Annotated in this window: 64 protein-coding genes and 2 pseudogenes (1 of these 66 cut by a window edge); 49 read left to right on the forward strand and 17 right to left on the reverse strand. The window is 70.1% G+C overall.

Annotated elements, in window-relative coordinates; all coding sequences use genetic code 11:
• Positions 1 to 99: 99 nt before the first annotated feature.
• From ACIA77_RS17285 to ACIA77_RS17345, 13 genes are all read left to right on the forward strand, one after another.
• Positions 100 to 1257, forward strand: coding sequence for a glycosyltransferase family 4 protein (locus tag ACIA77_RS17285; protein WP_395886866.1), 1158 nt, complete (start codon positions 100 to 102; stop codon positions 1255 to 1257).
• Positions 1258 to 1419: 162 nt separating this feature from the next.
• The gene (locus ACIA77_RS17290) at positions 1420 to 1569 is read left to right on the forward strand and encodes a hypothetical protein (protein WP_395886867.1); all 150 of its coding nucleotides are present in this window, start codon (positions 1420 to 1422) and stop codon (positions 1567 to 1569) included.
• A 484-nt stretch (positions 1570 to 2053) separates the two neighbouring features.
• Positions 2054 to 2503 carry a hypothetical protein gene (locus tag ACIA77_RS17295; RefSeq protein WP_395886868.1) on the forward strand — a complete coding sequence of 150 codons (450 nt, stop codon included), beginning with the start codon at positions 2054 to 2056 and terminating at the stop codon, positions 2501 to 2503.
• A 516-nt stretch (positions 2504 to 3019) separates the two neighbouring features.
• Positions 3020 to 3817 carry a F0F1 ATP synthase subunit A gene (atpB, locus tag ACIA77_RS17300; protein ID WP_395886869.1) on the forward strand — a complete coding sequence of 266 codons (798 nt, stop codon included), beginning with the start codon at positions 3020 to 3022 and terminating at the stop codon, positions 3815 to 3817.
• Positions 3818 to 3875: 58 nt separating this feature from the next.
• On the forward strand, positions 3876 to 4130 hold the full coding sequence (locus ACIA77_RS17305; protein ID WP_395886870.1) for an ATP F0F1 synthase subunit C: 255 nt from the start codon (positions 3876 to 3878) through the stop codon (positions 4128 to 4130).
• Positions 4131 to 4165: 35 nt separating this feature from the next.
• Positions 4166 to 4723, forward strand: a complete 558-nt coding sequence (locus tag ACIA77_RS17310; protein ID WP_395886871.1) for a F0F1 ATP synthase subunit B — start codon at positions 4166 to 4168, stop codon at positions 4721 to 4723.
• 6 nt (positions 4724 to 4729) lie between these two features.
• Complete coding sequence (locus ACIA77_RS17315) at positions 4730 to 5554, forward strand: F0F1 ATP synthase subunit delta (protein WP_395886872.1); 825 nt, start codon at positions 4730 to 4732, stop codon at positions 5552 to 5554.
• Between the two features lie 64 nt (positions 5555 to 5618).
• Positions 5619 to 7256: a F0F1 ATP synthase subunit alpha gene (gene atpA, locus ACIA77_RS17320; protein WP_395886873.1), complete on the forward strand. Its 1638-nt coding sequence runs from the start codon at positions 5619 to 5621 to the stop codon at positions 7254 to 7256.
• Positions 7257 to 7267: 11 nt separating this feature from the next.
• Positions 7268 to 8203 (forward strand): F0F1 ATP synthase subunit gamma, encoded by a 936-nt coding sequence (locus ACIA77_RS17325; protein WP_395886874.1) that lies wholly within the window; start codon positions 7268 to 7270, stop codon positions 8201 to 8203.
• Positions 8203 to 9630, forward strand: coding sequence for a F0F1 ATP synthase subunit beta (gene atpD, locus ACIA77_RS17330; protein ID WP_395886875.1), 1428 nt, complete (start codon positions 8203 to 8205; stop codon positions 9628 to 9630). The genes ACIA77_RS17325 and atpD overlap by 1 nt, the downstream gene beginning before the upstream one ends.
• A gap of 115 nt (positions 9631 to 9745) precedes the next feature.
• Positions 9746 to 10111 carry a F0F1 ATP synthase subunit epsilon gene (locus tag ACIA77_RS17335; protein ID WP_204093761.1) on the forward strand — a complete coding sequence of 122 codons (366 nt, stop codon included), beginning with the start codon at positions 9746 to 9748 and terminating at the stop codon, positions 10109 to 10111.
• Positions 10112 to 10136: 25 nt separating this feature from the next.
• Positions 10137 to 10571: a DUF2550 domain-containing protein gene (locus ACIA77_RS17340; protein ID WP_204093762.1), complete on the forward strand. Its 435-nt coding sequence runs from the start codon at positions 10137 to 10139 to the stop codon at positions 10569 to 10571.
• A gap of 20 nt (positions 10572 to 10591) precedes the next feature.
• Positions 10592 to 10771 (forward strand): hypothetical protein, encoded by a 180-nt coding sequence (locus ACIA77_RS17345; protein ID WP_395886876.1) that lies wholly within the window; start codon positions 10592 to 10594, stop codon positions 10769 to 10771.
• Between the two features lie 7 nt (positions 10772 to 10778).
• On the opposite strand, the gene ACIA77_RS17350 is transcribed toward ACIA77_RS17345, so the two are convergent.
• Positions 10779 to 11345, reverse strand: coding sequence for a cob(I)yrinic acid a,c-diamide adenosyltransferase (locus ACIA77_RS17350; protein WP_395886877.1), 567 nt, complete (start codon positions 11343 to 11345; stop codon positions 10779 to 10781).
• A 61-nt stretch (positions 11346 to 11406) separates the two neighbouring features.
• On the opposite strand from ACIA77_RS17350, the gene murA reads away from it, so the two are divergent.
• Positions 11407 to 12681, forward strand: coding sequence for a UDP-N-acetylglucosamine 1-carboxyvinyltransferase (gene murA, locus ACIA77_RS17355; RefSeq protein ID WP_395886878.1), 1275 nt, complete (start codon positions 11407 to 11409; stop codon positions 12679 to 12681).
• A 13-nt stretch (positions 12682 to 12694) separates the two neighbouring features.
• Here murA and ACIA77_RS17360 read toward each other — a convergent pair whose 3' ends face one another.
• Positions 12695 to 13660 (reverse strand): IS481 family transposase, encoded by a 966-nt coding sequence (locus ACIA77_RS17360; protein ID WP_395886879.1) that lies wholly within the window; start codon positions 13658 to 13660, stop codon positions 12695 to 12697.
• 184 nt (positions 13661 to 13844) lie between these two features.
• A complete protein-coding gene (locus tag ACIA77_RS17365) occupies positions 13845 to 15053 on the reverse strand; it encodes an alpha/beta hydrolase family protein (RefSeq protein ID WP_395886880.1) in 1209 nt (402 codons plus the stop codon).
• Between the two features lie 91 nt (positions 15054 to 15144).
• Between ACIA77_RS17365 and ACIA77_RS17370 the strand changes: the two genes are divergently transcribed.
• Positions 15145 to 15756, forward strand: coding sequence for a TetR/AcrR family transcriptional regulator (locus ACIA77_RS17370; RefSeq protein ID WP_395886881.1), 612 nt, complete (start codon positions 15145 to 15147; stop codon positions 15754 to 15756).
• Positions 15757 to 15758: 2 nt separating this feature from the next.
• Here the strand turns inward: ACIA77_RS17370 and ACIA77_RS17375 are convergent, their stop codons facing one another.
• Both ACIA77_RS17375 and ACIA77_RS17380 read right to left on the reverse strand, forming a co-directional pair.
• On the reverse strand, positions 15759 to 16385 hold the full coding sequence (locus tag ACIA77_RS17375; RefSeq protein WP_395886882.1) for a LysE family translocator: 627 nt from the start codon (positions 16383 to 16385) through the stop codon (positions 15759 to 15761).
• Positions 16386 to 16405: 20 nt separating this feature from the next.
• Positions 16406 to 17032: a LysE family translocator gene (locus ACIA77_RS17380; RefSeq protein WP_395886883.1), complete on the reverse strand. Its 627-nt coding sequence runs from the start codon at positions 17030 to 17032 to the stop codon at positions 16406 to 16408.
• 565 nt (positions 17033 to 17597) lie between these two features.
• Here ACIA77_RS17380 and ehuB point away from each other — a divergent pair.
• Genes ehuB through ehuA form a run of 4 tightly spaced genes read left to right on the forward strand, consistent with a single transcriptional unit; the run spans position 17598 to position 20699 of the window.
• On the forward strand, positions 17598 to 18506 hold the full coding sequence (gene ehuB / locus ACIA77_RS17385) for an ectoine/hydroxyectoine ABC transporter substrate-binding protein EhuB (protein WP_395886884.1): 909 nt from the start codon (positions 17598 to 17600) through the stop codon (positions 18504 to 18506).
• Positions 18507 to 18536: 30 nt separating this feature from the next.
• On the forward strand, positions 18537 to 19253 hold the full coding sequence (ehuC, locus tag ACIA77_RS17390; RefSeq protein WP_395886885.1) for an ectoine/hydroxyectoine ABC transporter permease subunit EhuC: 717 nt from the start codon (positions 18537 to 18539) through the stop codon (positions 19251 to 19253).
• The gene (gene ehuD, locus ACIA77_RS17395; RefSeq protein ID WP_395886886.1) at positions 19250 to 19906 is read left to right on the forward strand and encodes an ectoine/hydroxyectoine ABC transporter permease subunit EhuD; all 657 of its coding nucleotides are present in this window, start codon (positions 19250 to 19252) and stop codon (positions 19904 to 19906) included. Before ehuC ends, ehuD begins: the two co-directional genes overlap by 4 nt.
• Before the next feature lie 28 nt (positions 19907 to 19934).
• Entirely contained in the window at positions 19935 to 20699 is a 765-nt protein-coding gene (ehuA, locus tag ACIA77_RS17400) for an ectoine/hydroxyectoine ABC transporter ATP-binding protein EhuA (protein WP_395886887.1), read from the forward strand.
• Here the strand turns inward: ehuA and ACIA77_RS17405 are convergent.
• Positions 20696 to 21239, reverse strand: a pseudogene (locus tag ACIA77_RS17405) (cysteine hydrolase family protein). The gene ehuA and the pseudogene ACIA77_RS17405 sit on opposite strands and share 4 nt — an antisense overlap.
• Positions 21240 to 21310: 71 nt before the next feature.
• On the opposite strand from ACIA77_RS17405, the pseudogene ACIA77_RS17410 reads away from it, so the two are divergent.
• Both ACIA77_RS17410 and ACIA77_RS17415 read left to right on the forward strand, forming a co-directional pair.
• A pseudogene (locus ACIA77_RS17410) lies at positions 21311 to 22307 on the forward strand (GlxA family transcriptional regulator).
• Positions 22280 to 23053 (forward strand): enoyl-CoA hydratase-related protein, encoded by a 774-nt coding sequence (locus ACIA77_RS17415; RefSeq protein WP_395886888.1) that lies wholly within the window; start codon positions 22280 to 22282, stop codon positions 23051 to 23053. Before ACIA77_RS17410 ends, ACIA77_RS17415 begins: the two are co-directional and overlap by 28 nt.
• Before the next feature lie 6 nt (positions 23054 to 23059).
• On the opposite strand, the gene ACIA77_RS17420 is transcribed toward ACIA77_RS17415, so the two are convergent.
• The gene (locus ACIA77_RS17420; RefSeq protein WP_395886889.1) at positions 23060 to 23599 is read right to left on the reverse strand and encodes an NUDIX domain-containing protein; all 540 of its coding nucleotides are present in this window, start codon (positions 23597 to 23599) and stop codon (positions 23060 to 23062) included.
• Positions 23600 to 23636: 37 nt separating this feature from the next.
• On the opposite strand from ACIA77_RS17420, the gene nucS reads away from it, so the two are divergent.
• From nucS to dhaM, 9 genes are all read left to right on the forward strand, one after another.
• On the forward strand, positions 23637 to 24296 hold the full coding sequence (gene nucS / locus ACIA77_RS17425; protein ID WP_395886890.1) for an endonuclease NucS: 660 nt from the start codon (positions 23637 to 23639) through the stop codon (positions 24294 to 24296).
• Between the two features lie 186 nt (positions 24297 to 24482).
• A complete protein-coding gene (locus ACIA77_RS17430; RefSeq protein WP_395886891.1) occupies positions 24483 to 24809 on the forward strand; it encodes a hypothetical protein in 327 nt (108 codons plus the stop codon).
• Between the two features lie 257 nt (positions 24810 to 25066).
• Positions 25067 to 25837, forward strand: a complete 771-nt coding sequence (locus tag ACIA77_RS17435; RefSeq protein WP_395886892.1) for a hypothetical protein — start codon at positions 25067 to 25069, stop codon at positions 25835 to 25837.
• Between the two features lie 168 nt (positions 25838 to 26005).
• Positions 26006 to 27706: a sodium:solute symporter family protein gene (locus ACIA77_RS17440; protein WP_395886893.1), complete on the forward strand. Its 1701-nt coding sequence runs from the start codon at positions 26006 to 26008 to the stop codon at positions 27704 to 27706.
• Positions 27707 to 27719: 13 nt separating this feature from the next.
• Positions 27720 to 28025, forward strand: coding sequence for a hypothetical protein (locus ACIA77_RS17445; RefSeq protein WP_395886894.1), 306 nt, complete (start codon positions 27720 to 27722; stop codon positions 28023 to 28025).
• Positions 28026 to 28072: 47 nt separating this feature from the next.
• A complete protein-coding gene (locus ACIA77_RS17450) occupies positions 28073 to 29062 on the forward strand; it encodes a hypothetical protein (RefSeq protein WP_395886895.1) in 990 nt (329 codons plus the stop codon).
• Between the two features lie 70 nt (positions 29063 to 29132).
• The gene (dhaK, locus tag ACIA77_RS17455; protein ID WP_395886896.1) at positions 29133 to 30134 is read left to right on the forward strand and encodes a dihydroxyacetone kinase subunit DhaK; all 1002 of its coding nucleotides are present in this window, start codon (positions 29133 to 29135) and stop codon (positions 30132 to 30134) included.
• Positions 30134 to 30766: a dihydroxyacetone kinase subunit DhaL gene (dhaL, locus tag ACIA77_RS17460; RefSeq protein WP_395886897.1), complete on the forward strand. Its 633-nt coding sequence runs from the start codon at positions 30134 to 30136 to the stop codon at positions 30764 to 30766. Before dhaK ends, dhaL begins: the two co-directional genes overlap by 1 nt.
• Positions 30763 to 31446, forward strand: coding sequence for a dihydroxyacetone kinase phosphoryl donor subunit DhaM (gene dhaM, locus ACIA77_RS17465; RefSeq protein ID WP_395886898.1), 684 nt, complete (start codon positions 30763 to 30765; stop codon positions 31444 to 31446). The genes dhaL and dhaM overlap by 4 nt, the downstream gene beginning before the upstream one ends.
• A gap of 63 nt (positions 31447 to 31509) precedes the next feature.
• Here the strand turns inward: dhaM and ACIA77_RS17470 are convergent, their stop codons facing one another.
• Positions 31510 to 31989, reverse strand: a complete 480-nt coding sequence (locus tag ACIA77_RS17470) for an Lrp/AsnC family transcriptional regulator (protein WP_395886899.1) — start codon at positions 31987 to 31989, stop codon at positions 31510 to 31512.
• Between the two features lie 60 nt (positions 31990 to 32049).
• On the opposite strand from ACIA77_RS17470, the gene ACIA77_RS17475 reads away from it, so the two are divergent.
• On the forward strand, positions 32050 to 33159 hold the full coding sequence (locus ACIA77_RS17475; RefSeq protein ID WP_395886900.1) for a trans-sulfuration enzyme family protein: 1110 nt from the start codon (positions 32050 to 32052) through the stop codon (positions 33157 to 33159).
• A gap of 3 nt (positions 33160 to 33162) precedes the next feature.
• On the opposite strand, the gene ACIA77_RS17480 is transcribed toward ACIA77_RS17475, so the two are convergent.
• Complete coding sequence (locus ACIA77_RS17480) at positions 33163 to 33366, reverse strand: zinc ribbon domain-containing protein (protein WP_395886901.1); 204 nt, start codon at positions 33364 to 33366, stop codon at positions 33163 to 33165.
• Between the two features lie 44 nt (positions 33367 to 33410).
• On the opposite strand from ACIA77_RS17480, the gene ACIA77_RS17485 reads away from it, so the two are divergent.
• The gene (locus ACIA77_RS17485) at positions 33411 to 34535 is read left to right on the forward strand and encodes an alkaline phosphatase family protein (protein WP_395886902.1); all 1125 of its coding nucleotides are present in this window, start codon (positions 33411 to 33413) and stop codon (positions 34533 to 34535) included.
• A 6-nt stretch (positions 34536 to 34541) separates the two neighbouring features.
• Complete coding sequence (locus ACIA77_RS17490) at positions 34542 to 34838, forward strand: hypothetical protein (RefSeq protein ID WP_395886903.1); 297 nt, start codon at positions 34542 to 34544, stop codon at positions 34836 to 34838.
• A gap of 211 nt (positions 34839 to 35049) precedes the next feature.
• Here the strand turns inward: ACIA77_RS17490 and ACIA77_RS17495 are convergent, their stop codons facing one another.
• Positions 35050 to 35547 carry a GNAT family N-acetyltransferase gene (locus ACIA77_RS17495; protein ID WP_395886904.1) on the reverse strand — a complete coding sequence of 166 codons (498 nt, stop codon included), beginning with the start codon at positions 35545 to 35547 and terminating at the stop codon, positions 35050 to 35052.
• A gap of 51 nt (positions 35548 to 35598) precedes the next feature.
• Between ACIA77_RS17495 and ACIA77_RS17500 the strand changes: the two genes are divergently transcribed.
• Positions 35599 to 36336 (forward strand): alpha/beta fold hydrolase, encoded by a 738-nt coding sequence (locus ACIA77_RS17500; RefSeq protein WP_395886905.1) that lies wholly within the window; start codon positions 35599 to 35601, stop codon positions 36334 to 36336.
• Here ACIA77_RS17500 and ACIA77_RS17505 read toward each other — a convergent pair.
• Positions 36333 to 37166 carry a phosphotransferase gene (locus tag ACIA77_RS17505; protein ID WP_395886906.1) on the reverse strand — a complete coding sequence of 278 codons (834 nt, stop codon included), beginning with the start codon at positions 37164 to 37166 and terminating at the stop codon, positions 36333 to 36335. The two genes, ACIA77_RS17500 and ACIA77_RS17505, sit on opposite strands and share 4 nt — an antisense overlap.
• Positions 37167 to 37303: 137 nt before the next feature.
• Here ACIA77_RS17505 and ctaD point away from each other — a divergent pair, with 137 nt between their 5' ends.
• The 4 genes from ctaD (at position 37304) to ACIA77_RS17525 (ending at position 41758) form a co-directional block, all read left to right on the forward strand.
• A complete protein-coding gene (gene ctaD, locus ACIA77_RS17510; protein WP_395886907.1) occupies positions 37304 to 39076 on the forward strand; it encodes a cytochrome c oxidase subunit I in 1773 nt (590 codons plus the stop codon).
• 201 nt (positions 39077 to 39277) lie between these two features.
• Entirely contained in the window at positions 39278 to 40507 is a 1230-nt protein-coding gene (gene serB / locus ACIA77_RS17515) for a phosphoserine phosphatase SerB (RefSeq protein WP_395886908.1), read from the forward strand.
• A complete protein-coding gene (locus ACIA77_RS17520; protein ID WP_395886909.1) occupies positions 40504 to 41268 on the forward strand; it encodes a peptidyl-tRNA hydrolase in 765 nt (254 codons plus the stop codon). The genes serB and ACIA77_RS17520 overlap by 4 nt, the downstream gene beginning before the upstream one ends.
• Positions 41269 to 41353: 85 nt before the next feature.
• A complete protein-coding gene (locus tag ACIA77_RS17525; RefSeq protein WP_395886910.1) occupies positions 41354 to 41758 on the forward strand; it encodes an OsmC family protein in 405 nt (134 codons plus the stop codon).
• A gap of 47 nt (positions 41759 to 41805) precedes the next feature.
• Here the strand turns inward: ACIA77_RS17525 and ACIA77_RS17530 are convergent, their stop codons facing one another.
• The 3 genes from ACIA77_RS17530 to ACIA77_RS17540 form a co-directional block, all read right to left on the reverse strand.
• The gene (locus ACIA77_RS17530; RefSeq protein WP_204093794.1) at positions 41806 to 42138 is read right to left on the reverse strand and encodes a hypothetical protein; all 333 of its coding nucleotides are present in this window, start codon (positions 42136 to 42138) and stop codon (positions 41806 to 41808) included.
• An 85-nt stretch (positions 42139 to 42223) separates the two neighbouring features.
• Complete coding sequence (locus ACIA77_RS17535) at positions 42224 to 44275, reverse strand: ATP-dependent DNA helicase (protein WP_395886911.1); 2052 nt, start codon at positions 44273 to 44275, stop codon at positions 42224 to 42226.
• A gap of 91 nt (positions 44276 to 44366) precedes the next feature.
• Positions 44367 to 44957 (reverse strand): biotin transporter BioY, encoded by a 591-nt coding sequence (locus ACIA77_RS17540; RefSeq protein ID WP_395886912.1) that lies wholly within the window; start codon positions 44955 to 44957, stop codon positions 44367 to 44369.
• Positions 44958 to 45134: 177 nt separating this feature from the next.
• Between ACIA77_RS17540 and ACIA77_RS17545 the strand changes: the two genes are divergently transcribed.
• A complete protein-coding gene (locus tag ACIA77_RS17545; protein ID WP_395886913.1) occupies positions 45135 to 45806 on the forward strand; it encodes a hypothetical protein in 672 nt (223 codons plus the stop codon).
• An 8-nt stretch (positions 45807 to 45814) separates the two neighbouring features.
• Here the strand turns inward: ACIA77_RS17545 and ACIA77_RS17550 are convergent, their stop codons facing one another.
• On the reverse strand, positions 45815 to 46390 hold the full coding sequence (locus tag ACIA77_RS17550; RefSeq protein ID WP_395886914.1) for an isochorismatase family protein: 576 nt from the start codon (positions 46388 to 46390) through the stop codon (positions 45815 to 45817).
• 10 nt (positions 46391 to 46400) lie between these two features.
• On the reverse strand, positions 46401 to 47708 hold the full coding sequence (locus ACIA77_RS17555) for a nicotinate phosphoribosyltransferase (RefSeq protein ID WP_395886915.1): 1308 nt from the start codon (positions 47706 to 47708) through the stop codon (positions 46401 to 46403).
• 74 nt (positions 47709 to 47782) lie between these two features.
• Between ACIA77_RS17555 and clpS the strand changes: the two genes are divergently transcribed.
• Genes clpS through ACIA77_RS17570 form a run of 3 tightly spaced genes read left to right on the forward strand, consistent with a single transcriptional unit; the run spans position 47783 to position 49652 of the window.
• Positions 47783 to 48082, forward strand: coding sequence for an ATP-dependent Clp protease adapter ClpS (clpS, locus tag ACIA77_RS17560; RefSeq protein ID WP_204093800.1), 300 nt, complete (start codon positions 47783 to 47785; stop codon positions 48080 to 48082).
• Positions 48079 to 48636 (forward strand): DUF2017 domain-containing protein, encoded by a 558-nt coding sequence (locus ACIA77_RS17565; RefSeq protein WP_395886916.1) that lies wholly within the window; start codon positions 48079 to 48081, stop codon positions 48634 to 48636. Before clpS ends, ACIA77_RS17565 begins: the two co-directional genes overlap by 4 nt.
• A gap of 23 nt (positions 48637 to 48659) precedes the next feature.
• Positions 48660 to 49652, forward strand: a complete 993-nt coding sequence (locus ACIA77_RS17570; protein ID WP_395886917.1) for a P1 family peptidase — start codon at positions 48660 to 48662, stop codon at positions 49650 to 49652.
• Here the strand turns inward: ACIA77_RS17570 and ACIA77_RS17575 are convergent.
• Positions 49649 to 50029, reverse strand: coding sequence for a hypothetical protein (locus ACIA77_RS17575; protein WP_395886918.1), 381 nt, complete (start codon positions 50027 to 50029; stop codon positions 49649 to 49651). The genes ACIA77_RS17570 and ACIA77_RS17575 overlap by 4 nt on opposite strands.
• A gap of 81 nt (positions 50030 to 50110) precedes the next feature.
• Here ACIA77_RS17575 and ACIA77_RS17580 point away from each other — a divergent pair, with 81 nt between their 5' ends.
• From ACIA77_RS17580 to ACIA77_RS17610, 7 genes are all read left to right on the forward strand, one after another.
• On the forward strand, positions 50111 to 50518 hold the full coding sequence (locus ACIA77_RS17580; protein WP_395886919.1) for a Mov34/MPN/PAD-1 family protein: 408 nt from the start codon (positions 50111 to 50113) through the stop codon (positions 50516 to 50518).
• Between the two features lie 74 nt (positions 50519 to 50592).
• A complete protein-coding gene (locus ACIA77_RS17585) occupies positions 50593 to 50871 on the forward strand; it encodes a MoaD/ThiS family protein (RefSeq protein ID WP_395886920.1) in 279 nt (92 codons plus the stop codon).
• A gap of 4 nt (positions 50872 to 50875) precedes the next feature.
• The gene (locus ACIA77_RS17590; protein ID WP_395886921.1) at positions 50876 to 51826 is read left to right on the forward strand and encodes a PLP-dependent cysteine synthase family protein; all 951 of its coding nucleotides are present in this window, start codon (positions 50876 to 50878) and stop codon (positions 51824 to 51826) included.
• A complete protein-coding gene (locus ACIA77_RS17595) occupies positions 51823 to 52533 on the forward strand; it encodes an aspartate/glutamate racemase family protein (protein ID WP_395886922.1) in 711 nt (236 codons plus the stop codon). The genes ACIA77_RS17590 and ACIA77_RS17595 overlap by 4 nt, the downstream gene beginning before the upstream one ends.
• A 121-nt stretch (positions 52534 to 52654) precedes the next feature.
• Positions 52655 to 53806: an FAD-dependent oxidoreductase gene (locus tag ACIA77_RS17600; RefSeq protein WP_395886923.1), complete on the forward strand. Its 1152-nt coding sequence runs from the start codon at positions 52655 to 52657 to the stop codon at positions 53804 to 53806.
• 114 nt (positions 53807 to 53920) lie between these two features.
• Positions 53921 to 54259, forward strand: coding sequence for a HEAT repeat domain-containing protein (locus ACIA77_RS17605; protein WP_395886924.1), 339 nt, complete (start codon positions 53921 to 53923; stop codon positions 54257 to 54259).
• An 85-nt stretch (positions 54260 to 54344) separates the two neighbouring features.
• Positions 54345 to 54821, forward strand: the 5' portion of a protein-coding gene (locus ACIA77_RS17610; protein ID WP_395887041.1) for a rhomboid family intramembrane serine protease. It continues 171 nt past the right edge of the window; the window shows 477 of its 648 coding nt (coding positions 1-477); it begins with the start codon at positions 54345 to 54347; the stop codon falls past the right edge of the window.

The raw sequence follows: 54821 nt of genomic DNA on the forward strand, positions 1-54821 counted from the left end.
CTGTGGCCGCACGGACGGGAGGCTCCGTTGAACCGCGTGACATCCGGTCGCGGTAGCGTGACGCGGTGACTCGGACCCCCCGGCAGGCGTGACGCGGTCATGCCCCCTGTGCAAGGACTTCTCCCGATCCGGGAGTACCTCCTCGTCGCGCTGACCGCGACGGCGGTGACGTACCTGCTCACCGGCGTCGTCCGCCGCGTCGCGATCCGCATCGGCGCGATCGCCAACCCGCGTGCCCGCGACGTCCACGTGACGCCGATCCCGCGCATGGGCGGCGTCGGCATCTACCTCGGTGTGGCCGCGGCGATGGGCCTGGCGCACCAGCTGCCCGCGCTGAGCCACGGGTTCGACGCTTCGCTCGACTCCGTCGGCGTGCTGCTCGCGGCCGGCGTCATCTCGCTCATCGGCGCGCTGGACGACCGGTTCGAGCTCGACGCGTGGACGAAGCTCGCCGGGCAGGTGATGTGCGCGGGGATCCTCGTCATCTTCGGTGTGCAGTGGGTGTCGTTCTGGGTGCCGTGGGGCGGCACCGGTGACTCGTTCGGTTCGGTGCTGGTGCTGGACAAGAACCAGGGCGCGCTGCTGACCGTCGTGATGGTCGTGGTGATGGTCAACGCGATGAACTTCGTCGACGGCCTCGACGGCCTCGCGGGCGGCCTCGGTTTCATCGCCGCGACAGCCACGTGCGCCTTCTCGCTGGGCCTGCTCGACAACACCGGCGGCGACTTCGGCACCTACCCGCCGGCCCTCATCGCCGCGACGCTGGCGGGCGCTTGTCTGGGCTTCCTGCCCTACAACTTCCAGCCCGCCAAGATCTTCATGGGCGACTCGGGGTCCATGATGATCGGCCTCATGCTCGCCGGCGCCACGACGTCCGCGAGCGGCCGCGTCAGCTACACGCGTTTTTCCGCCTCCGACGCGCTCGCCCTGCTGTCCCCGCTCGTCGTGGTCGTCGCGGTGCTCTTCGTGCCCGTCCTGGACCTCGTCATGGCCGTCATCCGCCGCACCCGCCGCGGCGAAAGCCCCTTCGCGGCGGACAAGATGCACCTCCACCACCGCCTGCTCGAAATCGGCCACTCCCAGCGCCGCGCCGTGCTGCTCATCTACTTGTGGGCCGGCATCCTCGCGTTCGGCGCCGTGTCGGTCACGCTGTTCGACAGCCCGCTCGTCTTCTGGGGCATCGGGGCCGGTCTGCTGGTCGCGGTGCTGGTGTCGCTGGTGCCGCGGTTGAGGTCGCGCAACCGCGCCACGGGCTGAGTGTTCGCGAATTTATTTCAGTTCTTGGAATCGTGCCCCGTTCGAGGGAAAACCGGCGAAGTGTTGACCATGATCACTTCCGCCGGTCAATCTCTTTTGCGAGGGGGTATTCGAGGGGGCTGGGGAGTCCGAAGGTGCTTATCGTGCCTTTGGTGTGTCTTGGTGCGTCTCTTCGACCTCCTTTCGATTGTCGAATGGGGAGGAAAATCGAAAATGAAGAAGATGTCCAAGGCTGCGCTGGGGCTACTCGCAGCCGGAACGATGATGGCGAGCTTCCCGGCGCCAGCTCCGCTGCCACGGCAACAGTTGTGAGCCCTGCCACCAGCCTGAAGAACGGGTTCATCGGATGGGTGCCCTCCGACGGGCACGGGTGCGGTGCGACCTCGGCGGACTGGAGCCGGTACTACCACCACTGCACGAACGACGGCAGGTCGATCCAGGTTCTGGCCCGATTTGTCCTCGTGGGCAACACTATCGCTTGTGTCGGGCCGGGTCAGACGGTCAAGGTCGGCGTCACCACGACGTACAGCATGGATTGGAACGGTCAGACGTGCACCAATCCTGGCACGACCTGGCCCGCATGATTCGCGAGCACTAATTTTCTGAGGAAACCTCGAACGTTTGTGCCTCAATCGGCTTCCTCTGAAAATGGGTGAATCGAATACGGCTGCCTCGGGGGCTGCGCTGCTGCACGCCTCCGGGCAGCCGTGCTCGGCGAGAAGCCGCAGGCCGGGGCCTCAAGAGCCTGATCACCAGGGTCTCTACACTCGGTGCCGAACCGAGTAGGGAGTCAGTGGTGAGCGAAACCGAAACCTCGACCGAAGCCCAGGAGAACCCGCACGCCAAGGTGGTGCTGCAGGCCGCCCGGGCGATGACGCGGGCTTCGCTGCTGATCACGCCGCCGGCGGTGGCGCTGTGCATCGTGCTGTTCAGCATCCTCTACGGACTGCACGGGTTCCTCGGTTCACTGGTCGGGGGTGTGCTCGCGTTGCTCGCGTCGCTCTCGACGCTGGGGTTGATGCGCTTCAGCGCAGGCCAGGACCCGATGTTCGTCATGGTCATCGCGCTCGGTGGGTACGTCGTGAAGATCGTCGTTCTGTTCGCGGCGCTTTCGTTGCTCAAGGGCGTCACGGCGTTGCACGCGCTTTCGCTCGGCATCACGATGGTCGTGGCCATCCTGCTGGCTGCAGCGGCGGAGTTCGTGGCCTTCCGCAAGACGAAGATCCCTACGATCATCCCGTCCTGACCACCCGCGGGCGGTGTCACTCAGCGTAGGACGACCTAGAGCAGCCGAGTGTGACCTGAAACACACTCGACATCTTTCGTGTGGCTGGCGGAGTCGGCCGGGTGGCTCACCTGCGATCTTGCGGATCGGTCGTGAGCGGTTCCGGACTTGGGTCCCAACCGGTCCCGGGACCTAAGTCCTGCGCTGATCGGTTGGCATGGAGTACGGCTGTACGGCACTGATTGACCTGCTGGTATGGTCCGCGTCAAGGGTGGCGGACTCGGCCGCACACTCCCTCAGACGAACCTCGATCAGCAGTGTGGCGACCTGATGGTTCCGCCCCTCAGCCGCTGGTCCGAAGTGGATTGCAGGGCAGTGTTCACGCGAGACGACCTCCGCGCACGGCACGAAAAGTGTTCACCGCGCGGTGGAGCCAGCCGCCTCTAACGTGCTCGTACCTATCGGGTACGTTAAGTCCAGATCGTGACGATTCCCCCGGCGGAGTGAACGCCGGCCGGGAGAACCGGGAGGAGCGCAGTGATCGCGCTGGTACTGACCGAGGGTGCGACTTTCACGCCCCCTGGTACTGATGCCTTCGAGCTGCCGCCGTTTTTGGGGTCTGGCGACTGGGGCTTGAACAAGCCGAAGCTGCTGGTGATCATCTCGTTGATCATCGTCGCCACCTACTTCCTGGTGGCGTCGCGCAAGCTGAAGATCGTGCCGACTAAGGGCCAGTTCATCGCCGAGTCCCTCTACGACTTCAGCCGCAACAACATCACCCGGCAGCAGATCGGCTCGAAAGAGTTCAAGCCGTTCATCCCGCTGGTTCTCGCGTTGTTCACCTTTATCTTGCTGAACAACCTCTTCGGGATCATTCCCTTCTTCCAGTTCCCGACCATGGCGCGGATCGGCTTCCCGCTGGCGTTGTCGCTGCTCGTGGTCTACCCCGTGTACCACTACGTGGGCATCAGGAAGTACGGCTTGGGCGGATACCTGAAGAACCAGCTGGCGCCGGCGGGGATCCCGAAGTTCGTGCTTCCGCTCTACAGCCTGATCGAGTTCGCGCAGAAGTTCTTCATCACGCCGATCACGCTGGCCATCCGTGTTTTCGCCGCGATGTTCGCCGGTCACCTGATCATCATCGTGTTCACCCTGGGCGGCACCTTCCTGCTCACGGAGACCGCGGGCTGGGCCCTCAAACCGGTTTCGGTCCTGGGCTGGGTCCTGGCGATCCTGATGACTTTCCTCGAGGCCTTCATCCAGGTGCTGCAGGCCTACATCTTCGCCCTGCTGTCGGCCGGGTACATCGGCGCCGCGCTGGCGTCGGAGCACTGAGAAACACACAAGCCCCCGATCCGCGTGAGTGCGCGGACCGAAGTGAAGGGAAATGCAAGTGAGCGCCAACCTCGTTCTCGCCCAGGCCGCCGAGCAGGCTGTCAACATCAACCCCGGCCTCGCCGCCATCGGTTACGGCCTGGGTGCGATCGGCCCGGGCATCGGCATCGGCTTGATCTTCGCCGCCGTCATCAACGGCACCGCTCGCCAGCCGGAGGCCCAGGGCAAGCTGCAGGGCATCGGCTTCTCGACCTTCGTGCTCACCGAGGTTCTGGCGCTGATCGGTATCGTCATCTTCTTCATCGCCTCCTGAGCGAACCGCTCATCTCTCATCACTAAGGAGACGTCGTGCTGAAGACCGATTTGGTGTTGGCGGCCGAAGGCGGTTCCAACCCGATCATTCCGGACATCCCGGAGCTGATCCTCGGCATCGTCGCCTTCCTGATCCTGCTGTTCCTTCTGAAGAAGTACGTCGTGCCGCGCTTCGAGGCTGCGTACGAGGAGCGGGCGCAGAAGATCGAAGGCGGCATCGAGAAGGCCGAGAAGGCTCAGGCCGAGGCCGAAGAGGCGCTCGCGGAGTACCGCGCGCAGCTGGCCGACGCCCGGTCCGAGGCCGCGAAGATCCGCGACGACGCCCGGCTCGAAGCCGAGCAGATCAAGGCGGAGCTGCGGGCCGAGGCCGAGGCCGAGTCCCAGCGGATCGTCGCCCAGGGGCAGGCCCAGCTGCAGGCCCAGAAGGCGCAGATCATCGCCGAGCTGCGGGCCGACATGGGCCGCAACGCCGTCGAGCTGGCGAGCCGCATCGTCGGCGAGTCGCTCGAGGACGAGGCGCGCCGCCGCGGCACCGTCGACCGGTTCCTGGCCGAGCTGGAGACCGCGTCGGCCACCAACGGAGCGGGGAAGTAACCAGAGATGACGCTGCATGCTGCGAGCCGTGAAGCGCTCGACCTCGCCGAGACCCGTCTCGGCGAGGTTCTGGCCGACGCGGGTTCGGATCCCGCGACGGTCGGGGACGAGCTGCTCTCGGTCGTCGACCTCCTTGACCGCGAAATCGGCCTGCGCCGGGCGGTCAGCGACGCTTCGGCCAGCCCGGAGAGCCGCCAGGGCCTCGTCCGCCGCCTGTTCGACGGGAAGCTGAGCGAACCGGCCCTGAAGGTGCTCGACGCCGTGGCGGGCAGCCGCTGGTCAAGCCCTCGCGAGCTGGTGGACGGGATCGAGTCCCTCGGCCGCTCGGCGTTGCTCACCTCCGCCGAGAAGACCGGGAACATCGAGACCGTCGAGTCACAGCTGTTCCAGGTCGCGCGGATCGTCGCGGGCGCTCCGGAGCTGGAGGCCGCGCTGTCCGACCTGGCCGGTCCCGCCGACGCGAAGCGGACCCTGGTCCGCGGGCTGTTCGCGGACAAGGTCGACGTGGTCGTCGAGACCCTCGTCGAGCAGGTCGTGCGCCGCGCCAAGGGGCGCGGGGTCGGCAACGGGCTCGACAAGCTGGTCGCGCTGGCCGCGGAACGGCGTGAACGCTCGGTCGCCTACGTGACCAGCGCCAACGCCCTCACCGACGAGCAGCAGACCCAGCTGGGGTCGAAGCTCAACGGCATCTACGGGCGGCCCCTCGCGTTGCACGTCGAAGTTGACCCCCGGCTGGGCGGCGGGCTCGTCGTCCGCGTCGGCGACGAGGTCATCGACGGCAGCACGGCGGGCCAGCTGGCGGCGGTGCGCCGCAGGCTGAGCCGCGCCTGACGGGTGCGCCCGGGCACCACAGACTTTGCACACTGGACAGAACAGAAGCGAGAGCGGGAACGAAATGGCGGAGCTGACGATCTCCTCGGACGAGATCCGCAGTGCGATCGAGAACTACGTCTCGAGTTACGCCCCGGACGTGAACCGGGAAGAGGTCGGCGTGGTCGCCGACGCCGGTGACGGTATCGCCCACGTCGAGGGACTGCCCTCGGCCATGGCCAACGAGCTGCTCGAGTTCCCGGGCGGCGTCCTCGGTGTGGCGCTGAACCTGGACGCCCGCTCGATCGGTGCGGCCATCCTCGGTGACTTCGAGAGCATCGAAGAGGGGCAGCAGGTCAAGCGGACCGGGCAGGTCCTGTCGGTGCCGGTCGGCGACGGCTACCTCGGCCGGGTCGTCGACCCGCTGGGCGCGCCCATCGACGGGCTCGGCGAGATCGAGACCACGACCCGGCGCCCCCTGGAGCTCAAGGCCGCTTCGGTGGTCGAGCGCCAGCCGGTGTCCGAGCCGCTGCAGACCGGGATCACCGCCATCGACGCGATGACGCCGATCGGCCGCGGTCAGCGCCAGCTGATCATCGGTGACCGCAAGACGGGCAAGACCGCCGTCGCCGTGGACACGATCATCAACCAGAGGGCCAACTGGGAGACTGGTGACCCGAAGCAGCAGGTTCGCTGCATCTACGTCGCGGTCGGCCAGAAGGGCTCCACGATCGCGTCGGTCAAGAAGTCGCTCGAGGACGCGGGCGCGATGGAGTACACGACCATCGTCGCCGCCCCGGCTTCCGACTCGGCCGGCTTCAAGTGGATCGCCCCGTACACCGGCTCGGCCATCGGCCAGCACTGGATGTACGAGGGCAAGCACGTCCTGATCGTGTTCGACGACCTGACCAAGCAGGCCGACGCCTACCGCGCGATCTCGCTGCTGCTGCGCCGCCCGCCGGGCCGCGAGGCGTTCCCCGGCGACGTCTTCTACTTGCACTCCCGTCTCCTCGAGCGGTGCGCCAAGCTGTCGGACGAGCTGGGTGCCGGCTCGCTGACCGGCCTGCCGATCATCGAGACGAAGGCCAACGACGTGTCGGCCTACATCCCGACGAACGTCATCTCGATCACCGACGGCCAGTGCTTCTTCCAGTCCGACCTGTTCAACGCCGGTCAGCGCCCGGCCATCGACGTGGGTATCTCGGTGTCCCGCGTGGGTGGTGCCGCGCAGGTCAAGGCGATGAAGTCGGTCTCGGGCTCGCTGCGCATCGACCTGTCGCAGTACCGCGAGCTGGAGGCGTTCGCCGCCTTCGCCTCGGACCTCGACGACGCGTCGAAGGCGCAGCTCGAGCGTGGTGCGCGCCTGTACGAGGTGCTCAAGCAGCCGCAGTACTCGCCGATCCCGGTCGAGGAGCAGGTCTGCACGGTGTGGCTCGGCACCAACGGCCACTACGACTCGGTCCCGACCGAGGACGTGCGCCGCTTCAACCACGAGTTCCTGGACTCGGCGCGCCGCAAGCACACCGAGGTCCTGGGTGCGATCCGCGACAGCGGCAAGTTCGAGGACTCGACCCGCGACGCGCTCGTGAACGCGGTCAATGAGTTCAAGAAGGAGTTCACCACCTCCGAGGGCAAGCCCCTGGAGTCGAACGCCGACGCGATGGACGCCGACAAGGTCGGGCAGGAGACCGTCAAGGTCAACAAGCCCGCCCCGAAGAAGTGAGCTGATAGCTCATGGCCGCACAACTCCGGGAACTTCGGTCGCGCATCAAGGCGACCAAGTCGATCGGCAAGATCACGAAGGCGATGGAGCTCATCGCCACCGCGCGCATCACCAAGGCGCGGGCGAAGGTCGCCGCTTCCCGGCCGTACGCGGACGAGATCACCAAGGTGCTCTCGGCGCTGGCCGGTGCGGCGGCGAACCTCGACCACCCGCTGCTGGTCGAGCGCCCGAACCCGAAGCGCGCCGCCGTCCTCGTCGTCACCAGCGACAAGGGCCAGTGCGGTGGTTACAACACCAACGTGCTGAAGGCGACCGAGGAACTGCTCGCCCTGCTCCGCGAGGAGGGCAAGGAGCCCGAGGTCTACGTCACGGGCAACAAGGGGCTCAACTACTACCGGTTCCGCAACCGCGACGTCGTCGACAGCTGGACGGGCTTCTCCGACCAGCCGTCGTACTCCGCCGCCGTGGAGGCGGGCGAGACGCTGGTCAAGTCGTTCCTCGCCGGCACGCCGGAAGGTGAACCGGATCTCGTCGACGGGGTCGACGAGATCCACGTCGTGTACACCGAGTTCGTCTCGATGCTGACGCAGCGGCCGATCGCCAAGCGGGTCGCCCCGCTCGAGGTGGAGTACACGGGCGAAGAGGAGCAGCGGCCCGCAGGCGAGCTGCTCCCCAGCTACGAGTTCGAGCCGAGCGCCGACAAGCTGCTGGGCGCGCTGCTGCCGAAGTACATCAACACGCGCCTGTACTCGGCTCTGCTGGAGTCGGCGGCTTCCGAGCTGGCAGCCCGCCGCACCGCGATGAAGGCCGCGTCGGACAATGCGAACGATCTGGTGAACACGCTGACGCGGGAGGCGAACCAGGCCCGCCAGGCGCAGATCACCCAGGAGATCTCCGAAATCGTCGGTGGCGCGAACGCGCTCACCGCAGCAGGAAGTGATGACTGATGACCAGTACTGAAGCCCCGCGCGCCAAGGGGCGCATCGTCTCGGTGACCGGGCCGGTCGTCGACGTCGAGTTCCCGCGCGGTTCCGTGCCCGACCAGTTCAACGCGCTCAAGGTCGACATCGAGTTCGAGCAGCTGCGCAAGACGGTGACCCTCGAGGTCGCCAGCCACCTGGGCGACAACCTCGTCCGCACGATTTCGCTGCAGCCGCAGGACGGCCTCGTCCGCGGTGCGGAGGTCACCGACACCGGCGGCCCCATCACCGTTCCCGTGGGCGACAAGGTCAAGGGCCACGTCTACAACGCCCTCGGCGAGTGCCTCGACGAGCCCGGCTACGGCGACGACCTCGAGCGCTGGGGCATCCACCGCAACCCGCCGGCCTTCGACCAGCTCGAGGGCAAGACGGAGATGCTGGAGACCGGCCTCAAGGTCGTCGACCTGCTGACCCCGTACGTGCAGGGTGGCAAGATCGGCCTGTTCGGCGGTGCGGGCGTGGGCAAGACGGTGCTGATCAAGGAGATGATCACCCGCGTCGCCCGGAACTTCGGTGGTACCTCGGTGTTCGCCGGCGTCGGCGAGCGCACCCGTGAGGGCAACGACCTCTTCCTGGAGATGTCCGAGGACGGCGTCATCAACGACACCGCCCTCGTCTTCGGTCAGATGGACGAGCCGCCGGGCACCCGCATGCGCGTCGCGCTGTCCGCGCTGACCATGGCGGAGTACTTCCGCGACGTCCAGAACCAGGACGTGCTGCTGTTCATCGACAACATCTTCCGGTTCACCCAGGCCGGTTCCGAGGTGTCGACCCTGCTGGGCCGCATGCCTTCGGCCGTGGGTTACCAGCCGACGCTGGCCGACGAGATGGGTCAGCTGCAGGAGCGCATCACCTCGACCCGTGGCCGGTCGATCACCTCGATGCAGGCGATCTACGTGCCCGCGGACGACTACACCGACCCGGCGCCCGCGACGACGTTCGCCCACCTGGATGCCACCACGGAGCTCTCGCGGTCGGTGTTCCAGAAGGGCATCTTCCCGGCGGTGGACCCGCTGGCGTCGACGTCGACGATCCTCGACCCGGCCATCGTCGGTGAGGACCACTACCGCGTGGCCTCCGAGGTCATCCGGATCCTGCAGAAGTACAAGGAACTGCAGGACATCATCGCGATCCTCGGGATGGACGAGCTCTCGGAAGAGGACAAGCTCACCGTTCAGCGCGCGCGCCGCATCGAGCGGTTCCTGTCGCAGAACATGCTGGTCGCCGAGGCGTTCACGCAGATCCCGGGCTCGACCGTGCCCCTGTCGGAGACCATCGAGTCGTTCGACCGCATCAGCAAGGGCGACTTCGACCACTACCCGGAGCAGGCGTTCCTGGGTATCGGTGGCCTCGAAGACCTCGAGAAGAAGTACAAGGAAATCACCAAGAAGTGACTTCCGGGGGACGGCGGGGACTGAAGTCCATTGTGGACTGAGGGCCCCGCCGTTCTCGTAACCGGACCCAGACCTATTACACTCGGTGGTGACACCCCGAGCGAAGGAGTGCTACGTGGCTGAGATGTCCGTGGAGCTGGTGGCCGTGGAGCGCCGGCTCTGGTCGGGTTCCGCCACCTTCGTGGTGGCGCAGACCACCGAGGGCGAGATCGGCATCATGCCCGGCCACGAGCCGGTGCTCGGGCAGCTCGTCGAGGGTGGCGTGGTGAAGATCAACACGACTGACGGTGACGTGCTCACCGCGGCCGTGCACGGCGGTTTCCTGTCGGTGACCGCGACCGGGGTGAGTGTGCTCGCGGAGAGCGCCGAGCTTTCGGACGAGATCGACGTCGACGCGGCCCGCGCGGCCCTGACGACGGACGACGAGGTGGAGCGCGCAAGGGCCTCGGCCCAGCTGCGCGCAGCCGGTCAGTCGGTCTGATCGAGCGAGACGAGCAGGAGCCGCCGTGAAGATCGCCATCGTGGTGCTGGGGCTCCTGATCGTGCTCGCCGTGCTGGTGGCCTGGTACGGCCAGCGGTGGATCCGGATGCGCCGCGGCGGTGGCGTGAGCGTCGCGCTGCGGTGGCGTCCGGACAACCCGCGAGCGAGCTGGCACCTCGGGCTCGGCCGGTACGAGGGCGACGAGTTCGTCTGGTACCGCGTCTGGAGCCTCCGGACCGGCCCCGATCGCGTGTTCCAGCGCGAGAGCATGCAGATCGCCGATCGTCGCGACCCGTCCGGTACGGAGGCGTACGCGGTGCCGGAGGGATCGACCGTCCTGCGGTGTGAATCGTCCACGCAGGAGGCGATCGAAATCGCGATGGGCCCGGGCGCGCTGACCGGGTTCCTGTCCTGGCTCGAGTCGGCTCCGCCGGGACGAATGTTGCCGCACGCGTCCTGACGGGGAGTTATCCTCGGATCATGGAGAGCACGGGACGATTCAGCGCCGCGGAGCGGGCCGCGCGCAAGCGCCGGTGGGCGAAGCTGCCCGAGCACGTGCGGCTCGAAGACACCACCACGACGCAGGACGTGGACCCCGGAGCCGACTCGACGTGGGACGTCGATTACGAGCGGTACTGGACCGCGCGCGAGCTGCGCTGACCGCCGCTCAGCCGCCCGGCTTCCACAGCACGTCGCCGTCGGGGTTCGCCAGCCGGCCGAGGATGAACAGCAGGTCCGAGAGCCGGTTGAGGTACTTCACGGCGATCGGGTTCGTCGTGTCCGGCTCGGCCTCGACGAGCGCCCAGCCGGAGCGCTCCGCACGCCGCGTGACGGTGCGGGCCTGGTGCAGGTACGCGGCACCGGGCGTGCCGCCCGGCAGGATGAACGACGTGAGCTTCGGCAGCCGCTCGTTGAACTCGTCGCACCAGCCCTCCACGCGCTCGAGGTAGGCCTCCGTGATGCGCAGTGGCTCGTACGGGGGATTTTCCTGGATCGGCAGGCACAGATCCGCGCCGACGTCGAACAGGTCGTTCTGCACGCGCTTCAGGACGGTGCCGATTTCGTCGCCGAGACCGCCGACCGCGACGGCCAGCCCGATGACCGAGTTGGCCTCGTCCGTGTCGGCGTAGGCCCCCAGGCGGGGCGAGGTTTTGGGCACCCGTGAGCCGTCGCCGAGCGCCGTGGTGCCGCTGTCGCCGACCTTCGTGTAGACGCGGTTGATGCGAACGACCATGAGCCAGACTGTACCGGCCCCGCGTGTGCCGAAACTGGGCGAGAGGGCATGATTGGCGGCCATGAGCGAGCACTTCGACGTGCACGGAGGGGCGCGGCTGGTCGGCGAGGTCGACGTGGTCGGGGCCAAGAACAGCGTGCTGAAGCTGATGGCCGCGGCCCTGCTGGCCGAAGGCACCACCACCATCACGAACTGCCCGCAGATCCTCGACGTGCCCTTGATGGGCGACGTCCTGCGCAGCGTCGGCTGCGAGGTCGAGATCGACGGCGACACCGCGCGCATCACCACGCCGGCGTCGCTGTCGCACCGCGCGGATTCGGCGGCGATGGGCAAGCTGCGGGCGTCGGTGTGCGTGCTGGGGCCGCTCGTGGGCCGGCTGAAGAAGGCCGTGGTCGCGCTGCCGGGTGGCGACGCGATCGGCTCGAGGCCGCTGGACATGCACCAGAACGGGCTGCGCAAACTCGGTGCCACGAGCACGATCGAGCACGGCTGCGTCGTCGCCAACGCCGAGGCGCTGGTCGGCGCCCAGATCTGGCTCGACTTCCCGAGCGTCGGCGCGACCGAGAACATCCTGATGGCGGCTGTGCTCGCCGAGGGCACCACGGTGATCGACAACGCCGCGCGCGAGCCGGAGATCGCCGACATCTGCACGATGCTCACGGAGATGGGCGCGAAGATCGAAGGCGCCGGCACGTCGACGCTGACGGTGCACGGGGTGGACCAGCTGCGCCCGACCGAGCACCGCGTGATCGGTGACCGGATCGTCGGCGCCACCTGGGCGTTCGCCGCGGCGATGACGCGCGGCGACCTGACCGTGCGCGGCGTGAACCCCCACCACCTCGACCTGGTCCTCGACAAGCTGCGGCTCGCGGGCGCGGACGTGACGACGTTCGACGAGAAGGGTTTCCGCGTCGTGCAGCCGGACCGGCCGAAGGCCGTCGACTGGGTCACCCTGCCCTACCCCGGGTTCGCCACGGACCTGCAGCCGTTCGCCGTCGCGCTGTCCGCGGTGTCCGAGGGCACGTCGATGATCACGGAGAACGTGTACGAGGCGCGGTTCCGCTTCATCGAGGAGATGATCCGCCTCTCCGGCGACGCCCGCACCGACGGCCACCACGCGGTCGTCCGTGGCGTCGACAAGCTCTCCAGCGCCCCCGTGTGGGCCTCCGACATCCGCGCCGGCGCGGGCCTCGTGCTGGCGGGCCTGTGCGCCGAGGGCGTCACCGAGGTCTGGGACGTCTTCCACATCGACCGCGGTTACCCGCACTTCGTCGAGAACCTCAACCGGCTGGGCGCGCAGATCGAGCGCGTGGCGGGGGAGCCCGACCGGGCCTAGCTGTATTTGGCCATCAGGTTGGTTGCAGTCGGTTGATGGGTGGGTGGCCTCCGAGTGCGCTGTGGCGGCGTTGAGTGTTGTAGTGCTCGAGCCAGGGTGCAAGAGCTGCTGTGCGTTCGGTGTTGCTGGCGAAGGCCTGGCGGCAGGCCCACTCGGTTTGCAGTGTGCGGTTAAGACGTTCGACTGTGCCGTTCTGCCAGGGGCAGTGGGGCTTGATGAACTTCTGCCGAATGCCGTGCTCGGCGCAGACCTCGCGCAACGACCAGCGATAGGCCCAGGCGTTATCGGTCATCAGCCGTTCGATCCGGGTGATGCCGTGGCCGGCGAAGTAGGCGATCGCGCGGGCGAGGAAAGCAGCGCAGGTCGGGCCTTTCTCGTCCGGGTGGATCTCGGAGTAGGCCAGGCGGGAGTGGTCATCGAGCAGGGAGTGGACGTAGTCGTAGCCGATCTTGGTGCTGCGGTCGCGGGTGGCTTCCCGCTGGGCCCGGCCATGCGCTCGCCAGCCTCCGCCGTCGGGGATGCGGCCGATCTTCTTGACGTCCATGTGGACCAGCTCGCCCGGCTGCTCCCGCTCATAGCGCACGGCTGTGGTGTTGCTGGCCCGGATCACCTGCCCGGTGATCGGGTCCAGCGCGGCCAGCCGCGGGATCCGGTGTCGGGCCAGTACCCGCGACACTGTCCGGGTCGGGACACCCAGTTCACAGCCGAGCCAGGCCGGGCCGCGGCGTTCACGCTGCCGCAACGTGATGATCCGTTGCTCAAGCTGATCATCGGTCCGCCGCGGTGAGGTGTGCGGTCGCGAGGATCGGTCACGAAGACCGGACTCACCCTCGGCGGCGTAGCGGTCCAGCCAGGTCTTGACACATTTACGAGAGATTTCCATCGCAGCGGCGATGTGTGCTTGCGGCCATCCGGCCTGATGGCGCTGGACGATCAGCAATCTGCCCAGGAAGATGGTCCGGGCGTTACGGTGAGACACGAGAGCCTCCGGTTGGCGTGGGTCCTAGACAAGCCACACCTCAACCGGAGGCTCTCCCCACGTCAACCCCGTACTTCCCGCTACCAACGTCCTGGCCAAATACACCTAGCCCGCCACTGTTCCGGAACCGACGACGCGGCCGAGCACGGAAACGTGCTCGGCCGTTCGTGGTTCCGCCCGCGGGTCAGAGCGTGTCGTCGAGCCAGTCGTAGATGCGCGCGAACGCGAGCCGCTGCGCGCCGATGTGGCAGTGGGCGTCGGCGCCCTCCTCGGTGGTGAAGCTGAGCAGCGTTTTCGGGCCGGTGAGCCGGTCGTAGAGGCGGCGCGGCTCCGGCGGGGTGTCGGCGTCGCCGTTGAAGAACAGGTCGTCGGTGGCCTCGCAGATCAGGGCCGGGCACGAGATGAGCTCGGCGACGCCGCCGTCGAGGTGGTAGGCGAGGTACTTCGCGAGGAACTCGCGGTCCGTGGCCGCGCCCATGACGTAACGGCCGTGGCCGGTGGCCCAGCGCAGCGTTGGGCTCGCGGCGCGGCCGGCGGCCAGGATGGCGTCGAGTTCCTCGTCCTGCGGCGCGTTCGCACGGCGTTCGATCTCCGCGCGGTCCCACGGCAGGAACGGGACGATCGCGGCCGCCGCGTCGAACACCCCGTCGACGGCCACGACGGCCGCGAGGCGCGGCTCGAACGCGGCGGCGCGCGGGGCGAGCTCGCCGCCGAGGCTGACGCCCAGCAGCGCCACCTTCGCCAGGTCGACGCCCGGATCGGCGAGCGCGTGGTCGAGCACCGGGCCCACGACGTGCTCCCAGTCGGGGCGGAAGACGAGCCCGTCGCGGTGGATCGCGCTGGGCTGGCCGGGGCCGTCGAACGCGAGCACGTGGTAACCGCGCTCCTGCCCCGCCATGGCGCCGAAGAAGTGCATCTCCTCGGCCGCGCCGTCGAACCCGCTGTGCATCACCACGAGCGGCTGGGGGCCCTCGCCCGGCGCGCGGTAGAAGTAGCCGCGCAGCACGTGGCCCTCGTAGGGGATCTCGACCGGCTCGATGCCCTCGAACCCCTCGATCGCGCGGTGGAAGCACTCGACGCTGCGGTCGTAGGCGTACGCGACACGCGGGTCGGCCGGGTGCTCGTGCAGGAAGAACTCGGCCGTGCGGTAGTAGGTGGACGCGCGCAGATGAGCGTCGCGAGCGCTGACGGGGTGGGCGTTCGCGGCTTCGGCGGCCAGCCGCTCCGCGGTGGCGAGCCACTCGTCGTGCCAGCTGTCGTAGTCACCGGCCTTGATGCGCGCGGCCGTGGCGACGACCTCGCCGAAGTCCGAACCGCCGTAGGTCGCGTGGCCGAACACGCGCAGGGTTTCGAACCAGAACTGGGGGTCGTCTTCGAACAGGAGCTGCTTCACGGGTGCCTCCTCTGAGAGCGACGGAACGGTACCGTCCCGTCGTCACCGTACGCGGGACGGTACCGTCTCGTCCACCCGTTACGATGGGGCCATGCCGACCCGCCGCACCCCGACCGGCGCTGCCGTGCTGCAGCCGGAAGTCACGAACGCCATCACCGAAGCCGTGCTCGACGAGCTCGCGGCCGTGGGTTACGGCCGGCTCGCGATGGAAGCCGTCGCCAAGCGCGCGGGTGTCGGCAAGAGCGCGCTGTACCGCCGCTGGCCGTCGAAGGACGCGATGATCTCGGCGGTCGTCGCGGAGTTCAGCGTCAGCCGCGCGACGGCCCCCGACACGGGAACCCTCCGCGGCGACCTGATCGCGATGCAGCAGGCGGTGCACGACTGGCTCACGCACCCGCGCTTCTCCCGGATCCTGCCGGACCTGATCGCCGAGGGCGCCCGCAACCCGGGCCCGGCGGAGGAGATCCGCGGTGCGATCGGCGGCCCCCGCCGCGAGGTTGCCCGCCGCGTCTTCGACCGCGCCCTCGGTCGGGGCGAACTCCCCGCCGGCACGGACGTCGAACTCGCGCTGGACCTCCTGGCGGGCCCGATCTACTGGCGCCTGGTCGTGCGCCGCGAGCCCCCGGGCCCGGATTTCCTCGAGCACGTCGTCGACCACGTGCTGCGGGCACTCGGCGCTCGCGAGGTGCCCGCCGGCGAATAGCCCTACGCCTCCAGGGCCAGCCCGACGCCGAAGCCGATCAGGACCGTGCCCGTCACCCCGTCCAGCGTGCGGCGCACGCGCCGGCGTTCCAGCCAGCCGCGGACGCGGTGGACGAGCAGGAGCAGCAGGATCTGCCACACCGCGCCCACGGCGGCGACCGTGTACGCCAGCAGCAGCGCGTCACCCGTGGTGGTCGCGCCGGGGGTGAGGAACTGCGGCAGCACGGACAGGTACAGCACGAGGACCTTCGGGTTGGTGACGTTGGAGAGGAACCCTTCGCGCCACCGCCGGAACGCGCTCTGGCGGCCGCGCATCGCGTCGGCGATCGACTGGTAGTCGCCGCGCCAAGCGCCGCGCAAGGCTTGAAAGCCGAGGTAGCAGAGGTAGGCGACGCCGAGCCACTTGACGGTCTCGAAGACCGGCCGCGAATTCGTGATCACCGCACCCAGACCGAGCGCGGCGGCGGTGCCCTGCAGGAAGTTGGCGACGGCGATGCCCGCGCACGCCCACGCGCCGCCCCGCGCACCGCCGGACAGCGCGTTCTTCAACACGACCATGCTGTCCGGGCCGGGCGCCACGGCGAGCACCACCATCATGGCGAGGAACCCGCCGTACACACCCCACGTCATGCGGCGAACCGTATCCCCGGTCAGGGCTCCAGGGCCAGGGCCGCACCGAAGCCCAGGAGCGCGGTGCCGGTCACGCCGTCGAGGGCGCGGCGCACCTTGCGCTGCTGCAGCCACGCGCGCACGCGGTGCACGAAGAACAGCAGCACCAGCAGCCAGATCGTGCCCAGCACCGCCACGGTGTAGGCGAGCACGAGCGCGTCCCACGTCGTCGTGCGCACGGGGTCGAGGAACTGCGGCAGCACCGACAGGTACAGCACGAGGACCTTCGGGTTGGTGACGTTGGAGAGGAACCCTTCGCGCCACCGCCGGAAGCCGCCGGCGCGCTTGCGCTGCGTTTCCGCGAGGGCCGCGTAGTTGCCCCGCCACGCACCGCGCAGGGCCTGGAAACCGAGGAACACGAGGTAGGCCGCGCCGAGCCACTTGAGCGCGAGGAACACCGGCTGCGACCGCGCGATGACCACGCCCAGCCCGAGCGCCGCGGCCGTGCCCTGCAGCGCGTTGCCGGCGAAGATGCCCGCCGTCGCGAGCAGACCCCCGCGGGCGCCCCCGGACAACGCGTTCTTCAGCATCACCATCGTGTCGGGCCCCGGCGCCAGGACGATGAGCACGACGATGACGAGATAGCTCCCGTACCCACTCCAAGTCACGGTCTCCCACGCTAACCGCCACCGCGGCGCGAGTCTCGCGGATTTCGGTCACAGCGGTTCGCGCTTTCCGATACGTCGCGAAGCAGTTGCCCAGAATCCGGTCGGTCGGGTTCTGAGGCAGGACGTAGGTGGTCGGGTGTACGCGCAGCAAATAACCAACTGATGTTCGAAGTTGTTCGCCGGTAGATCACCGTGATCCAGATCGATCAATGACGCCGCCATCCCTGATGTATCGTTACCACACCGTGACATTCAAGCGGCGGACCTTCGCGTCGTCGCCCCGGGGCGTCAAAAGAAGATCGAAAAAGTGTTTGAGCGGCGAAATTCGTTGTTTCAACGCCGCGTGGGCGAGCGTTAGGCTAGTTTCCATTCGGTAACAGCACGGGGCCACTCCGAACGCATTCTTTGACCGCTACGCCGAGGGGATCTAGGTTCGATCTCCGTCGGCGTCACAGTCGCCAGCCGACCGGGCGGTGGACCGAGTCCGCCTCGAATGAATTGGCTCGGCGCGTGACCGGAATCGAAGGTCGCGCGTGCGTGACCGATCAGGATTGAGGCCGCAGACATGATCCACCGCGAATGGAATCGCAGGGAGTTCTTCCGGGTCACGGCAAAGGGAGGCGTGGTGCTGGGCGGCGCGGCGTTCGCGGCCGCCTGCACGCAAGCACCGCAGACCGGCGGACAGGGCGGCGGCGACGCGCTGCAGCGCGCGAAGTCCGCGGGGACCATCAAGATCGGCATCGCGGGCGAGATTCCGTACGGCTACACCGAGAACGGCAATGTCACCGGTGAGTCACCCGAGGTGGCCAAGGCGGTGTTCAAAAACCTCGGCATCCCGAAGGTCGACGCCACCCAGGTCGAATTCAAGCAGCTGATCCCCGCGCTCGCGGCGGGCCAATACGACATGGTCGCCGCCGGCATGGCGATTCTCCCGAGCCGGTGCAAGCAGGCCGCGTTCTCCGAGGTCGACTACGTCACCCCGACCGCGTTCATCGTGCCGAAGGGCAATCCGCAGCAGGTGCAGAACTTCGAGGACATCAAGGCCAAGGGCCTGAACCTCGCGGTCTTGTCCGGCACGGTCGAGCAGCAGGTCGCGAAGGCCACGGGAATCCCGGACAGCCAGTTGCAGACCTACGACGGCCAACCCCAGATGCTGCAGGCGCTCCTCGCAAACCGCGCCTACGCCGGCGCCTTGACCGACATCTCGCTGAAGGCGCTGCTCAAGCAGAATCCGGGGGCCCCGCTGGAGGTGACGGCAGGGTTTGTGCCGACTGTGCAGGGCGCGAAACAGATCCAGGCCGGGGGATTCGTGTTCCGCACGGCGGACAAGCCCCTCGTCGACGCGTTCAACGCCGAGCTGGCGAAGCTACACCAGAACGGGCAGTGGTTGAAGATCGTCGAGCCGTTCGGCTTCACCCAAGCCAATCTGCCACCCGCCGACGTCACCACCGCCCAGCTCTGCGCAGGTTCCTGACGCTGTCCCGCCGGCACCGGTAGGAGTCAGATGTTCGAGAACTTCGGCTTGTTCGCCTCCACCATCGCGAACGGCCTGCTGCTCACGGTCGAGGCCACGATCGGGGGGATCGTGGTCGCGACCGTGCTGTCGTTCGTGGCCGGGCTCGCGATGCTGTCGCGGTCCAAGACGGTCCGGGCGATCACGCGCGTCTACGTCGAGGTCTGGCGCGGCACTTCGGAGGTGGTCCAGCTCTTCTGGATCTACTTCGCGCTTCCGGTGCTGACCGGGTTCCAGATCATCCCGCTCTGGGCGGGTGTTCTCGTGCTCGGCCTGAACTTCGGTGCCTACGGCGCGGAGATCGTGCGGGGCGCCGTGCAGTCCGTGCCCCAGGCGCAACGCGAGGGCTGCATCGCGCTCAACTTCACCCCGGCGCAGCGGATGCGGCGGGTGATCCTTCCACAGGCGCTGGTCGAGATGGTGCCGCCGTTCAACAACCTGTTCATCCAGCTGCTCAAGGGCACCGCACTGCTCACGTTCATCACCGTGCCGGAGATGACCTACCAGGCCAGCCAGGTACTGGTGACGAGGTACACCGGGCAGGCGGCGCTGATCTGGACCATCGTCCTGTTCTTCTACCTCGCCCTGTCGCTCGTGATCACCGGCGGGATGAAGGTTCTCGAGCGGCGCGCGGCGGCTCGGGTCGGCCGTAAGCCGGTGAAGCAGGAGTCCGTGCTGGGCAGCGCGAGCGGCAGCGGGGCGGCATGAACTGGGATTGGACTTACTTCTGGGAAGGCGTCCCCTTGGTGCTCAAGGGGCTCTTGGTGACGTTCGAGGCGACCGTGCTCGGCTCGATCGTCGCCTACGCGCTGGGATTGATCTTCGCGCTCCTGCGGCGTTCGGGTATCCCGATCGTCAGCAGAGTGGTGTGGCTGATCGTCGAATTCATCCGCAGCACGCCGTTGCTGGTCCAGCTGTTCTTCCTCTTCTTCGTGTTCCCGCAGTTCGGGGTCACGCTTTCACCGTTGGCCGCGGGTGTGCTGGGCCTCGGACTGCACTACGCGACCTACACTTCGGAGGTGTACCGGGCCGGCATCGAGGCCGTCCCGAAGGGGCAATGGGAGGCCGCAGTGGCGTTGAGCCTGCCTCGGACGCGGACCTGGGCGAAGATCATCCTCCCCCAGGCGGTCCCGCGGGTGCTGCCCGCGCTCGGCAACTACACGATTTCGATGTTCAAGGAAACGCCGCTGCTGCTCGCCATCGGCGTCCTCGACCTCGCGGGCGCCGCGTTCGAAGTCGGCTCGCTCAACTTCCGCTACGTCGAACCACTCACCCTGGCCGGGGTGCTCTTCCTCGTGCTGAGTTATCCGGCTTCTCTGCTCGTGCGATTCCTGGAGCGTCGTTTTGCCCCCGCAAAGTGAAGCACCGGCCGAGGCGGCCGGCTCCGCGATGATCCGGTTTTCCGAGGTCGTGAAGAAGTTCGGCGACCACGTCGTGCTCGACGGGCTCGATTTCACCGTGGCGCCCGGAGAGTTCGTCTCGTTGATCGGGCCAAGTGGCTCCGGCAAGACCACCATTCTCCGGTTGCTGATGACCCTGGAGAAGGTCGACGGCGGCACCATCCACGTCGGCGGCGAATGCCTGACCCACGTGCGCCGCGGCGACCGCCTGGTACCGGCGGACGAGAAGCACCTGCGCGCGATGCGGCGCCGGATCGGCATGGTGTTCCAGCAGTTCAACCTGTTCCCCAACATGAACGTGCTGCGCAACATCACCGAGGCACCCGTGCGCGCGCTCGGCGTGCCGCCGGCCGAAGCCGAGGAGCGGGCGCGCGAGCTGCTCGGCCTCGTCGGGCTCCAGGACAAGGCCGAGGCGCACCCGACGCGCCTGTCGGGCGGGCAGCAGCAGCGGGTCGCCATCGCCCGGGCGCTGGCGATGCGGCCGGACGTGCTCCTGCTCGACGAGGTGACCTCGGCCCTGGACCCCGAGCTCGTCGCCGACGTCCTGCGCGTGCTGCGCGACATCGCGACGACCACGGACATCACCATCCTGTGCGTGACCCACGAGATGCAGTTCGCGCAGGACGTCTCGGACCGGGTGATGATGTTCGACCACGGCCGGGTGCTGGAGGACGCGCCGCCCGAGCGGCTGTTCACCGAGCCGTCCCACCAGCGCACCAAGGAGTTCCTGCGAGCGGTGATCGAGCGCCGCTAACCCAGGATCTCCGCGGTGGCCTTGACGGTGGCGAACTCGGCGTGCAGGTTCGCCGCCGTCACGCGGGTCAGCTCGTCGGCGGTGACCGTGGTGCCGTCCGGGGCGGTCAGGTCGAACGTGAACGTCGCGTCGAGGGCGAAGGTGACGTCGTAGCCGAGGTTCGCGCCCACGCGGGCCGTGGTCTCGCAGCAGAAGTTGGTCTGGATTCCGGCGAGCACGAAGTCGCCGATGCCGTGGCGCTTGAGCCACGCGTCGAGGTCGACGTCGCCGAGGAAAGCCGAGTTCACCTCCTTGCCGAACACCAGGTCGGGTCGGGCGCCGTCGAGTTCGGGGGCGAAGTCGTGGCCCGGGGTGCCCGGGCCGCAGCGGCGAATCGGGCTTCGTGGAGTCGTGGTGCACGAGGACCACGGGGTCGCGGCGCTCCTGCCACGCGTCGAGCAGGGCTTTGATGTTGGCTTCCGCGCCCGCGTTGTTGCGCGGGCCCCAGAACCGCGCGTCGGAGAAGCCGCGCTGGACGTCGATGAGGATGAGTGCGGTCATGCCCCGAGTTTCGGGCGCCGGACGCCGTCGAGGGGAGTGGCAGAAGATGCGCGATCCGGTACTTTTCTGCCATGCGGGCGATCGGGGTGCTCCTCCTGCCGGGTACGCGGATGTTCGACCTGGCCGTGGTCGCGGAGGTGTGGGCGCAGGACCGCACGGACAGCGGGATCGGCCCGTTCACCGTGCGGCTGTGTGGCGCGGGCCGGCGGCGGACGCCGGTGTCGCCGTTCGGCGACGTCACGCCGACGCACGGGCTCGCGGGGCTGGCGGGGTGCGACCTCGTGCTCGCGCCAGGCCGGGACGACCCGCTGGCCTCGGTGCCGCCGGCAGCGCGCGGCGTTGCGGCGCGCGCACCGGGCGGGTGCCGCGGTCGCGGGCCTGTGCTCGGGCGCGTTCACGCTCGCCGCGGCGGGCCTGCTCGACGGCAGGCCCGCGACCACGCACTGGCGGGACTTCGACGCGCTTTCCACTGTCGCGCCGCGGGCTTCGCTGCAGCGGGACGTGCTCTACACCGAGGCCGACGGCGTGCTCACCTCCGCCGGGGTCGTCGGCGGTCTCGACCTGTGCCTGCACCTCGTGCGCCGCGACCACGGCGCCGACGTCGCCGCGAAACTCGCGCGGCGCCTCGTGATGCCGCCCGCCCGCGAAGGCGGCCAGCGGCAGTACGTCGAGAACCCGGTGCCCGCGGCCCCCGCCCGGCCGGGTCTGTCGTCCACTTTGGACTGGGCGGCGGCGCGGCTGGGTGAGGACATCGGGGTCGCGGATCTGGTGACGCACGCAGGGCTGAGCGAACGGACGTTCCACCGCGAGTTCGCCGCCGCCACCGGGGTGACGCCGGGGCGGTGGCTGCGCGGGCAGCGGGTGCGTTACGCGCGGGAGCTGCTGGAGACCACGGAGCTGCCCGTGGAGCGCGTCGCGCAGCGGTCGGGCCTGGGCACGGCGGCGAACCTGCGCCGCCGGCTGCGCGCGGAGCTCGGCGTGGGGCCCGATTCGTACCGCCGCACGTTCCGTTCCGCGCCGAGCGGGGTTACGGTCGGGGCATGGGCGAGTACGAGCACCTCCTCGTGAAACGCGACGACGACACGATCACCATCACGATGAACCGCGCGGCGCGGCGCAACTCGCTGTCCGCCGAGCACCTGACCGAGCTGCTCACGGCCTTCCGCGAGGCCGGCGCCAGCGATGCGACGGGCATCGTCCTGGCCGGCGCCGGCCCGGTCTTCTCCGCCGGGCACGACTTCGGTGACGTGGCTTCGCGGGACCTGATGGGTGTACGGGAGTTGCTGACGCTGTGCACGGAACTGATGCGGACCATGCAGTCGGTGCCGCAGGTGGTCGTCGCGCGCGTGCACGGCTTGGCCACCGCCGCGGGCTGCCAGCTGGTGGCGTCTTGCGACCTCGCCGTCGCCGCGTCGTCGGCGGGCTTCGCCCTCCCCGGCGGCAAGGGCGGGTGGTTCTGCCACACCCCGGCCGTCCCGGTGGCGCGGTCGATCGGGCGCAAGCGCTTGATGGAGATGGCGCTGACGGGTGACGTCGTGCCCGCGGAGGTCGCGCTGGACTGGGGCCTGGTCAACTACGTCGTCCCGGACGACGAGCTGGACTCCGCCGTCGCCGACCTCCTGGCCCGCGCCACGCGCGGCAGCCGCGCCAGCAAGACCATGGGCAAGCACACCCTCTACGCCCAGCTCGACCGCCCCGAGGCGGACGCCTACGCGATCGCCGTCGAGGTCATGGCGTCGGCGTCGCAGCTGCCCGGCGCGCGCGAAGGGATGGCGGCGTTCCTGGAGAAGCGCAAGCCCGAGTGGCCGGACTGACGCTCCTCAGCCGCGTTCGTGCAGCAGCAGGAGCGTGTACGCGGCGATCGACTGCGCGTCCGTGATGCCACCGGTGGCGATCATCTTCTCGACCTCCGTGCGGGTGAACCACGCGGTCGTCATGTCCTGCTCTTCGAGCTCGCGCTCGGGCTCGCCTTCCGTGAGGTCCGTGGCGAGGTAGACGTGACCGCGCTGGCTGGACATGCCCGGGGCTACCTCGAGCAGCCCGATCTCGGTGATCGTTTCCGCGCGCAGGCCCGTCTCCTCCCGCAGCTCGCGGCGCGCGAGCTCGGCCGGCGGCGTCTCGGCGAGGTCGGGGGCCGTGCCCTGGCAGAACTCCCAGCGGCGTTCGCCCACGGGGTAGCGGAACTGGTCGACCAGCAGCACGCGGTCGTCGTCGAGGGGGATGACGAGGGCGTAGGTCGGTTTGTCGACCACCCCGTAGATGCCTTCGCTGCCGTCGGGCCGTCGGATGGCGTCCTCCCGCACCGTCATCCAGTTGTTCCGGTACACCTCGCGGGTCGCGACACGCTGAATGGGGTCCACTCACCCAGTATCGCCGAGACTGTCCTACCCTCGGCGGGTGCGTCTCGTGATCGCTCGCTGCCAGGTCGACTACGCCGGCCGCCTCACCGCCCACCTGCCGATGGCCACGCGCCTGCTGCTCGTCAAGTCGGACGGTTCGGTGTCCGTGCACTCCGACGACCGCGCGTACAAGCCCCTGAACTGGATGAGCCCGCCCTGCTGGCTCATCGAGGACGGCAAGCTGTGGATCGTCGAGAACAAGCAGGGCGAGAAACTCGTGATCTCGATCGACGAGATCTACCACGACCACGAGCAGGAGCTGGGCGCCGAACCCGGCCTGCAGAAGGACGGCGTGGAAGCCCACCTGCAGGAGCTGCTCGCCGAGCACATCAAAACCCTCGGCGACGGCTACACCCTGGTGCGCCGTGAATTCCCCACCGCGATCGGCCCGGTCGACATCATGGCCCGCGACGCGGACGGCCAGTCGGTGGCCGTGGAGATCAAGCGCCGCGGCGAGATCGACGGCGTGGAACAGCTGACGCGCTACCTCGAACTCCTCAACCGCGACCCGCTGCTGGCCCCGGTGTCCGGCGTGTTCGCCGCGCAGATCATCAAGCCCCAGGCCCGCACCCTCGCGGAAGACCGCGGCATCCGCTGCCTGACCCTGGACTACGACGCCCTGCGCGGCATCGAATCCGACGAGTTCCGGTTGTTCTGAACCCGTCGCTGCGGCGAAGTCAAGGGTTCCCGCGGCTGCGCGTTCCGAACGGTCACCGCGGGCTTCCCGGGCATCCTCGCCGCAACTCGTTGTCCCGCTGGGCGAAGCGCGTTGATTGATCGTTCATCCACCACCTGGTAAACGAGAAGGTGATCTCCTCACCCCAGTGGAAGGTGGCTGAATACGATGAGAAAAGGTCTGTACCTGGCCGGTGCCGTCGCCGGGCTCGCGATGGTCGCGACCGCCGCGCCGGCGCTCGCGGACACGCAGAACGTGGCTTTCTACTCCGGCACGGGACTCAGCGGTGTGCGTGAGGTGCCCGCGACGGGCACCCACGACGTCTGCCTGTCGACCGTGCAGCGCAACACTTCCGCGGTCAACTACTCCGAATACAGCATTCTGCTCTACTCCGGCGCGAACTGCACCGGCAGCGAGTTCGCGCTCGGCTCGCTCCACCAGGCGAACTCGGTTTACGGCGGGTTCGTGAGCTATCAGGTCGTCCAGGCCTTCTGAGGCGGGCCGGTGCCGCGGCCGGAAGTGGTCCGGCCGCGGTGAACCGGAAACGAATCGCCGCACGAAAAGGCGACGAATCCATTTCGGACTGCGCCGTTCAGGTGAGCCGAAGAACTGTTGATGAGATCTGTGTCACACTCGTTCTGAGGGGTTTTCGCGCCGTTTGCCGAGGCGTCCTGGGGCGATGGATTCCAGTGTTCTCAACGGGTTCAGCGCTGCGTGGAAATCCCTCCGGTAATCACGACGAGGAGGGAACCATGCGTTATCGACCCATTGGCACCGATCCGGCCGACCCGCGACTCGGCCGGTTCGTCCCCGACGACTGGCAGCACCTCGAGCGGTATCCGCTCACCGCACTCGCCGCGAAGGAGAGACCCGTGCGGACCCCGGTCGTCATCGGCGTCAACTGGTACCGCGAGTTCGACGACCCCGAGCCCGACCGGAAGTCCGGCGAAATGTTCATCGCCAAGGGTGGTTCGGTCACGGCCGTCCGAGGTGGACACTGCGTGTGCCTCGAACCCGGTGGCACACCGGACACCGACGATTCCTACGGGTTCTACAACCAGGGCGCGGAAGGCGCGTGCGTCGGCTTCGGCTGGTCGCGCTGCATGACGCTGTTCAACGGTGCGGAGTACGCGGCCCGCTGGCTGTGGGACGCCGCGAAGAAGCGTGACGAATGGGCCGAGACCAATCCCGGTGACGAGAACGGCACGTCGGTCCGCGCCGCCGCGGAGGTGCTCAAGGAACTCGGCCACGTCGAGTGGCAGGACGAGTACGCCGACGATGACTGGCGCCGGCGCGAGTCCTACGTCCCCGAGGTGAAGCAGGGCATCCGCGCCTTCCGCTGGGCCCGCACGGTCGACGAGGTGCACGCCGCCCTCGGCAACCGGCGCGCGGACGAGCTCGGCGCCGTCCCGCTGCTGAACTCCTGGGGCGAGAAGTACCCGCACCGCGTGTGGCTTCCCGATGAGGTCCTCGACCGGCTCATCCGGGAGGAGGGCGAGATCGCCGTGCCCACCGACCGCTGAGCGGGTCATCGTCAGGGCTCCGTTTCCCCAGGTCAGCCCGGGGAGGCGGAGCCCTCTCGCGGGAAAGCTCGTGTCGGCGTGCCACCGCCAAATCGATGCAGTACTGTCCGGATCTAACAGGACGCTGGTGTTTCCTGTGGGAAATTGTTTGATTCGGAGGTGGCTCGGGTGCAGGTCCTTGCCGACGCGAACCTGCGGCTCGACGCGAGTCCTATCGACTACATCGAGCTGGCGTTCTACTTCGTGCTGGTGCTCGGCATCGGCTATCTGGCCCGCAGGCAGGTGTCGAGCAGTCTCGACTTCTTCCTCTCCGGGCGCTCGCTCCCGGCGTGGGTGACCGGGCTCGCGTTCATCTCGGCCAACCTCGGCGCCATCGAGGTCATGGGCATGTCGGCCAACGGCGCCGAGTACGGCCTGCCGACGGCCCACTACTTCTGGATCGGCGCGATCCCCGCGATGCTGTTCCTCGGCGTCGTGATGATGCCGTTCTACTACGGCTCCAAGGTCCGCAGCGTGCCGGAGTTCATGCTCCGCCGCTTCGGTCCCACCGCGCACTGGGTCAACGGCGCCAGCTTCGCGCTCGCGCAGATCCTCATCGCCGGCGCGAACCTGTACCTGCTGGCCAGCGTCGTGAACCTGCTGCTGGGCTGGCCGATCTGGGTCTCGATCATCGTCGCGGCCGTCATCGTCCTCACCTACACCGCGCTCGGCGGCCTGTCTGCGGCCATCTACAACGAGGTGCTGCAGTTCTTCGTCATCCTCGCCGCGCTGATCCCGCTCACGATCGTCGGCCTGTACAAGGTCGGTGGCTGGAACGGCCTGATCGAGAAGGTGACCAACAGCCCGGGCGGCGTCGCGCAGACCCACTCGTGGCCGGGCAACCAGCTGACCGGGTTCGGCAGCAACTTCCTGTCGGTCCTGGGCCTCGTCTTCGGCCTCGGGTTCGTGCTCTCCTTCGGTTACTGGACCACGAACTTCGTGGAGGTCCAGCGGGCGATGGCGTCGAAGAGCATGTCGGCCGCCCGCCGCACGCCGATCATCGGCTCGTTCCCGAAGATGTTCATCCCGTTCGTCGTGATCATCCCGGGCATGGTGGCCGCGGTGACCGTCACCGAACTCCAGGGCGCGAACAAGCAGGCGCTGCTGGACGGGCACGCCGCGCCGAGCGGGGCGACCTTCAACGACGCCTTGCTGCTGCTGATGCGCGACGTGCTGCCCAACGGCATCCTCGGCGTCGCCATCGCGGGGCTGCTCGCGTCGTTCATGGCCGGCATGGCCGCGAATCTGAGTTCCTTCAACACGGTGTTCACCTACGACATCTTCCAGACCTACCTGGTGAAGAACCGGCCCGACAAGTTCTACTTGAGCACGGGTCGCGTGGTGACCATGGTCGCGACCGTGCTGGCGGTCTTCACCGCGTTCATCGCTTCGACGTACTCGAACCTGATGGACTACCTGCAGACGCTGTTCTCCTTCTTCAACGCACCGCTGTTCGCCACGTTCATCCTCGGCATGTTCTGGAAGCGGATGACCAAGGCGGCGGGCTGGACGGGCCTGGTGTTCGGTACCGCGGCGGCCGTCGTGATCTTCGTGCTCAGCAAGGTCGGCACGTTCACCCTGCCGGGCCAGGGCGTCAGCTTCGTGGCCGCGATCGCGGCGTTCGTGGTCGACATCGTGGTGAGCGTGGGGGTCACCTACGTGACCAAGCCCAAGCCCGACTCGGAACTGGTCGGCCTCGTCTACTCGCTCACCCCGCGCGAGTCGCTCAAGCACGAGACCACCGGCGAGGACGCGGGCTGGTACCGCAAGCCCGTGCTGCTGGCCGGGATCGCCGCCGTCATCACCATCGTCCTGAACTTCGCCTTCTAGGAGGACGACTCTCATGGCAATCGAACCCACGCCGAAGCCGCGCAAGGGCGGCGCGTTCGACATCCGGCTGATCATCGCCCTGCTCACGGGTGTGTACGGCATCATCCTGACGGTCATGGGGATCGCGTTCTACACCGAAGCCGACATCCAGAAGGCGGCCGGCGTGAACATCAACCTGTGGGCGGGGATCGCTCTGCTGGTGTTCACCGCGCTGATGGTGCTGTGGGCGAGCCTGCGCCCGCTCATCGTCCCGCCGCGGCCGGACGAGACCGACGAGTCCGGCGAGTCCGCCACCGAAGAGCCACCGGTGGCCGGATAAGCGCGTTGTCCGGACAGCCGGGGCCGGCTGCCGCTACCGTGCTCCGCGTGCACGATCTGAAGCGCGGGCGGTCGCCCAGGCTGTTCGCCCTGGTGGTGGCCGGTGTGCTCGGCCTGACGGCCTGCGGCGGTCCGGACCTCGGCAAGCAGAACTTCCCCCGCACCACCGTCGCCGTGTCGGGTGGGGACACCGGTGACGGCCCCATCACCGACCCGGCGGTCACGGTGTCCGCGCTGCGCCCGCTGCTGCCGTGCCAGTTCCTGGACCAGGCTTCGCTCACGCCGCTCGGCGCGCCCGAGGGCGACCCCGAACCGGAGAGCGTGAGCTTCGACGAGTGCCGCGCCAAGGTGAAGGACGCGGGTGGCAAGGAGATCTCGGTGACCGCCGAGGTCGGGGCCATCGTGGTGTTCGCTTCGGACAAAACGACCGGCCAGGTCGGCGGGCTCCCGCAGGTCGAGGTGCCGGACCAGACCGGTGGTTCTTGCTCGGTCAGCGCGCTGACTTCGCGCCTGCCCACCCTCGGCCTCACGGTCGACATCGACTACGACGGCGGCGATCCGTGTGCGGCCGGACGCACACTGCTGCAGTCCGCCGTGCAGAAGCTGCACAATTCGCCCCAGAAGTACCCCGAGGTCAAGGGATCCGTCGTCACGGCCGACCCGTGCACCACGCTCGAGGGGTCTGCCGTGGACGCCGTGGTGAAAAACGCCGAGCCCGAGGCGACCGGGCTGCACAGCTGCCAGTGGGGGGACAGCGGGCAGATCGCGGTGCGGTTCAACCCCGGCGTCCCGCCGATCGAGGGCGGCGGCTGGGTCAAGACCGACGTGGGCACGGCGGCCCAGGCGTTTGCCAAGAAGGGCACGGGTCCGAGTTCGACCTGCGAGGTGCAGTGGCAGCACCGGCCGTGGCAGGGCGACCACGGCGAACTCGTCCAAGTGCAGTACACGAACTACAACGCCACGGCGGACCACGACGACCCGTGCGGCAAGGTGACGGGGCTGGCGAAGCAGGTGGCCACGAAACTGCCCCGGCCCTGAAGCTTGGCAGGGGGTGCCTCCGGGCGACTAGGTTGGGGGAACCACCACGCCGACGTGCCGGAGGTCCGCCATGAAGAAGATCATCAACGACCCGGCCACAGTGGTCGCGGACTCCTTGAGAGGACTCGCCGTCGCCCACTCCGACATCCTGCGAGTGCGGGACGACCCCGCCGTCGTCGTGCGGGCCGACGCGCCGGTGCCGCGCAAGGTCGCCGTGATCTCCGGCGGGGGATCGGGCCACGAACCGATGCACGGCGGGTTCGTCGGCCGCGGCATGCTCGACGCGGCGGTACCCGGGGCCGTGTTCACGTCGCCGACGCCGGACGCGGTCCAGGCCGCCGTCGCCGCGACGACCGGACCGTCGGGTGCGCTGCTGATCGTGAAGAACTACACCGGCGACGTGCTGAACTTCGAGACCGCCGCCGAGCTGGCCGCCGCCGAGGACCTCGACGTGCGCAGCGTGGTCATCGACGACGACGTCGCGGTGAAGGACTCCACCTTCACCGCCGGCCGCCGCGGGGTCGGCGGCACGGTGCTGCTGGAGAAGATCGTGGGCGCGGCCGCGGAGCGCGGCGACTCGCTCGACGCGGTGGAGGCGCTGGCGCGCAAGGTGGTCGGCCAGGTGCGCTCGATCGGGGTGGCGCTGACGGCGCCGACCGTGCCGCACGTCGGCGAGCCGAGCTTCGACCTCGGCCCGGACGAGATCGAGTTCGGCATCGGCATCCACGGCGAGCCGGGCCGCGAGCGCATCCCGGCCGAACCGGCCGACGCACTGGTGGCGCGGATGGTCGACGCGATCGTGCCGGACGTGCCGTACGAGGCGGGGGACAAAGTCCTGCTGTTCACCAACTCCATGGGCGCCACGCCGCTGCTGGAGCTCTACCTCGCGCACGGCATCGCCGAGCGGCTGCTCGCCGAGCGTGGGATCGTGGTCGAGCGCCGGCTCGTGGGCCCGTACATCACGAGTCTCGAGATGCAGGGCATCAGCCTGACGGTGCTGAAACTGGACGACGAGCTGACCGAGCTGTGGGACGCGCCCGTGTGGACGCCCGCGCTGCGGTGGGGGGTCTGATGGGCTGTTCTTCCGAAGGGCTGGCGGCGGCGCTGCGGGCCGGCGCCGAAGTCATGGCTGAGCACCGCACCGAGCTCATCGAGCTCGACCGCGCGATCGGCGACGGTGACCACGGTGAGAACATGAGCCGCGGGTTCACCGCGATCGTGTCCGCTTTGGAGACGGAGGTGCCGCCGACGCCGGCGGCCGTCGCGAAGCTGGCTGCCACCACGCTGATCTCGAAGGTCGGCGGCGCCGCGGGTCCCTTGTACGGCACGGCTTTCCTGCGCGCGGCGACGAAGATCGGCGACGCGAAGGAGATCGACGTGCCCCTGGCCGTGGCCGCGCTGGAGGCCGCGCTCGAAGGCGTGCAGGCCCGCGGCAAGGCGGTGGGCGGCGACGCGACGATGGTGGACGCGCTGATCCCGGCCGTGTCGGCGGCCGCCACGGCAGCCGCCGCTTCGGACGCGACGGTGGCGTCGGTGCTCGCCGCGGCCGCCGAGGCGGCCGACCGCGGCGCGGAGTCCACAGTGGAGCTGGTGCCGCGCAAGGGGCGGGCGTCCTACTTGGGCGAACGCGCCGTGGGGCACATGGATCCCGGGGCTCGCTCGTCGGCGCTGCTGCTGCACGCGTTCGCGGAGGCCGCACGGTGACCGTGGGGATCGTGCTCGTCTCGCACAGCGCCAAGCTCGCCGAGGGCCTGGCCGAGCTCACGGCCCAGATGGCGCCCGACGTCCGGATCATGGCCGCCGGCGGTCTGCCCGACGACGGCGGCCTCGGTACCGACTACGACGAGGTCGTGGCCGCCACCCAGCGCGCGGACTCCGGCGACGGCGTCGTGTTGCTCTACGACCTCGGCAGCGCGCAGATGACCGCGGAACTCGCCGTGGAGTCCCTGGCGGACCCGTCCGCCGCGGTGGTCGCCGACGGCCCGCTCGTGGAAGGCGCGGTGGCCGCCGCCGTCGCCGCCCAGGGCGGTGCTGACCGGAAGGCGGTCGCCGAGGCCGCCGCGAGCGCAGGGCTGGCTCCCGACTTGTCTCTTGTGGACGCTCCGCCGGACGCGGACGGCGCGCAGGAGAAGGAGTTCACCCTCACCAACGAGGTCGGGCTCCACGCCCGCCCCGCGGCCGTCCTCGCCCGCAGCCTGGCCTCGCTCGACGCCGAGGTCACCGTCCGGCTGGGCGAGCAGGAGGCCGACGCCCGCAGCGTGCTCGCCCTGATGTCGCTCGGCGCGCGGCAGGGCGACCGGATTGCCGTGCGCGCATACGGCTCGCAGGCGGCGGAAGCCCTGGCGAAGGTCACCGAACTCGTGGACTCGAACTTCGGCGAGTAGTCCACTTCGGACGGAGGGTCCGGCGGCGGAAACCGCGCGTTCGCGTGAGCGCAAGGCGTCGCCTCAGGATCGAGGAGGCGGCAGCAGCGGGCCGCCGCTCCAGTGCTGGAACACCAGGTTCGTGTGGACGCGCGCCACTTCGTCGCGAGCAGTGAGTTCGTCGAGGACCAGGCGCTGGAGTTCGGCGGCCGAGCTGGTGGCGACGTGGGCGAGGAAGTCGTCCGGGCCGGTGAGGTGGTAGACGGCGCGGACTTCGGGCAGGGCGAGCAGGTGCTGCACGAACGGGTCGACCAGCGGGCGCCGGTGGGGGCGGACCTGGACGAACAGGAACGCTTCCAGTGGGCGGCCCAGTTTGGCGGCGTCGACCTGTGCGTGCTGGCCCGTGATGACGCCCGTTTCGCGCAGGCGGGCCACGCGGTCCAGGCACGTGGACGGCGCGATGCCGACGGCGGCCGCGAGGTCCTTGTTCGACATCCGGGCATCGTTCTGCAGCAGGCGCAGGATCTCGAGGTCCACCGGACTCAGTTCGACGGATCCGGTCATGCGGCGAATGATATCCGAAACCGTTGCGGCAAAACCGCACGATGGCCGAGCCTTCGCAGTATGACGAACCTGCGCACCCGAGCCGTCCACGCCGGCCGCGACGACCTCACCGACCTGGGTCTGCACGCCGCGCCCCTCGATTTTTCGACGACGTACCCCTCGCGCGACAGCGCGGCCGAGGCGCGGCGCATCGACGAGTTCGCGGCGGGCGGCGACGTGAGCGGGATCTACGGCCGCATCGGCAACCCGACGGTCGAGCGGTTCGAGCGGGCGCTCGCCGAGCTGGAGGGGTTCGAGCACGCGGTGGCGTTCGCGAGCGGGATGGCCGCGGTGTCGGCGTGCCTGCTTTCGGCCGTGCAGCAGGGGAAGCGCCACGTCGTCGGCGTCCGGCCGCTGTACGGGTCGACCGACCACCTGCTCACGTCCGGTCTGCTCGGCACCGAGGTCACCTGGGCCGCGCCCGAAGACGCCGCGAGCGCCGTTCGCGAGGACACCGGGCTGGTGTTCGTCGAAACCCCCGCGAACCCCACGCTCACCGAACTCGACATCGCCGCGCTCGTCGAACGGTGCGGTGCCGTGCCCGTGCTCGTGGACAACACCTTCGCGACACCCGTGCTGCAGCGCCCCGGCCACCACGGAGCCCGGCTCGTGCTGCACTCCGCCACGAAGTTCCTCGGCGGCCACGGCGACGTGATGGGCGGCGTCGTCGCGTGCGACGCCGAAGAGGCCGCGCGCCTGCGGGGCATCCGGTTCGCGACGGGCGCGGTCCTGCACCCGTTGGCGGGTTACCTCTTGCTGCGCGGGCTTTCGACGCTCCCATTGCGCGTCACCGCCGCTTCGGCCACCGCCGCGATCCTCGCCGAGCGCCTCGCCCGGCACCCCGCGGTGACAGCCGTGCACCACCCGCGCATCGGCGGACCGCTCGTGGCGTTCGAGGTCGCGGGTGATCCACACGCGGTGATCGGCGCCGTCCGCCTGATCACCCCCGCGGTGAGCCTCGGCAGCGTCGACACGCTCATCCAGCACCCCGCTTCGCTGACGCACCGGGTCGTCGCGGAACACGACCGCGAGGAAGCCGGCATCACCGGCCGGTTGATCCGGCTCTCGGCCGGCCTCGAGGACGTCGAGGACCTGTGGCACGACCTCGACCAGGCGCTGAAAGCCTGCTGAGCGTCAGTTCGAGCAGCACCCGCCGCCGCAGCAACCGCCCGAGGGCGCGGGCGCCGCGGCGGAGCCGGTGAGCGCGACGGTGGTCAGCAGCTTCACGGTGTCCGAGTGCCCCTCGGGACACGGCGCCGGCGCACCGGACTCGCTCATCGGCCGCTGCAGCTCGAAGGTGTCGGTGCACTCGCGGCAGCGGTAGGCGTAGGTGGGCATGGCCCGATTATCGCTCGCGTGGTCACGAGGGGGAAGCTGTCGGGGTGGACGTTCCCGAGATCACGGACCTCCCGCACCTGGGCCAGGTCGTGCCGGCGGTACTCGGCGCGCTCGGTGTGCCGGGCGAGGACGGTGCCCTGGCCCTGCCGGAAGCCCGCAGCGCGTGCGTGCTGCTGATCGACGGTCTCGGCTGGCAGCTGCTGGCCGAACACGCCGCCGACGCACCCGTGCTGACGGAGCTGGCGAAGAGCCCGCTGCGCGTCGGCTTCCCGTCGACGACGGCGGCCGGCGTCGCGGCGATCGGCACCGGCCTGGCGTCGGGGGAGCACGGCATGGTCGGCTACACGTTCGAGGTGCCGGGCGCGGGTGTGCTCAACGCCCTGCGCTGGCGCTCGCACGTCGACGGCAGCGACCTGCGCGGCGCGCTGCCGCCGCGCGACGTGCAGCCCCTGCCGACGACCTTCGAACGCGCGGCGGCAGCGGGCATCGAGGCGGCCGTCGTGTCGTCCGCGCAGTTCGCCGACACGGCGCTGACGCGCGCCACGCAGAGCGGTGCGCGCTACGCCGGCGTCCACGCGCTGGGTGATCTCGCCGCGCGGACGCTGGACGTGCTGGCCTCGCGCGCGTTCTGCTACGCCTACCACAGCGAACTCGACCTGCTGGGCCACCTCTACGGCCCGGGTTCTCCCGCGTGGCGCATGCAGCTGCGCCACGTCGACCGGCTCGTGGAGTCCCTTGTGGACGGTCTGCCGGCGGGTGCGCTGCTGGCCGTCGTCGCGGACCACGGCATGGTCGCGGTCGACGACAAGCTCGACCTCGAGGACACCCCCGCGCTGCTCGCCGGAGTGCGCGCGTTCGGCGGCGAAGTGCGGGCGCGGCACGTGTACACCGAACCGGGCGCCGAAGCCGACGTGCTGGCCGCGTGGCAGGAGCTGCTGGGCTCCCGCGCGTGGGTCCTGCCCCGCGACGAGGCCATCGCGCGCGGCTGGTTCGGCGCGACGGTCAGCGACCGCGTGCGGCCGCGCATCGGTGACGTCGTCGCCGCGGCGCAGGGCACGTTCGGCATGGTGCGCGAGCTGTCCGAGGCCGTCGAGTCGTCGCTGATCGGGCAGCACGGTTCCCTGACGGAAGCCGAGCAGCTCGTGCCACTGGCCCTCGCCCACGGGTGACCCGACGTGCCCCGACGCAACCGCCCCGGCCGCGACCGGGCCGAGCGCCCCGACCTGGGCTCCGTCAGCGGCTGGGCCCACGCCGAAACCGGCCCCGACGGCGAATGGCTCGTCCGTACCGTCCCCGGCTCGCACGCCACCAAGACCTACCGCTGCCCCGGCTGTGACCACGAGATCCGGCCGGGCACGCCCCACGTCGTGGTGTGGCCGGCCGACGAGACCGGCTCGGTCGCCGACCGGCGGCACTGGCACCGGGCGTGCTGGGAGGCGCGGGCGCGCCGGCGGCCGAACCGCCGCCGGTGACCCAGTCCCGAAAGACCCAGTCGCCAAGGACCCGGCGCCGAAAGACCCAGTCGCCAAGGACCCGGCGCCGAAAGACCCAGTCGCCAAAGACCCGGCGCCGAAACGCCTAGCGCCGAAAGACCCAGCCGCGAAGGACCCAGCCGCGAAAGACCCAGTCCCGAAAGATCCAGCCGCGAAAGACCCAGCCGCGAAACACCCGGCGCCGAAACGCCTAGCGCCGGAAGTGCCGCGAAACCGCCCCCTCGTACTCTTCCTCCTCGTACCTTGTGAACCCCAGCCGTTCGACGACCCGCAGCGACGGCGCGTTCGCCACGTTCACCGAGATCAGCACCGGGAGCTCCGGCAGCTCCCGCTCGGCCCAGCCGACGGCTGCGCCCGCCGCCTCCACGGCGTAACCCTTGCCCCACGCGGCCGGCGCGAAGCGGTACGCCAGGTTGAGCACCCGTTCGTCCCGGAAGCGGCGCAAGCGGACACCCGCGAGGCCCAGCACCTCGGTGCCGCCGCGTTCCCGCACCGCGCAGTAGCCGTAGCCGTGCTCGGCCCAGTGGGCGAGCCACGAGTCGAACAGCAGCTCGCCGTCGGCCGGCGCGGGCGGGGCGGGGTTGAAGCGGTCCGTCGCCGGATCCGTCTGGATGGCGACGACGGCCGCGCGGTCGGCCTCGGTGAAGGGCCGCAGCACCAGCCGTTCGGTCTCGATCTCCTTCAGCACACCCCGACGGTAGCGGCGGGGTCCGACAGGATTTCCGCCACAATCAGCGCCATGACCGAACTGCCGCTCGTGCTGCTGCACGCCTTCCCCCTCGACGCCCGCATGTGGGACCCGGTCCGCGCGCCGCTGGCCGAGCGCCTGCGGGTCATCACCCCCGACCAGCGCGGTTTGGGCCGCAGCCCGCTGCCGGAGACGGACCGCGAGCCGAGCCTCGACGACGCGGCGCGGGACGTCATCGCGCTGCTCGACCGGCTGGAGCTGGACGAGGTGGTGCTCGGCGGCTGTTCGATGGGCGGGTACCTCGCGCTGGCCGTGCTGCGCCACGCTCCCGACCGCGTCGCGGGCCTGGTGCTCATCGACACCAAGGCCACCGCCGACACCCCCGAAGCCGCGGAGAACCGGCTCAAGGTCGCCGAACGCGCCGAAACCGAGGGCGTCAAGGGCTGGCTGGCCGACGCGAACCTGCCGAACCTCCTGGCGAAGGACGCGCCCGCCGAGGTCGCCGACCGCGTCCGCGGCCTCATCGACGAGCAGCCGCCCGCCGGTGTCGCGTGGGCGGCGCGCGCGATGCGCACCCGGCCCGACTCGCTCGACGTGCTGCGCCGTGCCGAAATCCCCGCGCTCGTGATCGTCGGCGAGGAAGACGCGATCACGCCGGTCGAGGCGGCGAACGCGATGGTCGACGCCGTCGACGACGCGACGCTCGTCGTCCTGCCCGGCGCCGGGCACCTGACGCCGCTGGAGGACCCCGCGGGTGTCGTCGAGGCGATCCTCGGCTGGTCCGCCTAGCCGGGGAAGTGCTCCGCCAGCGCGGCCTGCGCCTCGCCCAGCCGGTGCGGGAACCGCACGGCGATCAGGAACCGCCACACCACCACGAACAGCTCGCGCAACCGCGTGCACACGGCGAGCGCCGCGGGGTCCGCTTCGCCCGGGTAAGCCGCTAGGAACTCGGGCCCGCCCTGCTTCGCGAGGATCGCGAGGTCCCACGCGAGCGGGCCGCGCCAGGTGTCCTCGAAGTCGAGCCAGCACGGGCCCGCGGCGGTCGCGATGACGTTGCCGGGGTGCGCGTCGCCGTGCAGGGGCTGGACGTCGTCGGAGGGCAGTTCCTCCGCGAGCCGCAATGCTTCGTCGCGGATCCGCGGAGCCGCGCCGTCCATCGTGGCGCCGTGGCGCTCGAGCGCGTCCAGGATCTCGTCGACGGGCCCGCGCGCGGGAAGTTCACCCGGATAGGCACGCAGTGCGGCGTGGACTTCGGCGAGGGAAGCCGCGACCTCGCCCGGCGTGTGCCGATGGTCCGGATCGTGCGGCGTCCAGTGCCAGAGCGTGACCGGCAGGCCGTGCGCGAAATGCGGTCCGGCCGGGGGATCCGCGGTCGGTGAGACGACGCGCACACCACTCTCCGTGAGGTGGCGCGAGAGGGCGACGTCGCGCGCCAGCCAGGCCGTCGCGTCGGGGCGCAGCAGGAGCGTCGTGCCGGGCACCCGCGCGACGACGGAACCCAGCCTCACCAGCACGTTCGAGCGTTCGTGGAGCACCTCGGGCGCCCGGGTGCCGAGCCCGTGCCGCCGGGCGACGGCGAGTGCCGCTTCGAGCGCGGAAGCCGTGTACGGGTCGGCCATGCGCCGATCTAACCAGCCGGTGCGAGCGACGGTGGGTAGCGAGGGCTACGATCCCTTCTAGCCGCCGGATCAGGCCTCGTGCCGACTCCGGCGACTCGGACGATGACCACCACAAGGTTTGAGTGTTGGAGGCAGGAGTGACGGCCGTAGCCCCCAAGCCGATCGCAACGCGCCCGTATCCCGCGCGCGAGTCGGTAAAGGGTTCGTACCTGCTGCGGTTGTTCCGCACGACGGACCACAAGCAGATCGGCATCATGTACCTGGTCACGTCGTTCGCCTTCTTCATGGCGGGCGGCGCGATGGCGATGCTGATCCGCACGGAGCTGGCCCGGCCGGGCCAGCAATTCTTGTCGCAGGAGCAGTACAACCAGCTGTTCACGATGCACGGCACGATCATGCTGCTGCTGTACGCGACGCCGATCCTCTTCGGGTTCGCGAACTTCGTGCTGCCGCTGCAGATCGGTTCGCCCGACGTCGCGTTCCCGCGGCTGAACGCGTTCTCGTACTGGCTCTACCTCTTCGGTGGGCTGATCGTCCTCTCCGGATTCCTGACGCCGGGTGGCGCCGCCGACTTCGGCTGGTTCGCCTACACCCCGCTGTCGGACGCGATCCACTCGCCGGGCGTCGGCGCCGACCTCTGGATCTCCGGCCTGGTCGTCTCCGGTCTGGGCACGATCCTCGGTGCGGTCAACATGGTCACCACCGTGGTCTGCCTGCGCGCGCCGGGCATGACGATGTACCGGATGCCCATCTTCACCTGGAACATCCTGGTCACGAGCATCCTGATCCTGCTCGCGTTCCCGATCCTGACCGCGGCCCTGATGGGCCTGCTGGCCGACCGGCACCTCGGTGCGCACGTGTTCGACCCGGCCAACGGCGGGGTGATCCTGTGGCAGCACCTGTTCTGGTTCTTCGGGCACCCCGAGGTGTACATCGTCGCGCTACCGTTCTTCGGGATCGTGTCGGAGATCTTCCCGGTGTTCAGCCGCAAGCCGGTGTTCGGGTACAAGGGCCTGGTCTTCGCGACGCTGGCGATCGCGGCCCTGTCCGTGGCGGTGTGGGCGCACCACATGTACGCCACCGGTGCCGTGCTGCTGCCGTTCTTCTCCTTCATGACCTTCCTGATCGCGGTTCCGACCGGCGTGAAGTTCTTCAACTGGATCGGCACGATGTGGAAGGGCCAGTTGTCCTTCGAGACGCCGATGATCTTCTCGATGGGCTTCATCGTCACGTTCCTCTTCGGTGGCCTGACCGGCATTCTGCTGGCCGCCCCGGCGATCGACTTCCACGTGTCGGACAGCTACTTCGTGGTGGCGCACTTCCACTACGTGCTCTACGGCACGATCGTGTTCGCGACCTTCGCCGGCATCTACTTCTGGTTCCCGAAGATCACCGGCCGGATGATGGACGAGAAGCTCGGCAAGTGGCACTTCTGGACGACGTTCATCGGCTTCCACGGCACGTTCCTGGTGCAGCACTGGCTCGGCGCCGAGGGCATGCCGCGCCGCTACGCGGACTACCTGGCCTCCGACGGGTTCACCACGCTGAACACGATCTCCACGATCGGCGCCTACATCCTGGGCGCCTCCACGCTGCCGTTCATCTGGAACGTGTTCAAGAGCTACCGCTACGGCGAAATCGTCACCGTCGACGACCCCTGGGGCTACGGCAACTCCCTCGAGTGGGCCACCTCCTGCCCCCCGCCGCGACACAACTTCACCGAACTGCCCCGCATCCGCTCCGAACGCCCCGCGTTCGAGCTGCACTACCCGCACATGGTGGAACGCATGCACGCCGAAGGCGAGATCGGCTTCTTCGGCAAGCCGCGCCACGTCGCGGCGCCGTCGCAGAAACTCGTCGACGCCACCATGCCGGGCGATCACAGCAAGGACAACTCGGGCGAGCAGTAAGCCCGGCGTGAACCACCAGGGGCGCGTGCCCGGCTCGTCTGAAGCCGGGCACGCGCCTTTTTGGTACCCCGCGGTTAGCCGGACGGGGCGTCCCTCGTTCGGGCCCGGGTTGTGTGAAGCCGGGCACGCGCCCTTCTGGCGCTCGCCGCGGGAGGCCAGACTGGTCCTGCTCGCACAGCGTTGAACGAGGGATGGAGCCCAGTGACCCAGACGCCAGTCCTGATCACCACGACCGGTCCCGACAAGCCGGGCGTGTCGTCCGTGCTGTTCGCGGTGCTGACGCGCCACGACGTCGACGTGCTGGACGTCGAGCAGGTCGTGATCCGGGGACAGCTCGTGCTGGGCGTGCTCGCCGGCGTCTACCGCGACCCGGAAGGCCTGCAGGAGTACGTGGAGCAGGCGATGGCGACCGTCGGCATGCAGGTGGAGGTGAAGATCGGCGACGAGATCGGCGCCGATCCGTTCGCGCTCGGGCGGCGGGATTCGTCCCACGTGCTGGTGATGCTGGGGCGCCCGGTCACGGCGCGGGCGTTTTCCGAGGTCGCGACGCGGCTGGCGGGGCTCGGGGCGAACATCGACTCGATCCGCAGCGTCGCCGACTACCCGGTGACCGGGCTGGAGCTGTACGTCTCCGTCCGCGAGGACACCGAGGCCGCCGACGCGGAGCTGCGCTCGGTGCTGGCCGACGCGGCGTCGACCGCCGGGGTGGACGTCGCTGTGGAGCGCGCCGGCATCAGCCGGAAGGCGAAGCGGCTGGTGGTGTTCGACGTCGACTCCACGCTGGTGCAGGGCGAGGTCATCGAAATGCTCGGGGCCCACGCGGGCGTCGAACAGCAGGTCCGCGAGATCACCGAGGCCGCGATGCGCGGCGAGCTGAACTTCACCGAGTCGCTCGAACGGCGCGTCTCCCTGCTGGCCGGCCTGCCCGAGAGCGTGCTCGACGAGGTCGCGGCGACGCTGGAGCTCACGCCCGGCGCGCGCACGACCGTCCGCACGCTCAAGCGCCTCGGCTTCCGCTGCGGAGTGGTCTCGGGCGGGTTCACGCGGGTCATCCGGAGCCTCGTGGACGACCTCGGCCTCGACTTCGCGGCGGCCAACGAGCTGGAGGTCGTCGACGGCAAGCTGACCGGCCGCGTCGTCGGCGAGGTCGTCGACCGCGCGGGCAAGGCCAAGGCGCTGCGCCGGTTCGCCGACGACTACGGCATCCCGCTGGGGCAGTGCGTCGCCGTCGGCGACGGGGCCAACGACATCGACATGCTGTCGGCGGCCGGCATGGGCGTGGCGTTCAACGCGAAGCCGGCGCTGCGCGAGGTCGCGGACACCGCGCTGTCGCACCCGTACCTCGACGCGGTGCTGTTCGTCCTGGGCGTCACGCGCGCCGAGGTGGAGGCCGCCGACGCGGCCGACGGAATGGCACTGGTCCGGCCGTGAACCGCGTCCTGGAACCGCTGGGCAGCCGCTACGCGTATTGGCTGGGGTTGCCCGCCGCGGCGACGTCCGACACCTCGGACGAGGACCCCGAGCAGGTGCGCGCGATGCCGATCATCCTGCGCATCGAACGCGCCGAGCCGCCCGGCCGCACGCCCCTGCTCGAGGCGGCGGCCGCTGCGGCGCTGGCCGTGTGCCTCGACGAATGCTCCGAGCCCGGCGGCGAGTGGGCCGAGCCGATGCACGCGTGGCTGGACAACCGCATCCGCAAGGTCGCGCGCCGGGCTCGCGGCACGCACTGGCAGGCCGTGCAGGACCTGCCGGGCATCACCGTGTCCGTCGAGGGCGCCGAGGCGCGGGCGCTCGTGCCCGGGTTGGTCGGCGAGACGCCGAAGGAGGTGTCACGCCTGCAGATCTCCGGCAGCGAGCTGCCGCCCGACACTCCAGGCGCGGCGCCCGAAGGCGTGCCGTTGCTGCTGCTCAACCCCGAGGTGCCGATGACCGTCGGCAAGGCTTCCGCGCAGGTCGGGCACGCGACGATGATCCTGGCCTCGTTGCTGTCGGACGCCGAGCTGGCCGCGTGGGCCGCGCACGACTACCGCGTCGCGGTGCGCACGCCCTCACCCGCGCGCTGGAAGGAACTGTGCCCGGTGGACGACCCCGAGGCCGGCTGGCGCGAGGACCGCGTGATCGCCGTCCGCGACGCGGGCTTCACCGAGGTCGACCCGGGCACGATCACGGTGCTGGCGCAGTACCCGGCCTGATCGTTCCAGTGCCGTGCGTCGCTTCCCGGAACACCGGTGTGGCGCGGGTGGTTTTGATCGGTGACAACGTCGGGAGGAGCGGGCGATGACCCTGGAAGTGCAGCGCGAAGGCGAACACGATTTCGTCGGGCGCAACGAGCGCGGTGCCGAGGTGCGCATCGGCCGCAAGGGCGCCGAGGGAGCGTTCTCCCCGGCCGAACTGCTGCAGATCGCGGCCGCCGGGTGTTCCGCGGTCACCGCGGAACACCTGATCACCCGCCGCATCGGCGACGATGCGAAGTTCAGCGTCTCCGTGACCGCCGACCGCCGCGAGGGAGCGTCGGAGCTGGACGCCGTGCACGTCGCCTTCGACGTCGATGTGTCGACTCTGGACGCGGAGCAGCGGGAAGCCCTGGCGACGGCGGTGGATCGCGCGATCGACCGCTTGTGCACGGTCAGCCGGACGCTCAAGAAGGGCATCCCCGTGACGGAGACCTTCCCGACCGACTGATCGGCCGGCTCGAGGCACTGAGCCACCCGCGCGAACGCCCGGGTGGCTCAGCTCTGCCAGACGACGTACGCCTGGTCGGCGTCCGTCGTCATGGCTTCGATGAACTTGTCGTTGTCGAAGCCCGGCAAGGCCTGGAGACGCTCTATCAGGGCGTCGGCGGCGGGATCACCGCTGGGCACGGCCGTGCCGGTGCCGTCGGAACCGACGAGCATGAAGAAGACGTCCTCGTTCCAGGGCCCGTCGGGGATGACTCTGACCATCACGGACTGCAGCTCCGTCCACGTGACGGCTTCTTCGCTGCCGTCGGCGAGACGGCGCCGCACCCCGGTGTCGTCGACACTGACGGTCCGGGATCGTGCGCTGGACGGATCCTGGGTCAACCGGTGCTCCCTGTCGTGTTCGTTCACCCCACCGTACCTGCCCCCGTTGTGCCCGCCGTCACGCGGGCGCGGCCCGGCGAGTCGGTCACACCGGAGCAGCCGAGTCGAGGCGCTTCAGCGCATCGCGGGCGACCTGGGGATCCGTGGTGGGCCACAGCGGCGGCAGCGAAGCGCGCAGGAAACCGCCGTAGCGCGCGGTGGCGAGGCGCGAATCCAGTACCGCGACCACTCCGCGGTCGGTGATCGAGCGGTGCAGCCGGCCCGTGCCCTGGGCGAGCAGCAGTGCCGCGTGCGTTGCCGCGACAGTGAGGAACCCGTTGCCACCACGGGCTTCCACGGCGCGCTGCCGGGCGGACAGCACCGGATCGTCGGGGCGCGGGAACGGGATGCGGTCCACCACCACGAGCTGCAGCGAGGGCCCCGGCACGTCGACGCCCTGCCACAACGTGAGCGTGCCGAACAGGCACGTGCGCGGCTCGTCGCTGAACTGCCGCACCAGCGTGGGCATCGAGTCGTCGCCCTGGCACAGGATCGGGAAGTCGAGCCGCTCGCGCATCTCCTCCGCGGCCTGCTTCGCCGCGCGCATCGAGGAGAACAGCCCCAGCGTGCGCCCGCCCGCGGACTCGACCAGCTCGGCCAGCTCGTCCATTGTGGACGTCGCCGGCCCGTCGCGGCCCGGCGGCGGCAGGTGCTTGGCCACGTACAGGATGCCGTTGCGCGCGTGGTCGAACGGCGACCCGACGTCGAGCCCCGTCCACTTCGGTCCCTTGTCCTCGTCGGACGGGGCTTCCTTGTCCGTGGCCGTGCCGGGCGACTTCCGCACGCGCGCCTGGCCCGGCGGCAGGCCCCACTGCCGCGCCATCGTGTCGAACTCGCCGCCCAGCGTCAGCGTCGCCGACGTGAGCACGGTGGTGTGCAGGTTGAACACGCGCTCGCGCAGCAGGCCCGCGACACCCAGCGGGGCGACCTTCAGTGCGGGCGGCCGCGGGTTGGCCGAGTAGCGGTCGCCGGTCAGCCACACCACGTCGCGCTGGTGCGCCACGTCGTCGTCGTACGCGTCGAGCAGCCGCGCCGCGTTGTCGTGCACCTCTTCGAGCAGTGACCGCGCCAATTTGCGCGCGGTGGCCTCGTCGACGTCCTCCTTGCGGTCCGAACCCAGCGCCGTGAGGCAGGCCTTCGCGGCGTCGCGCACGGCCGGGACGGCGCCCTTGAGCGGCTGCGGCAGCTCGTCCAGGCGCCCGGCGGGCAGGTCGTCGAGGATCAGGGCCAGGCCGTCGCTCGCCTCCATCAGGCGGTCGGCCTGGTCGGCGTCGATCAGCCGGCCGCAACGGCGCGCGGCCGCCGACACCATCGCGCTGGTCAGCTCGCCCGTGGCGACGGACGTGACGCGGTCGACCAGGTCGTGGGCCTCGTCGATGATCACGAGGTCGTGGTCGGGCAGCACCTGGTAGCCCTGCAGCGCGTCGATGGCCAGCAGCGCGTGGTTGGTCACGACCACGTCGGCGCGCCCGGCCTCAGCCCGCGCGCGTTCGGCGAAGCAGTCGGTGCCGATCGGGCAGCGCGACGCGCCGAGGCATTCCCGGGCGGTGACGGAAACCTGCCGCCACGCCTGGTCGGACACGCCGGGCACGAGCTCGTCGCGGTCGCCGGTCTCGGTGTCCGACGACCACTCGCGCAGCCGCGTGACCTCCTTGCCCAGCCGGGAAACGGCGAACGGGTCGAACAGCTGCGCGTCTTCCGGCTCCTCGGGCGCGCCCGTGTCGAGCCGGTGCAGGCACAGGTAGTTGCGCCGGCCCTTGAGGATCGCGAAGGTCGGTTCACGCCCCAGCGGCTTCTTCAGCGCCTTCGCCAGGCGCGGCAGGTCGCGGTCGACCAATTGCCGCTGCAGCGCGATGGTGGCCGTGGAGACGACGACGGTGGCTTCCTTCTCCACCGCGTAGCGGATCGCCGGCACCAGGTACGCCAGCGACTTCCCGGTGCCCGTGCCCGCCTGGACGGCGAGGTGTTCACCGGTGCGGATCGCGTGGCCGACTGCGTCGGCCATCTTCACCTGTCCTGGCCGCTCGGCTCCGCCGACGGACTCCACTGCGTGGGTGAGGAGTTCGAGGACACCGGGGAAATCTGTTCGGGCGGGCACAGCGACACACGATAGCCCGCGGGACCGACAGGATCGGCGCTCCGGCGCGAACGGGCCGTTCGCGCCGGAGCGCCGCGGTTCCCGGAAGCGCTCAGTCCTCGTCGCGCACGCGGGCCACGGCGGCCCAGGCGAGCGGCAGGACACCCGCCGCGACAACGATCTTCAGCGCGTCACCGAGCAGGAACGGCACCACACCCTTGGCGAACGCGGTCGAGAAGTCGAACCCGGCGGCGGCCATCAGCCACGGCACGCCGAACGCGTAGATCACGACGTTGCCGAGCACCATGGTCCCCACCGTGCGCAGCGGCGTGCGGTCACCACCGCGGCGCGCGAGCGCACCGACGACGGCACCGGCGAACACGAACCCGACGATGTAGCCGGCGGACGCACCCGACAGGCCCGCCGTCGCGCCCTGGAACCACGGCACGCCGGCCGCGCCGACGAGCAGGTACAGCAGCATCGAAGCGGCACCGCGGCGCATGCCGAGCGAGGCGCCGACGAGCAGCGCGGCGAACGTCTGGCCGGTCATCGGCACCGGGCTGCCCGGGACCGGGATGACGAGCTGCGCGGCCGCGCCGGTGAGCACGGCGCCGCCGGCGACCAGCGCGAGGTCGCGGGCGAGGGCGCCGGGCACGAGGTCGGCCAGCACCTGACGGCGGCCGGTGAGGGACAGCGACGACACGGAGACCTCCTGCGAACGAAAACGGACGTCCCCGGAGGTTAACGCTCGTTACCGCCGGATTCGCCCGCGAGTTGCGTTGGTCACCACGCCACTCGTCCGGGTGGTGTAGGGGTTGTGACGTTTCGCGGGGGTGCCCCGCTGCCGACGATGCACGTACGGGTCGAAGGGAGACGGGTGATGCGTGCTCGGGTGCGGTGGGTGGCGGCGACGGCTGTGCTGGGAGCCGCCGTGCTCCCGGCTCAGGCCCACGCCGCGGACGCGACGTCCACCGGGTGGGGTTCCACGGGCAGCGTCGACGTGCTGATCGACAACCAGCACGTGGTCACCGGCGAACTCGCCCGCTGTGACGCCGACGGCCCCACCAGCGCCCGCACCGAGGGCGGCGAGACGGGTGACGTCGCGGAGTTCGGTCTCGGCGCCACCACGTGCGGCCGCAAGGACGCCGTCGCGCAGGTGCAGGCGGGCGGCCAGCGCTTCGAAGCCGACGTGCTCAAGCGCTACGGCGGCCCCGCGATCAAGGTCCGCACGTACTCGGCCGGCTGCACGACCACGCAGAACGGCGCCACCGGTTCGATCTCGATCGGCACGGTCACGGGCTTCACCGTGCCGTCGTCGATCCCCGCGAACTACCGCGTGACGATCCCCGGCGGCGAAGCGGGCACGGCGCTGGCCGCGGTCACGCTGAACGAGACCGTGACGCCGCAGCCCGCCGACGGCAGCCTGGTCACGCACGCCGTGCACATCCAGCTGTTCCCGCAGGGCGGCCCCGCGAGCGGCGACATCTACCTCGGCACCGCCGCGTGCAACCCGTTCGGCAAGGGCGGTGCGCCGAAGCCGCCGCGGACCTGACCGTCCACTCAGGACGCGGGGACCACCGCGGTGCCGCTGTAGGTGACGCCGGCCTTCGTGAAGTCCTCTAGCGCGGCGTCGACCGTCGGCTGCGAGCCGCCCACGGTCAGGTCCAGCAGGACCTTCACGGAGAAGCCCGCCTTGGCGGCGTCGAGGGCCGTGGCGCGCACGCAGAAGTCCGTGGCGATGCCGACCACCTCGACGTCGGTCACGTCGCGGGCGCGCAGCCAGTCTTCGAGCGACTGCCCGTCACCCGACTTGCCCTCGAAGCCCGAGTACGCCGCGGTGTACTCGCCCTTCGAGAAGACCGCCTCGATCGGCACGACGTCGAGCGACGGGTGGAACGACGCGCCCGGCGTGCCGGCGACGCAGTGCGGCGGCCAGCTGTCGTTGAAGTCCGGCGTGTCGCTGAAGTGGTCGCCCGGATCGATGTGGTGGTCGCGCGTGGCGACCACGTGGTCGTAGCCCCCTTCGGCCGTGTGCCGCGAGATCGCCTCCGCGGCCGCCGCCCCGCCGGGCAGGCCCAGCGAGCCCCCTTCGCAGAAGTCGTTCTGCACATCCACCACGATGAGCGCGGTTCCCATGCTCGGCTCCCTACTCGAGAAACGTCGTCGGTATCGCGGGCTCGCCGTGCGAGAGCTTGAGGCCCTCCCACGGCAGGCTGACCTGGGCGCGCCGCAACCGCGCCCGCGCGTCGTCCAGCGTGGGCAGATCATCCACCGCGCGGCCGCCGCGCACCAGGGGGATCTGCAGTTCGAGGTCGTGCTCCTCGGGCGCCGGCCGGCCCGAGGCCGCCGTCCACACGACCTCTTCCACGGCCGTGCCGGTGTGGCGGTGGCGGCGCAGCGCGTGCTTGCGGCCGCCGCGGGATTCCTTGTGGGCACTGCGTTTCGCGACGGGTTTGCCGTCGACCTCGACCAGTTTGTAGACCATGCCGGCGGTCGGCGCGCCCGAGCCCGTGACCACGGAAGTGCCCACACCGTAAGCGTCCACGGGCTCCGCGCGCAACGCGGCGATGGCGTGTTCGTCGAGGTCACCGGACACGACGATGCGGGTGTCCTTCGCGCCCAGCGCGTCGAGCTGGTCACGCGCTTTGCGGGCGAGCGGGCCGACGTCGCCCGAGTCGATGCGGATCGCGCCGAGGTCGGGCCCGGCCACGCGCACGGCGGTCTCGATGCCGGCGGTGATGTCGTAGGTGTCCACGAGCAGTGTCGTGTCCGCGCCCATCTTGTCGACCTGGGCGCGGAACGCCGCCTCCTCGCTGTCGTGCAGCAGCATGAAGGCGTGGGCGACCGTGCCGCGGGTCGGGATGCCGTAGCGGCGCCCGGCCTCGAGGTTCGACGTGGTGGCGAAGCCCGCGATATACGCGGCGCGCGCGGCGGCGACGGCCGCGTACTCGTGCGTGCGCCGGCCGCCCATCTCGATGATCGGGCGCCCGTGCGCCGCGCCGGCCATGCGCGCGGCCGCCGACGCGATCGCGCTGTCGTGGTTGAGGATCGACAGCACCAGCGTCTCGAGCAGCACCGCCTCGGCGAACGTGCCGCTCACGGTGAGCAGCGGCGATCCGGGGAAGTACAGCTCGCCCTCGGGGTAGCCGTCGACGTCGCCGGAGAACTCGTAGTTCGCGAGCCAGGACAGCGTGGGCTCGTCGACGACCGCGGTCTGCTCGAGCAGCGCCAGCTCGGCGTCGGTGAACCGGAAGTCGGCGATCGCGTCGAGCACGCGCGCGGTCCCGGCGACGACGCCGTAGCGGCGGCCGTCGGGCAGGCGCCGCGCGAAGACCTCGAACACGCACGGCCGCTCGGCGGTCCCGTCGGCCAGCGCGCTGCCCAGCATGGTCAGCTCGTAGTGGTCGGTGAGCAGCGCCGTGCTGGCGCTGGTGACCGGCTCGGGTGCACCCATGGGGCAAGCCTATTCACCCACATGGCCGGACCTGGCGCGGCGTACCCCGTGACCCCCGTGACACCATGGGGTGCATGTCCACGCCTGTCGCATCCGAACAGACGCAGGTTGATCCACTCGGGGCAGAGGTCGCCGACGTGGACAAGCCCTGGCGGACCGTCGTGTGGAACGATCCGGTCAACTTGATGTCGTACGTGACGTACGTGTTCCAGAAATTGTTCGGGTACAGCCGCGACCACGCCACGAAGCTGATGCTCGACGTGCACCACAAGGGCAAGGCCATCGTGTCGTCCGGCAGCAAGGAGAAGGTGGAGACGGACGTGGCGAAGCTGCACGCCGCCGGTCTGTGGGCGACGATGGAACAGCCCTCGTGAAGGCGTGGCGCCGCACGGGCGACGTGATCCTCGCCGGCTTCGAGCAGCAGGAGGCCGCCGTGCTGCGCGGCCTCGTCAGCCAGCTCGAAGACATGTTCCAGGCCCGCGCCGAGGAGGCGCCGCAGGACGAGCTGGCCGAGCTCACGGGCATCCGCACCGGCCCGTCGGAGTCGCCGGACGACCCGGTGCTCTCGCGGCTGCTGCCCGACTTCCACAAGCTCGACCCGGACAACCCGAGCCGCGAGGACATCGACTCCGCGGCGGCGATGCGCTCGCTGCACGAGCCCGAGCTGCTCGAGACGAAGGTCGGCGTCGCGAAGGTCGTGCTCGACACGCTGCCGCGCGACGGCGGCGACGTGCGGCTGGACTTCGAGCAGGCCGACGCGTGGCTGGCCGCGCTGAACGACGTGCGGCTCGCGCTCGGCACGGCGCTGGACGTCACCGAGGACATGCCCGACGAACTGCCGGACGACGACCCGCGGGCGCCGCACCTCGGCGTCTACCACTGGCTGACCTGGGTGCAGGAGACGCTGATCCAGGCGCTCACGGCGTAAGCGGCTCGAGCGAGGGGGGACCGATGAGCGGCATCACCGACGTGCCCGGCGTGCTGGTGGGGCACCACCACCGGCTCGGCGACGGGTGGGCGACCGGCACCACCGTGGTCCTCGTGCCGGACGGCGCGACCGGTGCCGTCGACCAGCGTGGCGGCGCGCCCGGCACGCGCGAGACGAACCTGCTGGAGCCGGAGAACCTGGTGCAGCGCGTGAACGCCGTCTGCCTCTCCGGTGGCAGCGCGTACGGGCTGGCCGCGGCCGACGGCGTGGTGCGGTGGCTTTCGGAGCGCAACCTCGGGTTCCCCGTCGGGCCGCAGCCGCACCAGGTGGTGCCGATCGTGCCCGCCGCGGTGTTGTTCGACCTGCCGCGCAGCACGTGGGGCAACCGGCCCGACGCCGATTTCGGTTACGCCGCTTGCGAAACGGCTTCGGCGACGTTCGCGTCGGGCACCGTCGGCGCCGGCGGCGGTGCCGTGGTCGGCTCGCTCAAGGGCGGCGTCGGCTCGGCGAGCGAGGTCGTCGGCGACGTGACCGTCGGCGCGCTCGCGGCCGTGAACGCCAGCGGGGAAGCCGTGGACTTCGCGACCGGCCGTCCGTTCGCCGCCGACCACGAGGTCGACGGTGAGTTCGGGGTCCGCTGGCCCGGCCGGCCGGGTGCGGCACCGCCGGCGCGCACCGACCTGAACACGACGATCGGCGTCGTGGCCTGCGACGCCGCGCTGTCGAAGGCCGAGGCGCGCCGCCTCGCGGTGGCCGCGCAGGACGGCCTCGCGCGAGCCGTGCGGCCGGCGCACACGATGTTCGACGGCGACACGGTGTTCGCCCTCGCCACGGGCGCCCAGCAGTTGCCCGCCACGGCGGGGACCTTCGCCGACGGGCAGCGCGCGGCGGCGCTCGACGCGTTGTGCGCGGCGGCGGCCCGGGTGTTCGCGCGGGCGATGCTGCACGGCCTGCTGTCGGCGACCGCTGCCGGCGGGGTGGTGGCCTACCGCGACGTCTGGCCCGAGGCGTTCTAGAGGTCCGGCAGCGGGTCCTGCGGGGTCCACGCGCCGTGGCGTTCGAGGTCCGCGGCGCGGACCGTGACCACGTCCTCGTCGGCGATCTCCAGCACCACGCCGGCGAACGAGATCGTCGGCCCCAGCGACGGGTGGATCTCCACCGGTCCCAGCTCCGTGCTCCGCGGCAGCTGTTCCCACACGGATTTCGGCCGCAGCCGGCGGAAGTGGCCGCAGGCGAGCACGGTGATGTGCCGGTCGGTCACGGCGACGAGGAAGCTGTGGAGCGCGGCCATGCCGTTGAGGTACAGCGAACTGCCCGCGAAGACGTACTGGAGCCGGTCGCCGTCGGCCAGGAACGGGCGGCAGCGGTCGCGGATCTTCGGCGGCACTGGCACGTCCCGATTGTCCCGCACCGGGTGGATGAGCGGAAGGTCTCACAGTATGGACACGGTCTTTCCACCACCTAAGATGTGCGTGTGCTCCGGATCCGCCGTGAACTCGTCGACGAGATCGTCGCCCACGCCCGCCGTGACCACCCCGACGAGGCCTGCGGGGTGATCGCCGGCCGGGCCGGTTCTGATGTGCCCGAACGGTTCATCCCGATGCTGAACGCGGCGCGCTCGCCGACGTTCTACGAATTCGACTCGGGCGACCTGCTGAAGCTCTACCGCGAGATGGACGCACGCGACGAGGTGCCCGTGGTGATCTACCACTCGCACACCGCGACGGAGGCCTACCCGTCGCGCACCGACGCGAACATCGCCGCCGAACCCGACGCGCACTACGTGCTCGTCTCCACGAAGGAGCCCGATTCGCACGAGTTCCGCTCGTACCGGATCGTGGACGCCGAGATCACCGAGGAGCCGGTCGAGATCGTCGACTGAGCTTCGAGGAACCACGGAATAACGCGGGGCGTCCCGTGCGTCAGCATCTAGGAACTCACCGGAGGTAGAAAACCATGGCCGTGACCGTCTCCATCCCGACCATCCTGCGCACCCACACCGGCGGCGAGAAGTCCGTCGAGGCGGCGGGAAAGACCGTCCTCGAGGTGATCGACGACGTCGAGTCGCGCCACGCCGGGATCAAGTCGCGCCTGGTCAAGGAGGAGAAGCTGCACCGGTTCATCAACGTCTACGTCAACGACGAGGACGTGCGCTTCGCCGGCGGGCTCGACGCCGAGGTGAAGGACGGCGACACCCTCACGATCCTGCCCGCCGTGGCCGGCGGCGCTCGCTGATCCCATGGCCCGCTACGAGTCCCTGCTCGAAGCGCTCGGCGGCACCCCGCTCGTGGGGCTCCCCCGGCTCTCGCCCACCCACGACGTGCGGCTGTGGGCGAAGCTCGAGGACCGCAACCCCACGGGCTCGATCAAGGACCGGCCCGCGCTGGCCATGATCGAGGCCGCGGAGCGCGAAGGACGGCTGCGCCGGGGTTCGACGATCCTCGAACCGACGTCGGGCAACACCGGCATTTCGCTCGCCATGGCCGCGAAGCTCAAGGGCTACGGGCTGGTGTGCGTCATGCCGGAGAACACCTCCACCGAGCGCAAGCAGCTGCTGCAGGCCTACGGCGCGCGGATTGTGTTCTCGCCGGCGGCGGGCGGCTCGAACGAGGCCGTGCGCCGGGCCAAGGAGCTGGCCGAGCAGAACCCGGACTGGGTGATGCTCTACCAGTACGGCAACCCGGCCAACGCCGACGCGCACTACCGCGGCACGGGCCCCGAGCTGCTCAAGGACCTGCCGACGGTGACCCATTTCGTGGGTGGCCTCGGCACGACGGGCACGCTCGTCGGTGTCGGGCGCTACCTGCACGAGGCCAAGCCCGACGTGCAGATCATCGCGGCCGAACCGCGGTACGGCGAGCTGGTCTACGGCCTGCGCAACCTCGACGAGGGGTTCGTGCCGGAGCTGTACGACCCCACAGTGCTCAACGGCCGGTACTCCGTCGGCGCCTACGACGCGCTCCGCCGGACGCGGGAGCTGCTGGAGCACGAGGGCATCTTCGCCGGGATCTCCACCGGTGCCGTCCTGCACGCCGCCCTGGCGGTCGCGGAGAAGGCGGCCGCTCGCGGCGAGCCCGCGGACGTCGCGTTCGTCGTCGCGGACGCCGGCTGGAAGTACCTGTCGACGGGCGCCTACGCGGGCTCCCTCGACGAAGCCGCCGAACGGCTCGACGGGCAGCTCTGGGCGTGAAGACGATCGGCCTCCTGGGCGGCATGAGCTGGGAGTCGTCGGCCGAGTACTACCGCTTGGTGAACTCGCGCGTGCGGGACGCGCTGGGCGGGTACCACTCCGCGCGGGTGGTGCTGTACTCGGTCGACTTCGCCGAGATCGAGGCCATGCAGTCGGCGGGCGACTGGGCGGCGGCGGGACAGGTGCTGTCCGCCGCCGCTTCGGCGTTGGAGGCGGCGGGCGCGGACGTGATCGTGTTGTGCACCAACACGATGCACAAGGTCGCGCCGGCGCTGCAGGTCGCCGTGCCGTTCCTGCACCTGGGGGACACGACGGCCGCGGCGGTGCGCGCGGCCGGCGTTTCCCGGGTGGGGTTGCTGGGGACGGCGTTCACGATGAGCCAGCCCTTCTACCGGGAACGCCTTGCGGCGCACGGGCTTTCGGTGGTTGTGCCATCCGATGTGGACCGGGAGCTGGTGCACCGGGTGATATATGACGAGCTCGTGCAAGGGGTTGTGCGACTGTCCTCGCGGGAGGCTTACCGGGGCGTGATCTCGCGGCTGGTCGAGGCCGGCGCCGAGGGCGTGATCTACGGGTGCACGGAGATCGAGCTGCTCGTCGACCGGTCCGACAGCCCGGTGCCGGCGTTCCCGACCACGCGGCTGCACGCGGAAGCCGCCGTGGATTGGGCTCTGGGGTTGCGGGAGCTGCCGCCGGCTCCGGCCTGAGAGCCCCTGGCAGGGCTTGCCAGCGGGGTGCCAGCGCGGTGTGCGGCTCGTGCCAGCGGATCTTGTCAGTCTTCGTGCCGAGGGCGGCCGAGCGGGCTGCCCCGGAACGCGAGGAGCCGCCATGCACACCCCAGTCACGATCATCGGTGCCGGCCTCGGCGGGCTGACGCTCGCCCGGGTCCTGCACGTCCACGGAATTCCCGCCACCGTCTACGAAGCCGAGCCGTCCCCGACGGCCCGCGCGCAGGGCGGGATGCTCGACATCCACGACTACAACGGGCAGCTCGCCGTCGAGGCGGCCGGGCTGATGGCCGAGTTCCGCGGCCTCGTCCTCGAGGGCCGCCAGCAGATGCGGATCCTCGACCGCGACGGGCGCGTCCTGTTCGACAAGCCCGACGACGGCACGGGCGGGCGCCCCGAAGTGCAACGTGGCGAGCTGCGCCGACTGCTGCTCGACTCGCTGCCGGCCGGCACCGTCCGGTGGGGACACAAGGTCACGGGCGTCCGCGCTCTGGGCGAGGGCCGGCACGAAGTCCGCTTCGCCGACGGCGGTGCCGTGATCACGAGCCTGCTGGTCGGCGCGGACGGCACGTGGTCGCGCGTCCGGCCCCTGCTGTCGGCCGCCGTGCCCGAGTACGCCGGGGCGGCGTTCGTCGAGACCTACCTGTTCGACGCCGACACCCGCCACCCGGCCACCGCGAAAGCCGTCGGCGGCGGTTCGATGGGCGCGCCCGCGTCGCGCAAGGCGATCATGGCCCACCGCGAAAGCGGCGACACCGTGCACACCTACGTTTCGCTCACCAGGCCGCTGGAGTGGTTCGAGGCCATCGACTTCACCGACGCCTCGGCGGCCGGCGCCCGCGTCGCGCGCGAGTTCACCGGCTGGGCGCCGGAACTCACGGCCCTGATCACCGACGCCGACACCGACCCCGTGCTGCGCCCGCACTACACCCTGCCCGCCGACCACCACTGGGCCCGCGTCCCGGGCGTGACCCTCGTGGGCGACGCCGCGCACGTCATGCCCCCCAACGGCGAAGGCGCCAACCTCGCCATGCTCGACGGCGCCGAACTCGCCCAGGCCCTGGCCGCCCACCCCGGCGACGGCGAAGGCGCCCTCACCGCGTTCGAACCGGCGATGTTCAAGCGCAGCACCGACATCGCCGCCCAGGGCGACGAGGTCGACGCCCTCCTCGACGGCAAGACCGACGACGAGGTGGCGCAGGCGCTGATCTCCGCGTTCTCCTCGCTCCCCGGCACGGAACCCACCCGCTGACCCCCGTCCACGCACCCCCGCCCGACCGCCCGACGACGTGCGCTCGGCCGGGGAACGCCGTGCCGGCGCGGAAAACCGCGAGGCGCACCGGCGAAACCGCATTAGCCTCACGGTATGTCCAGCTTCGACGCCGCGATGCGGATGACGCGGCGCCACGACCCGCAGTCCCGGGAAGACGGCTTTCAGCTGCTGCTCGCCCGCGCGGCCGACCACGTCGACGCTCTGCTCGCCGAGTTCGAAACCGAGCAGGACCCGGGCTTGCGCTGCTGGCTCCTGGAACTCATCGGCGCGGCCGAGTCGCCGAAGGCGCTGCCCGTCCTCGTCACCCAGCTCGACAGCCCCGACGAAGCCCTGCGGAGCCGGGCGGCCCGGGGTCTGAGCCGGCTCGGGACCCGCGAAGCGCGCACGGCGTTGTGGCGGGCCCGGGCGAACAGTCCCGGACACCGCCCCTGAACTCGAACATCAGGGAATTCACCCGAGGTCACGCGTACCGGACCGACGTAACCTGGAGCACGTGACCACACCACCACTGCAGCCGTTGCCGTTCGGGGACCAGCCGGCCGACAAGCCGGCGCGCACCGACGTCCGCAAGCGCATCCTGCCGCCCAATCCGAAGGCGGCGGCGATCGTCGCGGTGGGGTTCACGTTGGTGCTCTACTTGGTGGAGCTGGTGGACGTGATCCTGCCGGCCGACCTCGACCACGGGGGCATCGTGTCGAGGCAGCTCTCGGGGCTGGACGGGATCCTGTGGGCGCCGTTGCTGCACGCGGGCTGGGGGCACCTGTTCTCGAACACCGTGCCGGTCCTCGTGCTGTCGTTCCTGGCGATGGCGGCGGGCATCGGGCGCTGGGCGGTCGTCACGGCGATCATCTGGCTCGTCTCCGGCGTGGGGGTGTGGCTGGTCGGGCCGTCGAACACGTACACGGTCGGCGCGTCCGGGCTGGCGTTCGGGTGGCTCGCGTTCCTGCTGGTCCGTGGCATCTTCAACCGCGCGTTCGGGCAGATCGTGGTCGCG

This window comes from Amycolatopsis sp. NPDC051903 (genome assembly GCF_044452505.1).
In the GTDB taxonomy this organism is placed as follows: Bacteria; Actinomycetota; Actinomycetes; order Mycobacteriales; family Pseudonocardiaceae; genus Amycolatopsis.

Coding starts and splice junctions, on each gene's coding strand:
- ACIA77_RS17500 (WP_395886905.1), top strand. CDS start 35,599: ATGACCGAACTGCCGCTCGTGCTGCTGCACGCCTTCCCCCTCGACGCC.
- ACIA77_RS17315 (WP_395886872.1), top strand. CDS start 4,730: ATGACGCTGCATGCTGCGAGCCGTGAAGCGCTCGACCTCGCCGAGACC.
- ehuB (WP_395886884.1), top strand. CDS start 17,598: ATGATCCACCGCGAATGGAATCGCAGGGAGTTCTTCCGGGTCACGGCA.
- ehuD (WP_395886886.1), top strand. CDS start 19,250: ATGAACTGGGATTGGACTTACTTCTGGGAAGGCGTCCCCTTGGTGCTC.
- ACIA77_RS17430 (WP_395886891.1), top strand. CDS start 24,483: ATGAGAAAAGGTCTGTACCTGGCCGGTGCCGTCGCCGGGCTCGCGATG.
- ACIA77_RS17505 (WP_395886906.1), bottom strand. CDS start 37,166: ATGGCCGACCCGTACACGGCTTCCGCGCTCGAAGCGGCACTCGCCGTC.
- ACIA77_RS17435 (WP_395886892.1), top strand. CDS start 25,067: ATGCGTTATCGACCCATTGGCACCGATCCGGCCGACCCGCGACTCGGC.
- ACIA77_RS17285 (WP_395886866.1), top strand. CDS start 100: ATGCCCCCTGTGCAAGGACTTCTCCCGATCCGGGAGTACCTCCTCGTC.
- ACIA77_RS17350 (WP_395886877.1), bottom strand. CDS start 11,345: ATGGTCGTTCGCATCAACCGCGTCTACACGAAGGTCGGCGACAGCGGC.
- ACIA77_RS17570 (WP_395886917.1), top strand. CDS start 48,660: ATGAGCGGCATCACCGACGTGCCCGGCGTGCTGGTGGGGCACCACCAC.
- ACIA77_RS17525 (WP_395886910.1), top strand. CDS start 41,354: ATGACCCTGGAAGTGCAGCGCGAAGGCGAACACGATTTCGTCGGGCGC.
- ACIA77_RS17600 (WP_395886923.1), top strand. CDS start 52,655: ATGCACACCCCAGTCACGATCATCGGTGCCGGCCTCGGCGGGCTGACG.
- ACIA77_RS17470 (WP_395886899.1), bottom strand. CDS start 31,989: ATGACCGGATCCGTCGAACTGAGTCCGGTGGACCTCGAGATCCTGCGC.
- ACIA77_RS17370 (WP_395886881.1), top strand. CDS start 15,145: ATGCCGACCCGCCGCACCCCGACCGGCGCTGCCGTGCTGCAGCCGGAA.
- ACIA77_RS17605 (WP_395886924.1), top strand. CDS start 53,921: ATGTCCAGCTTCGACGCCGCGATGCGGATGACGCGGCGCCACGACCCG.
- ehuC (WP_395886885.1), top strand. CDS start 18,537: ATGTTCGAGAACTTCGGCTTGTTCGCCTCCACCATCGCGAACGGCCTG.
- ACIA77_RS17550 (WP_395886914.1), bottom strand. CDS start 46,390: ATGGGAACCGCGCTCATCGTGGTGGATGTGCAGAACGACTTCTGCGAA.
- ACIA77_RS17415 (WP_395886888.1), top strand. CDS start 22,280: ATGGGCGAGTACGAGCACCTCCTCGTGAAACGCGACGACGACACGATC.
- ACIA77_RS17325 (WP_395886874.1), top strand. CDS start 7,268: ATGGCCGCACAACTCCGGGAACTTCGGTCGCGCATCAAGGCGACCAAG.
- ACIA77_RS17445 (WP_395886894.1), top strand. CDS start 27,720: ATGGCAATCGAACCCACGCCGAAGCCGCGCAAGGGCGGCGCGTTCGAC.
- ACIA77_RS17590 (WP_395886921.1), top strand. CDS start 50,876: ATGGCCCGCTACGAGTCCCTGCTCGAAGCGCTCGGCGGCACCCCGCTC.
- dhaL (WP_395886897.1), top strand. CDS start 30,134: ATGGGCTGTTCTTCCGAAGGGCTGGCGGCGGCGCTGCGGGCCGGCGCC.
- ACIA77_RS17475 (WP_395886900.1), top strand. CDS start 32,050: ATGACGAACCTGCGCACCCGAGCCGTCCACGCCGGCCGCGACGACCTC.
- atpD (WP_395886875.1), top strand. CDS start 8,203: ATGACCAGTACTGAAGCCCCGCGCGCCAAGGGGCGCATCGTCTCGGTG.
- ACIA77_RS17555 (WP_395886915.1), bottom strand. CDS start 47,708: ATGGGTGCACCCGAGCCGGTCACCAGCGCCAGCACGGCGCTGCTCACC.
- ACIA77_RS17585 (WP_395886920.1), top strand. CDS start 50,593: ATGGCCGTGACCGTCTCCATCCCGACCATCCTGCGCACCCACACCGGC.
- ACIA77_RS17545 (WP_395886913.1), top strand. CDS start 45,135: ATGCGTGCTCGGGTGCGGTGGGTGGCGGCGACGGCTGTGCTGGGAGCC.
- ACIA77_RS17480 (WP_395886901.1), bottom strand. CDS start 33,366: ATGCCCACCTACGCCTACCGCTGCCGCGAGTGCACCGACACCTTCGAG.
- dhaK (WP_395886896.1), top strand. CDS start 29,133: ATGAAGAAGATCATCAACGACCCGGCCACAGTGGTCGCGGACTCCTTG.
- atpA (WP_395886873.1), top strand. CDS start 5,619: ATGGCGGAGCTGACGATCTCCTCGGACGAGATCCGCAGTGCGATCGAG.
- clpS (WP_204093800.1), top strand. CDS start 47,783: ATGTCCACGCCTGTCGCATCCGAACAGACGCAGGTTGATCCACTCGGG.
- ACIA77_RS17375 (WP_395886882.1), bottom strand. CDS start 16,385: ATGACGTGGGGTGTGTACGGCGGGTTCCTCGCCATGATGGTGGTGCTC.
- murA (WP_395886878.1), top strand. CDS start 11,407: ATGAGCGAGCACTTCGACGTGCACGGAGGGGCGCGGCTGGTCGGCGAG.
- ACIA77_RS17345 (WP_395886876.1), top strand. CDS start 10,592: ATGGAGAGCACGGGACGATTCAGCGCCGCGGAGCGGGCCGCGCGCAAG.
- ehuA (WP_395886887.1), top strand. CDS start 19,935: ATGATCCGGTTTTCCGAGGTCGTGAAGAAGTTCGGCGACCACGTCGTG.